This window comes from Paenibacillus sp. V4I9, assembly GCF_030817295.1.
GTDB lineage: Bacteria > Bacillota > Bacilli > Paenibacillales > NBRC-103111 > Paenibacillus_E.
This window is the reverse complement of record NZ_JAUSZE010000001.1, coordinates 6,743,346-6,801,016: the sequence shown is the minus strand read 5'-3', so window position 1 is coordinate 6,801,016 and position 57,671 is coordinate 6,743,346. Positions and strand designations below refer to the sequence as shown.

Below are 57,671 nucleotides of genomic sequence, written 5' to 3'. Positions count from 1 at the left end.
CGTGACCAAAAGCGTGACGTCAGCATTGATCGGTATTGCCTTGTCTGAGCGTAAGCTGATAAGTCTGGATCAGAGGCTTGCTGCTTTTTTTCCTGAGCTAGAAAGTGATCCACTGAAGTCTAAGATCATGTTAAAGCATTTGCTTACTATGACCTCAGGGCTAGCGTGGAACAATGAAAATGAACAATCCTCAACTGAAATGATGTACTCATCGGACTGGGTGCAAAACGTTCTGGAACGTCCGGCTAAGAACCAGCCTGGTGCAATGTTTAATTACAGCAATGGTGATGCGCATCTTCTGTCTGCTGTACTGCAAAAGGTCACAGGCGAGTCCATGTTTGACTATGCCAAATCCCGCTTGTTCGAGCCGCTTGGTATAACAGATGTAAACTGGAATCATGATCCTGGGGGCTGCACGATTGGGGCTTGGGCTATGGCTTTAACGTTAAGAAACATGGCCAAGATTGGCTATCTGTATCTGAAGGAAGGCCAGTGGGAAGACAAGACCATTATTCCGAAGTCATGGATCCGGGAGTCGGTGACTAAGCGTATATTCCTCAATTACAGTAATGGTACACAAGGTGGGTACGGCTATTATTGGTGGTCCAAGCCTTTGGCTCAGGGGCTAGTCAGAGGAAGCAAAAAGCAACATGAAGTGTTCTATGCATCTGGTTCAGGCGGAAGACGCATATTTGTCGTCCCTGATCTGCAATTAGTCGTTGCAGCTACAGCGCATTCGGCGGATGTGGACATGCCGGAACAACTGCTAAACCATGTGGTTCAATCTATTAGATCGGATAAGCCGATTCAAGAGAATTCGGAAGCTTTTGCTGGACTGGATCAGGCTATTGAGGCTTTTAAGATGGGATTAGAGTAGACTTAAAAAGTTTATAGAAATAATGAAGGAGCTGCCGTGGCAGCTCCTTTTTTTTGCAAATTATGTGAGTGGAAGTTCGTAAAAGTGCAGGGATATATTGGAATTAATTGAATTAATAATTAGGGAAGCAAATGATACCAGGAGGATTATTTAAGTGGAGAGTAACAAAAATCCATTCGCTGTAGATTCATACATTGTTCTTGATATCCCTGAAGACATAGCACAGAAAGTAATGAATATTCGAAAACATAATAAGGATCAATTTAGACTGTCATTACCTGTAGAAATAACAATTACTGGTTCAAGCGGAATTGGTGTTATAGACCATAATGAAGATCCGGAAAAAGTATTTAATATTGTAGGGGAAATAGCGGCCAGTATTCCACCTATAAGAGCCACATTTGGTAATGTTATACGATTTCCGTATACAGATATATTTGTGTTAACACTTAAAGATGAGGGACCTTTCAAGAAGTTTCAAAAACGATTAGCTGATTCTGGTATTAGGTTTAAGGAGAATCCTTTTCCATATAAGCCCCATTGTACATTAAGAGGTAGGTCACCTGTGACAGAAGAAGAGGCAGAACAACTATATAAAGTCTCTATTACAGAGGAGTTTTATCTGAATACATTCTCTATATATTCATTAGGAACTGATAATGAAAAGGTGAATTTGGAAAGACTACAATTCGGTAAACTTCTAGGAAAAAAAAGCAAATTATTTTGAGAGTAAATCAATGAGGGCATTGAAAGATCAGAGACAACAATATTGGAGTTGATCATTTTGTCAGTGAATGTAACGCACAAAATATATACAATGTGTATGATACAAGATGGAACTAGAGTTTTATTAATGAATAGACCAGACAAACTAGGGTTTCCAGGATACATAGCACCGGGAGGTAAGGTTGATTTTCCAGAGAGTATAGTTAATGGGGCAATTCGGGAAGTAAGAGAAGAGACCGGCTTAATTATTAAAGACATTATTTATAAAGGTCTGGATGAGTTTTGCGAGCCTAATAAAGGGCTAAGGTACATGGTATTTAATTATTTGGCCACTTCATTTGAGGGAGATATACTCAAGAATCCTCCAGAAGGGGAGCTATTGTGGGTAGAAATCGAAGAAGCATTAAAGTTACCTATGCAAGATTGGTTTAAGCGAAGATTTCCTTTGTTCTTTGAACAGGGAACGTTTGAATTGAGTTTTGTATGGGATGAGAAAAGCAATGAAACATTAGAAGAGACTATTAAGAGCTATGCTGTAGGTGAATTCAAAGAAGTTGGATCCATCAACTAACATGCGGCGCAAACGCGCCTTAAACTAGTAAGGGTTCGGGAATACAACAAGGTTATCCGAAAGAACCGATTAAAAATCTTTTAAATGATAATTCCTTTTTCCGATAAAGTTTTGCGCAAAACATCTGTCATTATGTTATAGCCGAGCACATTTGGATGAAGGGAGTCGTCAGACAATTCCGATCGCAACGTTTTGCCGTCCGGACCCACGAGATTGGCATGATAGTCAACATAGATAACTCCTTCATAATCTGCCATATGTTTTAGAGCTCGGTTTGAGAATGCAAGTAGTTCATTACGAACACCCGTGCTGTTGTTGGGACAACGAATCAACGGTTCGAAGGGGAAGCAAGGAATATCTCTGCCAGTAGGCAGGTTCGAACCGACAATTGGTATTATGCCGCTGCTTTTGGACAATCGAACCATCGACGTGATATCACTTAGAATCTCATGATTGATTTGTTCGGGTGTTCTTCGTTCGCGCATGTCTACAGCATCAAGTCTCCATGTATTATTCGTTCCCCCTAGAATATGGACATATTGGGGCCTTAATTGAATAACATCGGCAGGAAAACGTCGAAGCATAATCGGTGTGATGTCTCCCGAAATCCCGCGGTTGACAATGAAATTGCTGGATGAACCGAAATAGACTTGTAAATCCCAAAATTGTGTGATGGATTCACCAATGAAAACTAAATTAACTGCGATATGATGAAACAGGATTTGCTCGTTAAAGCCGTCATAAGCGGCACGCAAACGGTCAGCGGCTGCATTGAATGAAAAGTTGCCTGGCCTGATGAGTGGTACTCTTTGTCTAGCGGACAAAAAATCCCCTACTTTCCGAATAATCGTTTCAAATTATGTGTATAAGAAATTCTTGTATAAAAGAACAGGAACGAAATAGGTTAAAATAAAATATTTGATTTTTGTAAGATTAAGTCATTCAAGAAGCACTTGAGTTTATAAAGCAATATGACTTATATTTTGAAGATAATCTTAAATGATATGAGGTGCAATTATGTTTGACGAATTCACAAAGAAACGATTAGAAAATATTTTACAGGAATATATTGGAAAGAAGATACCCGAGCATTTAAACAATCAGATTCGGATGGTGTATAAATTTAGAGGGAACAATGTGACACTTATCGAGGAAAGGGAACCCTATATTGGTACTGAATGGACGCAATTTGATATTGCGCAATTCAGATTAGAATCAAATGAATGGAAGTTGATAAGGACAATACAGGAGTGTTTTGGGGATAATACTGCGAAAGCTGTTTGAAGACCTGCGAACGATAATAAAAAGCCTATTCTACGAAAGAATAGACTTTCATCTAATTTTTGTTCGTATCCTTCGCTGGAAGCTCCGTCATACCCGTATCAATCCATGGCGGAAGCGTCTTACCCTCTGCGGCCATCAGCAGATGATCGATGAGGAGGTTGCCCCACTGATGTTCATTCTCTGATATAACGGAGACCATCTGCCCGTTGATTAGAGCCTCCTTGACTTCAGGCGTCAAGCCAATAGCAAGAACACTTCGGTTTAAGCCTGTAGCTTTCCAAAATAAGATCGAAGCGGAGCTTGAGATGATATCCAGATTGACCAAAGCATCAAAGTGAGGATGCTCGTCGATCATCCCTTCCAGATCCTTTAGCGCCTGCTCGCTGTGCCCTTCGTTGTAGCGAGTCTCTAATACTTGGATCTCTGTTTGATGTTTAACATAATGGAGCAAACCTTCCAATCGACGACTGTATAAGTTCATCTTGGCTATACCGGACTCGATGAGGATCATTCCTTTGCTCTTCAGGTGCAAACTTAGCATTTCCCCCATCCGAATACCTTCCTGAAATGGATCAGCACCGATAAAGGTCAGCCGATCACTATCCGGGGCATCGGATTCAAAGCAAATGACTGGAATGCCGGCTTGAACTGCTTTATTAATGGTAGGAGTCAGCGCCTCGGGGTCAATAGGATCGATTGCGATTCCGCTTACCTTTTGTTTTATCATCGTCTCCATCATCCGGATTTGCTGTTCTAGGTTAATTTCATCCGGAGCCTTCACGATCAACTGAATGCCCTGCGGCTTTGCATCGCGTTCGGCTAGTTCTGTAATCATCTCATAGAAGGGATGCGCCATCGGATAAATGATTCCAAAGGTGCGAACGGGCGTCTGCTCCTTCGCAGTTGGTACGGGCGTCCGTTCAGGGGCAGGCGTGCTTGTTGGTGAGATGCCCAGGCATCCGGAAAGCAATATAAGCGCTAGCAACGTAAGCCGTTTAACCTTGGTCACACCACGTATCAATAGCCTCAGCCTCCTCACCTATCGGGCCAGACAAGGCTTCTCCCAAACTCCTTGATTTTCTAAATTCCTTTGTCGTCATTCCGGTAACCCGTTTAAATAGATTGGAAAAATAGTGGGCATCATTATAGCCAACCTGATAAGCGATCTCATAAGATTTCGCAGAGGTGCTTTGCAGCAGCTCCATCGCCTTGCGGATGCGGGTTTGTGTCAAATATTCGATAAAAGTTTGCCCGGTCTCCTGGCTGAACACCTTGCTGAGATGGCTTGGGCTAATCGTAACATGCTCGGCTGCATCCTGGAGGGAAATATAGTCCTTGCCATAATGGTCTTGGATATATGCCTTCACCTTTCTCAGCATTTCGCCGTATTTATCGCTCGTTCGGGAGCGCCATGCCCAGAACTGCTCCGTAAGCTTAACGAGAAAGGCGCAGGCCTCCGCCCAAGAACGAATCGTTTCAATCTGCTGCTGCAGCGGATGAACCATCTCCTCGGGTGCCTCCACATGCCGATACATGTCTTTGGCAGCTCGGAAAACCTCCAGCGTCAAGTCGTTCAAAATATAATAGCCAATGGGGGAGGCATGCCAGTCGAGGTCCAACAGCCCGGAGGCATATTCGTTTACAAAGCTCTTAAGCTGTGCGGGAGTGCCGATTTTCAGGAAATCGACGAAGCACCCCCGGTCGAGGAAAACGGAAGGGTCCAGTCGGCCAGCGGTGGTTTTCCACAGGTCGTGTCGATTTTGACGTGCGAGCCGCCTCCAGTGCATATCCTCCTCCGCCTCCAGAAAGGACAGATGTACGCCCTGCAGCCGTTCTTGAACACTGCCGATGCCAATCGTAATCGTCCCCACTGTTCCAGTAGAAGCTTCAGCGGTCAAACGCTGAAGCTCCTTCAATGGCTGCAGCTCCTGCTGCAGCTGTTCAAGCGAGTCCCCTTTCATAATCCAAACCGTCTCCGTGCGGCTTCGCTTGCACATGAGTATATCGGATCTTTCCTGAAGAATTCGGTAATCCCTAAGTAACACCTCATCTGAGGGCTGCTTCTCGAGGTCACGGTTATCAGAGATCGCAACGACGTAGTAACGCGCAACAAGGGGCAGGGATAAGGAAGCGCTGAGATGGATGGCTTCCGTGGTAGAGAGGAAGCCGCTGCTTAGATCATTCAGCAGCTTATCCCGGGAGACATGCTTGGTTTCGGCTTCACGCTGCTGCAGCTTATCGATTCGCGTCTTCTCCTCACGCTCCTTATCGATCTTCGCGCTGACTTTCTTGAGCAGCTGGATAATATCCGATGCGCTGACTGGCTTGAGGCAATATTCCTCTACACCCATGTGAAGGGCCGTTCTTGCATATTCAAACTCTCCATGACCGCTCAAGATAATAATCTTCATGTCCGGGTACTGTTTCCGCACAATATCGCTCAGTTCTAGCCCATTCATAAACGGCATCATAATATCCGTAATTAATATATCCGGACACAGCTCCTCGATAATCGGCAGTGCGACTTCTCCATCGGAGGCATCCCCACAGTAGACAAAGCCTTCCTTCTCCCAATCAATACAGTCCCGAATCGTTTCTCTGATCAAAATCTCATCGTCGACCAGCATTATTTTCTTCATTGGTCCTCACCCCAGCTGCATTGGTATTCGAATCATGACCGTAGTGCCTTCCCGTTCCCTGCTGTTCACCTGCACACCATACGCTTCTCCGTAGTATAAACGAAGCCGCTGATGCACGTTATGAAGCCCAAAGCCGCCGGATACTTCCTTGCCCGTTTCCTCTGGGGGATCAGGCTGAGATAAAGCAAACCTAAGCTCCTCCAGCCGAGTCTCCGACATCCCGATGCCGTTATCCTCAACGACAATGAGGATATCCCGGTCCTCATCCATAACCCCCCGTACTTGAACCATCCCTTTACCGCGCTTGTTTTTGATACCGTGGTAAATCGCATTTTCGATAATCGGCTGCAGCGTCATCTTCAGAATCGGGTAGCTATACAGCTCGGAAGCTATGCAAATGTCATATTCTAGAATGTCTCTGTACCGCATTTGCTGAATGACCATATAGCTTTGTACGTGCTCCAGCTCTTTTTTGATGGTGATCCAGTCTTTTCCCTTGCTTAAGCTTATGCGGAACAGGCTGGACAAGGACTGAACCAATGTAATCACTTGATCCTTCTTGCCGGACTCAGCCATCCATATAATTGACTCCAACGTGTTGTATAGAAAATGTGGATTGATTTGGGCCTGCAGGGCGCGGAGCTCAGCTTTCTTTATTTCCTGTTGTTCTTGAATGCTCTGCTCCAGCAGCCTCCGAATTTTACCTAACATAATATTAAAGCTGTTCCCAAGATCTGCGATTTCATCGTTGCCGGAAGGGACGACCTTGGCTTCAAGAAAGCCGGAGGCGGCCAGCTGCATTTTGTTTTTCAGCACATGTACCGGTCTAGTAAGCCGGGTAGAAACGAAAAAATGAAGGGAAATCGCAAAAATAATACTTAGTACCACACTAATGATAATTAATTGGCGTATGGCATTGGCTTCCTCAACGATTTCCTGTAAGGGTACGATCCCCACAATACCCCACCCAGTGGCTTTGGAATGGGAAGCAAAGACGAACTTGGGCTTTCCCTCCGATTTATCAATAAAATGGGTTTCCGGTCCTTTAAGAATGGAGGTTAGTTCATCTGAAACTGGCAGCATTGCCTGGTTAGTCAGTGCCGAAGGCATAAAAATGGGTGTACCCGTTTCGTCCACGACATAGAAGAACCCGGTTTTGCCGATGGTGACGTTGTCGCAAAACCGTTTGACGATGCTGTCGTCCAAATCAATGATGATAAAACCGATGACCTCATGGGTAATGCGCTGCTTTACTGTAGTCATGATGGAGATGACATTCTTATCCTTGTACGGAAACCCATCCAATCGATCCATGGAGGAGGATTTTGAAGAGGGGATGTTAAGAACCGCATTCGGGTGGTTCACCAAATAGGCGAGATTCTCATTGCGCAGCGGATTGCGATCCAGCTGAAATACACCCTTTCGTTCGCTAATTCCACGTCCATACAGGTTGATCATCGTTATGTTCAGCACACTATCGTATTGATACGTTTGGCGATAGGAACTCATCGTCCGCAGAATGTCCTTAGCATCCTCATAGGAATCACTTTGGGAGAAAAGAAAATGGAGCACTCTAGGGTTTTTATCGAGCTCCAACAGCTTTCCTGTATCCCTAAATAGGATGTCGAGATCTAGGGCTAGCTGATCTGCAACCAGCATAGTTGACGCTTTACTATTCTTAAACACGGTGTTGAATGACTTCTGATGAGAGATAAGCCCTACGGAGATTAAAGGAATACAAGTCAAAATAACAAACATGGTCAACAGTTTCGCGCGCAAACTGGAGGATAGCCATCGGAGCAACGCCATAGGCATTCGTGACCTTTCTACTAATATAGTGCAGCGTTTCTTGTATTCAAATTATGAGGTATAAAATATGAAAACGCAATCATTAGACAAGAAACTACACTTCTTAACAAAGAAAACAAAGGAATTAGGGCTTGGCTCTCAAACAGCCTGAAAAACACATAAAAATTTATAAAGACGAGATATGAAACTCCGTATACCCTCGATCTGTAAGCGTCTTATAATCAGGGCACACCAACGATAATGGTGAGTCAAAGGGAGGAATGAATATGAAAGTTACTAAGAAAATGGGGCTCGTAACCGCTGCGGTGATGATGATGTTGACAGCAGCGTGCGGAAGTACAACCGGAACGACAACAACAGGGGCTAAGCCAGCAGCGACAGAGAACACGGCCAAGACCACCCCGGCTCCGGCTCCGGCAGACAAAAAGATTACGCTCGGCTTTGCCCAGGTTGGTGCGGAGAGCGGCTGGAGATCAGCGAACACCAAGTCGGTTCAGGATTCGGCGAAGGAAGCCGGCTTTGATCTTAAGTTCTCCGATGCACAGCAAAAGCAGGAGAATCAAATCAAGGCCATCCGCACGTATATTCAGCAAAAGGTTGATGTGATCTCGTTCTCCCCTGTGGTTGAATCCGGTTGGGATACCGTGCTTAAGGAAGCGAAGGATGCCGGCATTCCCGTCATTCTTACAGACCGTGCGGTTGATTCGAAGGACACCTCCTTATATGTCTCCTTTATAGGCTCTGACTTCGTAGAAGAAGGCCGCCGTGCAGGCAAGTGGTTGGTGGATCAATCCAAGGATAAGAAGGAAACTGTGAATATCGTTGAGCTTCAAGGGACGACAGGCTCTGCACCTGCGAATGACCGGAAGTCCGGCTTTGAAGAGGTGATCAAGTCTAATCCGAATCTTAAGGTTATTGCTTCCCAGACCGGTGATTTCACCCGTGCGAAAGGGAAGGAAGTTATGCAGGCATTCCTGAAGGCAAACAAAAAAATCGACGTTTTGTATGCGCATAATGATGATATGGCCCTTGGAGCGATTCAGGCCATTGAAGCAGCAGGCTTAAAGCCAGGCAAGGACATTATCATTATCTCCATCGACGGCGTGAAGGACGGCTTTGTTGCAGCAAGCGAAGGCAAAATTAACTTTATCGTGGAATGTAACCCGCTGCTCGGACCACAGCTGATGCAGGCTGTACGCGATGTGCTCGGCAGCAAGCAAATTCCCAAGCGAATTGTAACCAAGGAAGGCGTATTCACCTCTGAGGATGCGAAACGTGAGCTGGCTAACCGACAATATTAATTAACAAAAAAAGGATCAAAGCCGTTCCGATCGAGTTATCTGTGTGGAGCGGCTTTTATTCTTGAAGGGAGAGGGTTTGTCAGATGAAGGAGCACGGACCTGTATTACAAATGACAGGAATTCATAAACAATTTCCTGGAGTTAAAGCGTTGTCGGACGTAAACTTCCGGATGTTTCCCGGCGAGGTTCATGCGCTGATGGGGGAGAATGGTGCCGGTAAGTCCACATTGATTAAGGTGCTTACAGGCGTCTATTCGATTGATCAAGGTTTAGTGGAGATGGAGGCTAAGCAGATCCAAATCATGAGTCCGCAGGATGCCCAGAACGCGGGAATCAGTACGGTATACCAGGAAGTGAATCTTTGTCCGAATCTTTCGGTCGCCGAAAATATATTTATCGGACGCGAGCCGTTGCGCTTTGGCCGCATTTTATGGAAGGAAATGAACCGCAATGCGATAGCCCTGCTAAAGGACAGACTAAATCTGCACATTGATGTCACGCAGTCGCTGCAGTCTTACTCGGTTGCCGTTCAGCAGTTGATCGCGATTGCAAGAGCGTTAAGTATTTCGGCGAAGGTGCTTATCCTGGATGAACCAACATCCAGCTTGGATCGAGGTGAGGTACAGCAGCTATTCTCAGTGATGAGGAAGCTAAAAAGCGAGGGGCTTTCTATCTTGTTTGTTACCCATTTCTTAGAGCAGGTATATGAAATTTCAGATCGAATAACCATTCTCCGTAATGGAGAGTTTATCGGGGAATATATGGCCAAGGACCTTACTCGAATAGATTTGGTATCAAAAATGATCGGTAAAGAGCTTCATATGCTGGAAGAGTTGCCAAAGCTATCCGCAGTGGATGGGGACACAGGGGAAGTGCTGCTCGATGCTTCTAAATTTGGCAGAAAAGGAGCTATAGAGCCGGTAGATCTGCAGATTCGCAAGGGGGAAGTCGTTGGACTAGCGGGATTGCTCGGCTCCGGACGAACAGAGCTGGCCCGGCTCTTGTTCGCGGCAGACCGTGCGGATGAGGGAGTCCTCCAATTCGAGGGTAACCGTGTGTCCATCCAGACGCCGCGGCAGGCGATCGATCAGGGCATTGCTTTTTGCTCCGAGAATCGAAAGACCGAAGGCATCATTGACGATCTGACCGTAAGGGAAAATATCATTTTGGCGCTTCAGGCGTCCCAAGGCTGGTTCAAGGCGATCTCTCGGAAGCGTCAGGATGAAATTGCGGATGCGTATATGAAAGTACTCAATATCAACCCGCCGAACCCGGAGCATCTGATCAAAAATTTAAGCGGCGGAAACCAGCAAAAGGTGCTTCTGGCCCGCTGGCTGCTGACTCAGCCGAAGCTGCTTATTCTAGATGAACCGACTAGAGGCATAGATATCGGGGCCAAGGCGGAAATTCAGAAGCTGGTGCTCTCCTTATCGGAGAAAGGCATGTCCGTGCTGTTTATCTCTTCTGAGCTCGAAGAAGTACTGCGGGTAAGCGATCGAATCGCTGTACTTCGGGATCGCCGTAAGGTCAAAGAAATATCGGGCGATGAGATGAGTCAAAAAAATGTTATGCAGGCTATAGCAGGGGGGTAAGTGAGATGGTAAGGCATCATTTGTTTTGGCCGCTTACCGTGTTAGGCGTGCTGTTATTGTTTAACCTGCTTTATTCGCCGGACTTCTTCTCAATTAAGTTGAGAGACGGGCACTTATACGGCAGCCTTATCGATATTCTGAACTTCGGGTCACCCTTAATCTTGGTGGCGATTGGGATGACTTTGGTCATTGCCACCAAGGGCATTGACTTATCTGTGGGGTCTGTAGTCGCCATTGCTGGAGCGATCTCCTGCCTTCTTATTAGTAAAGGCAGCGAACAGGACTCTCTTTCTCTCGTATTCATAGCGGTTGGTGTTTCCTTGGCGTTATCGATTGTACTTGGGATTTGGAATGGCTTCTTGGTCGCTGGTGTGGGCATTCAACCGATTATCGCAACTTTGATTCTCATGGTGGCGGGGCGCGGGCTGGCTCAGTTGATCACTGGTGGGCAGATCATCACGGTGTCCAGCGCTTCGTACAAATATATTGGTGCGGGCTCGCTGGCTACGCTGCCGTTTTCGATCTTTATCGTTGCTATCGTGGTGATCATAGCTGCTGTATTGACGAGAAAGACGGCGCTTGGCCTGTTCATCGAGTCGGTGGGCTGCAAACCGACAGCCAGTCATCTGGCTGGCATCAGGTCCAAGACCGTTTTGCTCGCGGTATATATGTTCTGCGGATTATGTGCGGGCATTGCCGGCTTAATTCTCAGCTCTAACGTGTCGAGTGCAGATGGAAATAACGCGGGACTGTGGTACGAGCTGGATGCCATCCTTGCCGTCGTGATCGGAGGTACTTCTCTGAATGGCGGACGGTTTTACTTAATGGGGACGCTCATTGGGGCACTCATTATTCAAACTTTAACGACCACCATTTATATGATCGGCGTACCGCCTGAAATTACATTGGTGGTGAAGGCATTCGTTGTATTAGCTGTGTGCCTGATCCAATCGGAGCAATTCCGCAAAACGCTGATGCAGCGCTGGAAAACCCGCCATTATTCGGCGGAGCGGGAGGTAAAGCAGCATGTTTAAGAGACAATATATTCCGATTCTGGTGACCATCTCCTTATTCGCGCTCATGTTCGCTGCGGGGTCCTTTCGATATACCGGATTCTTCTCCCTGCAGGTCATACTGAATCTTTTGATCGATAATGCCTTTCTGCTAATCGTGGCTGTGGGGATGACCTTAGTCATTGTGTCCGGAGGCATTGACTTATCCGTCGGTTCGATGATCGCATTAACAACGATGGTGTCCGCAAGTCTTGTACAGGCAGGCTGGCCGCCGGCGCTAGTGATCCCACTGGTGCTGCTTATGGGGAGCTTGTTCGGATGGGCAATGGGAGCCATCATTCATTATTTTAAAATTCAGCCGTTCATTGTTACATTAGCCGGCATGTTCCTGGCTCGTGGACTATGCTATCTGATCAGCATCAATACCATTACGATCGATAACGGCTTCTACATCACAATGGCTCAAACCAAGGTCAGTTTACCAGGTGGAAATCACGTATCCATTAGTGTCATCATTGCGCTATTGGTATTGTTCGCCGGCTTCTTCATTGCACACTACACTCGCTTGGGACGCAATACGTACGCTTTGGGCGGCAGCGAGCAATCTTCCCTGCTGATGGGACTGCCGGTGGGCCGTGTCAAAATGCTGGTGTACACCTTCAGCGGCTTTTGCTCCGCCCTTTCGGGCGTCGTGTTTACCTTCTATATGCTGTCAGGCTACGGGCTGCATGCGATGGGTTTGGAGCTGGATGCGATCGCTGCGGTGGTGATCGGCGGAACACTGCTGACCGGCGGCGTTGGTTACATCGCAGGCACCTTCTTCGGCGTCATGATCCAAGGTCTCATTCAAACGATTATTAGCTACGAAGGAACACTGAGCTCCTGGTGGACCAAGATCGTCATTGGCCTGCTGCTCTTCTTGTTTATCCTGCTGCAGCGCTTGCTGAGTGAACGTCGTTGGGTACAACGGAGAGGGTAAAATTAGAGCAACACATGGCACGTTTTTTGATACAATAGGCATTAATAGAGCTTTCAACGGTTCTGGCAAGCATGCTTGAAAAGGTCGGTGAATTCATGGGGAAGCTGGCGAAACTTGTCACTGCAGGGGCGATGGTCTTATTTATAATGCTTTCGGGCTGCGAGACAGGGCAGGAAAATACTGAGCGTTCAGCGATGATTTCATCCAACGAGCCGACACTTCAGGCTGCAGGGAATGAGATCGTGCCCGCAAGAAGCATTGTAGTGGGCTTCTCACAGCTCGGTTCGGAAAGCGATTGGCGCAGAGCGAATACGCGCTCTATCCAAGAAGCGGCGAAGGAAACGGGTATTCAGCTCATTCTCGAAAATGCGGAGCAATCCCAAGAGAAGCAATTCGAAGCGATAAGGGCCTTTGTGAAGCAAAAGGTTGACGTCATTGCGATTGCCCCGGTCGTAGAGAAGGGCTGGGAGCCCATTTTACGAGAAGTGAAACAAGTTGGAATACCGGTGATTATCACAGACCGTTTAGTTGAGGTGTCGGACCCCTCGTTATACGTCAGCTATATCGGTTCCGACTTTTACGAGGAAGGGCGTATGGCGGGGAAGTATGTCATGGATAAGCTGCTGCATGCGGAAGGGCCCATCGGTATCGTAGAACTGAAAGGTACAGAAGGTTCTACCCCCTCTCTCTCAAGAGGGAAAGGCTTCCATGATGTCATTAAGCAAAATCCTAATCTTCAGGTGGTGGAGAGTGAGTACGCAAACTTTACGGTAGAGCAGGGCAATAAGGTCATGCGAGAATTGCTGGAACGGAGAAGCAAGGAGATTCGTGTGCTCTTTGCGCATAATGATGACATGGCGCTTGGAGCAATTGAAGCGATAGAAGCGTATGGATTAAAGCCTGGCAAGGACATTGTGATCGTCTCGGTAGACGGCACCCGGAAGGCCTTCGAACGGATGGTAGCTGGTAACATCAACAGCGTAGTAGAATGTAATCCCTTGCTGGGACCCTACCTGATGCAAGCCGTGAAGGAGATGCTCGACGGTCGAACGTTACCAAAGCGGATCGTCACACCGGAGCGAATTTTCACAGAGGTTACGGCTCATAATGAACTGAATAACCGTATGTATTGATATAACCAGGTGAGGTGTCCGCTGTAGCCCTGGAATCGTCTTCTGCCACTGAGCATTTAAATAAACCAATAAAAATGGTTACAACTTACCCCTCAATCACCTTTGAGGGGCTTTTTTTTGTTCCCGAGGCAAGATGTAGTAATATAGGAAGAACAGCAAGAAGAAGGGGAGTTTATTCGTGGGTATAAGAAGTTTTACGGATTATAATTTGAGTGAAGATATCGTACGGGCGCTTCAAAGCTTAGGATACGAGCAGCCAACAGATGTGCAGAATGAAGTGATTCCTATCGCGCTGCAGGAGAAGGATCTCACGGTTAAGTCAAGAACAGGAAGCGGGAAGACGGCGGCGTTCGGTATACCGATTTGTGAATTGGTGGAGTGGGAAGAGAACAGACCGCAGGCGCTGATTTTGACACCGACGAGAGAACTGGCCGACCAAGTAAAGCAGGATATCACGAATATCGGGAGATTCAAGCGGATTAAAGCGGTGGCTCTGTATGGGAAGCAGCCTTTTGCCAAGCAGAAGATTGAGCTGCACCAGAAGTGCCATGTTGTTGTTGGGACGCCTGGCCGCGTGCTGGATCATATTCAGAAAGGGACGCTGGACCTGGAGCGGCTGAAATATCTAGTCATCGATGAAGCGGATGAGATGCTGCGGATGGGCTTCATTGAGCAGGTGGGGGCGATTATTGATGAGCTTCCGACGGATCGCATGACGATGTTATTTTCGGCAACACTTCCAAATGACGTGGAACAATTATGCCATCGATACATGCGTAACCCCATTGATATTGAGATTCAAACGCCGGAGGCATCTAAGGTTCAGATTGAGCATTCCATTATAACGGTTCGAGAAAATGATAAGTTTAACGTGCTTAAGGATGTCTTCGTGGTGGAGAATCCCGATAATTGCATCATTTTCTGCCGGACACAAGAGCATGTCGACTACTTATATAGACAGTTGGAGCAGTTGGACTATCCGTGCGATAAAATCCACGGGGGCATGATACAGGACGATCGGTTCCTAGTCATGAATGCTTTCAAAAGAGGGGAATTCCGTTTCTTAATTGCAACGGATGTCGCGGCGCGAGGGATTGACGTGGAGGATATCACACATGTCATTAACTACGATCTTCCGCTTGAAAAAGAAAGCTATGTCCACCGAATCGGAAGAACGGGACGTGCGGGGAAGACGGGCAAGGCGATTACATTTGTTACGCCAAATGAGGACAAGTTTCTAGCTGATATTGAGGGTTATCTGGGGTTCGAAATACCGAGAAAAGACGCTCCCACGGCGGAGGAGGTTGCTACTGGACAACCTGCTTTTGATCAGAAAATGCAGGCCACGCCGGTCATTAAGAGGGATAAAAGTGACCAACTGAACAAGGGAATCATGAAGCTCTATTTTAACGGCGGGAAAAAGAAAAAGATTCGGGCTGTAGACTTTGTGGGAACCTTGGCCAAAATTGAAGGTATCACGGCTGACGATATCGGTATCATTACGATTCAGGACAATGTTTCGTATGTGGATATTTTGAATGGTAAAGGCCCGTTGGTGCTCAAAATCATGAAGAATACGACGATTAAAGGCAAGCTGCTCAAGGTGCATGAAGCGAATAAGTAAGAACAAGGATCCGGTTAGCCTCTGTGGCTCATCGGATTTTTTGCTGTTTGAGGGAGAAGGGGGCGGATTAGGAGGCCAGCCTGATAGTCTTTTTTCGGCTTATAGGAGCGAAAGTTGTACAGAGTACAACAATTTCAGAGGTTTCTTCTCATCCTAGCAGGAGATGTTGTATGTTGTACAACAATTTAGCCTCATTTCCTTCAAAAGAGCTGTTTTTGAGGGAAATGTTGTATTTTCTGCAACAATCGCAGGGAAAACGTGGATTAGCCAGCTTATTGTTGTACAAAATACAACTTTGAGCTACAGGTTAAAATTTTACCCAAAGGGGTCAATTAATTGACTTACCGATCCTACTCCACCAAGGTAGACTAGAGAAAACACGACATGGGGTGAATTTCATGGCTACCAAAATACATTCACAAGCAGACACCATTCCATCCGTACAAGTGAAGCGGAAGCGGTCCATGCAGCAGGTGCGCGAGGATCTGGTCGGATACGCATTCGTCAGTCCCATGGTACTTGGATTATTTATCTTTACATTATTTCCAATCGTAGCGTCCTTTTTCCTCAGTTTTACGGATTGGAACTTTGTTGCCGGATTTTCTAAAGTGAAATTTCTCGGCTTAGATAACTTTGTTAAGCTTGTGCATGACAGCGTATTTCTTCTATCACTCAAAAATAATCTGATTCTTATGATTGTAGTGCCGTTAACCTTGATCTCTTCGCTGGTTCTGGCGGTTATCATCGATAAGAAAATTCATTTTAAAGACCTCTTTAAAGTTGTTTATTTCATTCCTTACATCTCAAGTGTTGTTGCTGTAGCTATTGTGTTTCAGGTATTGTTCCACCCAACCTATGGACCGATTAATCAAATATTAATCGACTGGGGGATGGCGAACGCGCCCAAATGGCTAGCTGATCCGGATTTTGCTTTATATTGTGTAATGGGACTTATGATCTGGGTGAGTATCGGATATAACATGATTATATTTATGGCCGGTCTGCAGTCGATTCCGAACGATCTTTATGAGGCAGCGGACATTGACGGTGCATCGAAGTTGAAGCAATTTTTCAGCATAACCGTGCCGCTCTTATCACCAACCACATTCTTCTTACTCGTAACAGGCATTATAGGGACATTCAAAGCGTTCGACGTTATTTCCGTTCTAACAGGCGGCGGTCCTGCGAATTCAACCAGTGTAGTCGTATATCGTTTGTATGAAACAGCTTTCGTTAATCTACAATCCGGTTATGCCTCCGCAATGGCTATTGTGCTGCTGGTGTTTGTCCTCCTGATTACACTCGTTCAGTGGTTTGGGCAACGTAGATGGGTCAATTACTAGAGAAGAAGGAGGAGTAACCGATGGACAAGTTTAAAAATGTTAAAAAAACACTGCTAACTATACTCATGTTTATTATAGGCATATTGTTCATGTCTCCCTTCTTATGGATGATATCCGCATCTATGAAGCCGGAAGCAGATGTGTTTATATATCCCATTCAGTGGATCCCGAAGCATTGGAATTTGATTGAAAATTATAAGACGGTGTGGTCGACGAAGTTCTCCCTTTATTACTGGAATTCTATCAAGGTTTCCGTCTTAACTACGGCGCTTTCCGTCCTGCTTTCCGCCATGGCAGCCTATGCCTTCTCGAAGATCAAGTTTCGCGGCCGTCATGTACTCTTTATTCTCGTCCTGGCGATCTATATGATTCCCAGTCAAGCGATTCTCGTTCCGCAGTTTCTATTGTTCCGCTGGATGGGCTTGTTCGACAGTCACTTTGGCTTGATTTTGCTAGGCTCCTTCAGTGTTCTCGGTACTTTCATGCTTCGTCAGTTCTATATGGGCATTCATGAGGAGTTTATCGAGTCAGCGCGAATGGATGGTGCAGGTCATGTCCGAATTTTCTTCTCTATCTGTACACCGCTTGTACGTCCGGCGATCGCCACTTATGCGATTCTGCGTTTTATCTGGACTTGGAACGATTACCAGAACCCGCTCATTTTCTTAAGAACGAAAGATTTATTCACACTGCCTCTCGGCATCCGATCCTTTGCTGATTTAAATGGAGAGTTCTACTCACTCATCATGGCCGCTTCTGTATCGGCAATCGTACCTTTACTTATCATTTTTATCATTGGTCAAAAACAAGTTATCGAGGGGATCTCGATGGGTGGCGTTAAAGGTTAAGGGTAAAAGGTCAAAAAATGAGTGCATGAGGTTAAAATAGTGCCTCGTGTGCTCCATACAAGTTTGTTACGATCGATCATGTAAAGGTTTTCAAAATAACGAATACAACTTGGAGGGGTTCCTATGAAAAAGAGTTTATTAGTACTAAGCGGTGTCCTAGCGATCAGTACTGCACTTGCAGGCTGTGGCAAAGGAGATACACCAGCAGCGGATAATGGTAAGGATGCAGCAGCAACGGCGAAAGCTCCGGTTACAATTAAAGTACAAGGATGGTACACCGAAGTTCAAGGGAATTGGAACGCGACAGTTGAAGCTTATAATAAAACACACCCGAACGTAAAAGTTGTTTACGAAAGCATGTCCGAGAAGGGCGATTCCATAGAAGGGATGAAAAAACTTGATCTATTGGCTGCTTCCGGCGAGCAAATGGACGTTGTTATGTATTCCAGTGCCTCTGATTTCGCTCAACGTGTAGGAGCTGGTATTCTGGAGCCCCTTGATGAGTACTTGAAGAAAGATAACATTGTTGTCAAAGATGAATATAAGCTGGATCCTGTTGTAAATGGTAAATACTATGCGTTGCCGGGTAAAATGATTGAATGGTTCGTCCTCTTAAATAAGGACAAATTAGATGAAGCGAAGCTGCCGGTTCCTACCGAGTGGACATGGAATGATTATGCGGAATATGCGAAAAAGTTGACCAAAGGTGAAGGCGCAGCGAAATCTTACGGTTCCTATTTCCACAACTGGAAAGACTACGCGATTCTAGGATTAAACACAGATATGGATAACGCATACCTCGTAAAGCCTGATGGGACAGAGAACATCGACAATCAAAAGGTTCGATTCTCCCTCGACTTGCGTAACAAAATGGAAAATGTAGATAAAACGTCCGTTCCATACTTTGAAGTAGTATCGCAGAAAATGGCTTACCGTGATGTATTCTATGGTGGTAAAACAGCTATGTTAGTAACGGGGAACTGGATGGTCGGCGAACTAGCGCAAAACGCGAAGTTCAATACGGTTTTCGCCCCTTATCCGAAGCTTGATGCGAAAGATACGAACGGTTTAACATTATCAGGCGCAGACTTCATGGGTGTGGCTGCAAATTCTAAAAATAAGCAGGCCGCTTATGACTTCGTGAAATGGTACACTACGGAAGGGATTCAAACACAAGGTTTGTTCTTCTCCGGTTGGAAAAAAGCCGATATTAGCAAGAATGTAGACGCGATTCTGAAAAGCGGTAAACCTGATCAAGTAGCTAAGATCGATAAGGAGTCCTTATTGGCTACGCTGAAAATGAACAAAGCAACCAAATTGGTCGTTCCTCCAACATATGCGCTGCAACAAGAGAAAGAATTCTTAACGCAAGTTGAGCTGTTCTTGACAGGCAAGCAGGATCTGGAGAAAACGATTCAGACGGCAAAAACGAAAATTGAAGATATCCGTAAGAGCAATGCCAAGTAGTTATTAACCAACAAGTGCACCATTCCTGATATAATTGAAAGAGGAGGCCTAGGGCTCCTCTTTTTCCCATTTCATTGATACAACCGAAAGGCAGGAGAGTGCAGTGCCGAGCTGGCTTCGTACCTTATCACTACGCAATAAATTGGTGCTGACGATTCTGATTTGTCTCGTTCTCCCTTCAATCGTCTCTATGAACGTCTCCAGTCTGCTAACTCGGGATGCTGTGAGGTCACAAGTGGCTGATAACTCGCAGGAATCGATGCGGATTGTCAATCAGATTGTAAACGGACAAATGAAAAACATGCTTTATGTGATGAATTTCATTCAATTTGATGAGGATCTGCAGCCTTCCATTCGGGAATTAGGCCGGGCAAATGACCTGACGGATAAAGGGGATGTCTTGGCTTATAAACAAACGATATTCAAGAGAATGTCAACGGTCATCAACTCATTTGGTAATTTGTACGTCACACTGCTTTTGCCCAATGGTGAGTATGTTGCTTCGTATTCAACCTTTGCTTTTAACCCGAATGAATTCCTGCAAAAAAGTTGGTTTAGCGATGTGGAGAAGGTGTCCGGTTATAATGTCAAATGGATAGGCGCTGAACCCAATTATAGTCAAGCAACCAATCAACCTTATTTATTAGCGGCTGCAAAACCGCTTCGTATCAATGGATTAACGTACGGTTATGTGGTTGTTGGAATGGAATTAAGCACAATCCAACAGTTATTTGATCAATATAAAAACAATGAATCGATGGTCATTGTTGACGGTCAGGGGCGTATTCTGGTCGATAAAGACTCCACCACCATCGGTCATCCGTTTCCTTACTATGATCAGCTTCCGGCGCAGGATGGATCCTCGTTTCTGAAGGTAGATGGAGAAGATTACATCTTGCATAGCACTCATTTAACGCCTGAATGGAAGCTTGTTAATATGAGTCCTTATAAAAGCGCTGCCCACAAAATTGAGTCGTTCCGAAAGACTGATTTTCTGATTCAGTTATTCTTTTTAATTCTATTCGCTGTTGTGCTCCTTTATATGGTACGCACGCTTACGAAACCGATTGCGCGGCTTGTCCAAACCGTAGTCCGAATTGAATCGGGTCAACTGAGTGAGCGATCCAACATCAGCGGGGGGGACGAAGTAGGGCGGCTTGGATATGTTTTCGACCGAATGATTGACCGTATTGAACGGATGTTAGAAGAGAACCGCCGTGAACAAGAATTAAAGCGTAAGGCAGAGTTAGCCATGCTGCAGGCGCAAATAAATCCGCATTTTCTATTTAATGTACTCAATTCGATCCGACTGAAAATCATGATGAAGGGTGATTCTGAGAATGCGGAGCTGATCAGTTCATTGTCATCACTGTTACGGATGACGATCAACCGCAACAATGAATACATTTCGCTGCATGAGGAGATTGAGATTAACGAACATTATATTCGACTATTAAATTCTCGGCACGGTGATCGGGTACATCTGCGGATTTCAGCGGCTTCAGACACCCTTCTTTTTGAAATACCTAGGTTTTTATTACAACCGCTTATTGAGAACGCTTATATACATGGGCTTAAAAGTAAGGCAGGGGATATTACCATAGCCTCGAGGATTTGTGAGGATGGTAGGCTGCAGGTGGAAGTTAGAGATTCGGGGGTAGGGATGCCTCCTGAACGTCTAGCTGCACTTCGCAATCATTTAGATGTCGTTCCTACCCAACAATCTGAAGAAACAAGCAGCCCATCCTTGTCAGGCATAGGTCTTCACAATGTATTTGAACGACTTCGTTTAATATATGGTCATCGTTTCGATTATGAAATCGAAAGCGGGCCAGATCAGGGAACGCAGATTGTGCTGCGCTTTCCTCAACAGGCAGGAAAGGAGGGTTAACCATGTACTCCGTTATGATTGTGGATGATGATTTACCTGTGCTTGAGTTTCTGAAGACTTCAATTAAGTGGGCAGAATTAGGGTATACGTTGACAGGCGCTTACGAGAATCCACTAGATGCGCTCGAAGCAGGACGCCAGGAAAAGACGGATGTGCTTATCAGCGATATTGGCATGCCTGGCATGAATGGACTGGAGCTCATTGGGCATCTTCGTGAGGCTCATCCTCACGTGAAGGCCGTCATATTATCTTGTCACGATGATTTTCACTTTGCGCAAACAGCGATGAAGCTATCGGTGAGCGAATATATCTTGAAGGAAACGATGAACGTTGGCAACATTTCCGAGTTGCTGGGAAGGCTGAAGGAACAATTGGACGCGGAGGTCCAAGTATTGTCGAAGAGTCGCAAGCTCGAGAAAGAGGCTTATCAACACCGCGGAGCGTCTAAGCGTCAATTTATCCGCAGTACGGTGAATGAGCCCTTATTTGATGCTGAAGAGTGGACTTTGAAAGCTGAAGGATTCGGTATTCGACTTGGAAAACAAGGCGTACTTCCGGTCTTTGGTTATGCGAATCGTGTGAAGGAGGCGGATAATCGTTTTCAATCCAAGGATCTGTTTGAATATACCATCCAGAATATTGTTGAAGAGCTGCTTGTCGATCAGAAGGAGACAGCACTTTTCACTTACGATACAGGAGAATTTGTTTTGTTGTTTCCTCATTACTCGGAGCTTCACGTCAACAACAGCCAGAAGGTGGAGCAGACATTAAAGCAACTGCAAAGCAGCTTGCAGCAATACTCGAAGCTATCCTTCACCTTTCTAACGGGAAGCCCAGTCAAAGATGCGCGATCTTTGAAAGATCAATTGATTCGTATGGTCGAAGGGAAGAATCTACGATTTTATTTGCCGGAGTCATCTATTATTAAATTGGGTCATGTCAGAGATGGATTCGGGGACGGAGGGTTGCTGTTAGCGCAGTACTCTGAAGCACTAGATGAGTTTCGGAGTGTCGTTTTCGATGAGCGATTGGATATGATCGACGTGTTTGTCTCGAAGTGGATAGATTTTATCCAATATAACCGATTTCGCCCGATGGAAGTAAAGGAATGGCTGCTGAAGATGATTCTCGACGTGCGGATGCGGCTCAAGTCGCTTCAGCATTATCAGTCAACCTTTTCTTCGGAGCTCTTGCATCATGATGTTCATGAATTATCATCAATTCGTGAGTTTGAGCTGTGGCTCAAAGACTACCTTCAGCAGGCCATTCAATGGGCAGGTCAGGTGTATCACGAGTCTCACAACCGTGAAATTCTAGAGTGTCAACGTTTTGTATACAATCATCTACATATGAAAATTTCCCTCGAAGATGCTGCCACTCATCTGCATCTGCATCCAAGCTATTTAAGCCGATTGTTCAAACGGGAAACCGGGGAGAATTTCATTGAATACGTCACACGGCTGAAGATGGAGAAAGCGAAGGAGCTCTTGGAAATCACAGACAAGAGCATCGAACAAATTTCCGATTCGTTAGGCTACGAGAATAAGAATTATTTCGGTAAGTTGTTCAAAGCGCATACGGGGTTTGTGCCGAATGCTTACCGAGGACAAACGAAAGCGAATCAGCCGTCTTAACGGAGAAGAAACAGACTTGTTCACATGTGAACAAGTCTGTTTTTTTGGAAGAATAAGATACCCCCATAACGATGCATAACTTCTCGATCCGGTACTTTGAGCGGTGTTTGTAAACAAACGGATAAATCAGTCCCGGTCTTTAGTGAAGAAGTGCAATTTTATGCGCTGAGCGAGGGTGTAAAGATATTTTTCATCGTTACAGTCGCGAAGGGACGTGGAATCGTTTCTGTAACGATGTTTTGCATTCTTACAAACGAGAAAAAAAGCAATTTTATGCGCTGAGCGAGGCAGTAAAGATATTTTTCATCGTTACAGATGCGAGGGGGAAGTGAAATCGTGCCTCTAACGATGTTTTGTATTCTTACAAACGAGAAAAAAAGCAATTTTATGCGCTGAGCGAGGCAGTAAAGATATTTTTCATCGTTACAGTCGCGAAGGGGTGTGGAATCGTTTCTATAACAATATATTTCATCATTACAGACGAGAAGAAGGCGGATTGGTATCTAAACGAGCGAGTGATAGCAAAGAGAAGTTCGTTCCCCATGCTCAAACGTAGGCTTTCGACAAGAACCTGGCCATCGGCCAGGTTTTATTTGTGTGTGGATCCATTATTATTCCAGGTCTCAATTTCATTGATTTTAGATAATCATCTATGGCGATTGTACATCTGCACAAACTTCCTTATCTTTACAAAAAAATATCACTTTTCTCTTTTAAATCATGGTAAAATTTAGAAGTATTATTGGGCTTGTCTGTCCATAAAGCCTCGGCTTATGAAGAAATGTTTTGACTCAGCAAATGCTAAGGAGGAATTGTAATGAGTAGGCTACCAGGATGGAAAGCAAAACTTTTTAAAACAACACTCGCCTTAACAATCGCGTTGCCGTTTCAAGTGTTGGCCACAAGCAGCTGGCAAGCTGTTATGGCGGAAGGACCGAGTGATCCGGCTCCATTCATTGAAGCCAAAGTTGTGAATGAAAACGCAGGCAAGAAGGTGCTTTTCGACAATACGCATGAACAAACCGCTGGAGCGGCTGATTGGGTTATTGATGGCGCTTTCTCCGATTTCGCCAATGCTTTAGCGAATAATGGTTATTATGTAAAAGAGCTGCGCAAAACGACACCAATTACTTTGAGTGACTTGAGCGGTTACGATGTATTCGTCGTTGCAGAATCGAATGTTCCCTATAAGACGAGTGAGCAGGCTGCGTTGGAGCAATATGTGCAGGGAGGCGGCAGTATCTTCTTCATCGGAGATCACTACAATGCAGACCGTAACAAGAACCGTTGGGACGGTTCGGAAGTATTCAATGGCTACCGCAGAGGCGCATGGACGAACCCAGCTAGCGGCATGAACGCAGAGGAGAGCGCTTCGTCATCCATGCAGGATGTAGCTAGTTCGGATTGGTTGGCCACGCAGTTCGGTTTGCGTTTCCGCTATAATGCTTTGGGTGATATTACGGCGAATCAAATTGTTGCGCCAGAGCAAGCTTTCGGGATTACCAGCGGCGTTTCGACAGTGGCTATGCATGCGGGTTCAACATTAGCCATTCTCGACCCGACGAAGGCGAAGGGGATTGTGTACCTGCCGCAAACGAGTGATGCTTGGGCAAATGCAGTTGATCAAGGTGTATATAACGGAGGCGGTATTGCCGAAGGTCCTTATGTGGCTGTTGCTAAAGCGGGTGCAGGAAAGGCTGGATTTATCGGCGATTCCTCACCGGTTGAAGATGCGACACCGAAATATGTCCGCGAGGATACAGGTGCGAAGAAGACGACCTATGACGGTTTTAAAGAGCAGAATGATGGTGTGCTGCTTGTAAATATGGTGAACTGGCTCTCGAAGAAAGAAAGCTATACAAGCTTATCTCAGGTTAGCGGCTTACAGTTGGATCAACCGACAGCGCTGCTGCCTTTTGAAGATCCGGCTGCGTCAACGGAACCACAGCCAGAGCCTTGGGCTGCGCCAAACGCAGGCTACAAATGGTATGACCGCAGCACATTTAAACCGGGCTCATACGGCGGACCTACGGCAACAGCTAGCGCAGCTTACAGCTTTGTGCATCAAGCAACACTACCCAATGCAGTGGACTTCCCAGTACGGGTAGTTGTGGATAACCTTCCTGCGTCTACGACTGTAGCGGGGTTCAGTGTGGGTATTTATTTGGTTAGCGGGGGCGCTCAAATTGCCATGATTCAAAATTCAGACGGCACATGGCCTGCTGCATACGGGTACAGCTCCACGTTTAGCGTGACCTCAGATATTAACGGACATGCTTCAAAAGATTTGAAGGTTCGAATTAAGCCGGGAACGACAGCTGCGGCCAACTTGAGGCTGCGTCAAAACGGAACGAACCTGAAGACCGAAGCCGTTACACTTGGCAACGTTCCGGCTGAACCGTTACCGGAAGAGCAGAATCCGATTCCGGCGAAGATCACCGTCGCTGAAGCACGGGGGAAAGCTGCAGGAACACTGGTGACAGTGGAAGGCGTTGTAATTACGGAGCCAGGATCTTTTGGCGGACAATCTTTTTACTTGCAGGATGCTACCGGCGGTCTGTATGTGTTCCAGAGCTTGAGTGGATTCCATCTTGGAGATACCGTGAAGGTAACTGCTTCGACAGCGCTATTTAACACAGAGCTTGAGTTGACGGATCCGGTGGAAATTGCCAAAACAGGGGTCGCTGTTGTACCTACACCTGTGGTTGTAACAGCTGTAACTTACGAGAATCAAGGTCAATTGGTTGAGCTTAGCAATGTGACGATTAGCAATATCATCAGCGCTTCACCGACTGGTTCTTTTGAATTTGATGCGGTTAGCGGAGCGGTAAGCAATCATGTTCGGGTTGATGCACGTACTGGATTAACACAAAGTACGTTCCCATACCAGGCAGGTCAAACCGTGAATATCAAAGGTGTGGCTGCCATTTTCAAAGGTGTATTCCAGTTGAAACCAAGAGGTTCGGGCGATTTCACCGTAGTGGCTGACACAGTGGCACCTGTGACGACGGCGGCATTGTCGGGTGCTCCAAATAGCGAGGGCTGGTTTAAAGAAGATGTGACGATTACCTTAACGGCTATGGATGAATCAGCTGGTTCGGTGGGGACCGAATACAGTATCAATGGTGGGACAGCAGCTGCTTACGTTGCACCCATTGTCATTCAAAACGAAGGTACGAATATGATCGGATATTTCTCTACAGATGCCGCAGGGAATGTGGAAGCGGCGAAATCTTTGCAAGTGAAATTAGATAAAACAGCGCCTGTTGCTGTTTTGACGGAGTCCGGCCACACTGTGACGGATGTGACAGATGCGGATGCGCTGAGATTTGATTTGAACAGTACAGATGCACACTCTGGTGTGGCTGCACAGACGTTGACTTTGGATGGCGCTGTGATTAACAGCGGTCAAACCATTGCTGCGGGAAGTCTAGCATTAGGTGCACATACGGTGCAATACAGTGTAGTGGATGTTGCGGGCAATTTGGTGCAATCGACACAAACCTTCAACGTGAGTGCGAGTGTTACGTTCAGTCAAGCTACCCTAGCTGCTGACGCGGTGTCTCTGAAACCGGGTGAAACCACGGCTACTCATCTTACTGGTACATTAAGCAACGGAGCGCCTGCTGATCTTAGTGGTGCTGTAGTTGCCTACAACACAAGCAATGGAGCGGTAGTTACTGTAGATGCAGCAGGTAAAGTTGGCGCTTTGGCAGAAGGATCTGCACAAATTACAGCTGCTGTCACACTGAATGGAAAAACAGTACAAACCAACGCTGTGACTATTACGGTTGTGAAGCCGTTATCGGTTGGAGTGCCAGGTAAGCCAGTTTTATCAGATAACAGTGGTCATGCAACTGGATTAAAAGATGGTAACTATACAGTCACAATGAACATGTGGTGGGGGAATAACGGCTTCCTGTTCAAGCTGTACGAAAATGGCGTACTCATTAGTACGCAAACATTGACAGACGCGTCTCCAGCTGCGCAAGTGGCTAAAGTAGATGTTAAAGACAAAGCGAACGGCACTTACACCTATACAAGTGAACTTATTAATTCTTTCGGAACAACAGCCAGCAGCCCACTTGTGGTCAAGATTACAGACGCATCGCCAGGAAAACCGGTACTATCTCAAGATAATTGGGATGGAGATGGCAACTACAAGGTGACAATGAACATGTGGTGGGGCACCAACGCTACCGAGTATCGCCTATACGAAAATGGCATCTTGATCGAAACCAAGAGCTTGAACGCAGCTTCTCCAAGTGCTCAAAGCGCTGTGTCGACGATTGCCGGCAGAGCAGTTGGCGTGTATGAGTACCGCAGCGAATTGGTCAATGCGGGTGGCATTACCTCGAGCGAGAAGATTACGGTGAAAGTAACGAAGTAAGAGATGACGTTCTGGAAAAAGGGCCTTTAACGACTCAGGCTGGAGTTGTTGGAGGTTCTTTTTTTGTCTGGTTTTCAGCTTTGTAAAAGTTACCTACTAGACAAAACCACATCTCGATGGTAGCGTAAATTTACTACGAATGAAAGTTTGTGATACGTGATGTCCAATCCTATTGCTTCCCAAGCGAGACTAACTGTAAGTCGTTCAAACCGTTTATGGATTGTGCTCGTGCTCGGTTCACTGGCCTCTTTCGGTCCGCTCTCGCTCGATATGTACTTACCCGCGCTGCCTGTGCTCGCGAATGATCTTCATACCACGACCTCGCTGGCACAAATGAGTTTAACTGCCTGCATGCTCGGCCTATCGATCGGCCAGCTCATCGCCGGTTCGGTGAGCGATGTGCGCGGAAGGCGAATGCCACTGCTGATCGGGCTCGTTATTTATGCGATTTCCTCGGTCCTATGCATGTTCTCGCCAACGATATGGGTATTTCTGGGTCTGCGTTTCGTTCAAGGCATGGCTGGCGCAGCTGGCATCGTCATCTCTCGTGCGATTGTTCGTGATATGTATGAAGGTGTGGAGCTGACGAAATTTTTTGCACTTTTAATGTTGGTCAATGGGGCTGCGCCTATACTTGCTCCCATCGTAGGTGGTCAAATTTTGCAGTTCACCTCGTGGCGTGGCGTATTCCTTGTTTTAAGCTTGATCGGGGTGGTTATGCTCTTTGCTACTGTGCTCAGCTTGAAGGAAACACACCCGCCAGAGCGTCGTTCCAAAGGCGGTCTCACCAATACGTTGCGAACGTTTGGCGGCCTGCTCACAGACCGTATGTTCATGGGCTATACGTTAACGCAAGGGCTCGTTTTTGCCGGCATGTTCGCCTATATATCGGGTTCCCCGTTCGTGCTGCAGGATATTTTCGGCGTTTCCCCGCAAATGTTCAGTCTTTGCTTCGCGATTAACGGTCTGGGTGTTATCATAGCCGGTCAAATCACAGGCAAGCTAGCAGGCAAAGTAAGCAATTATCGATTACTAGCAGGTGGGCTTGCCATTGCCGCTTTCGGCGGCTTGTTACTGTTCATTTCTACCCTTATCGGGGCAGGGTTATATGCGATTTTGGCGGCTTTTTTCTTTATCGTTTCTAGCGTAGGACCTGTCTCTGTAGCTACTTCCTCCCTAGCTCTTCAAAATCAAGGGAAAACAGCGGGCAGCGCCGCCGCATTGTTAGGTTTGCTTTCTTTTATCATAGGAGGCCTAGTTGCTCCGTTGGTCGGTATTGGCGGGAGCCAAACCGCGATTCCATTAGGCATCATCATAGCCGTGATGGAAATAGGAGCGATCCTATGTTTTATTTTACTCACCCGTAAAAAAGCAGCGGCATAATAGAAAAATCAAATAAAGGTTACCTCTTTCGATCTATCTAAGACCGAAGGGGCAACCTTTTTCGTATGCTCAAGAATTTCTGTTTGATATAGAAGGTGAAATATTACTTTTCTTCAGGCCGTTTCATCTTTGAGGCTTATGCAGCCCCGTTTTCAAACGACTACGCCATTTGAGAAGAAGAAAAATAGCTACCGCAATACACAACCCAATCAAGGTGTAAATCAAAAATTTTTCAACCCACATAAAAATGATAAGCCACTGATCACCGAAAAGGTAACCAATTCCGAAAAATACAACCACCCATAAAGCTGAGCCTGTGAAGGCGAATAAAGCAAAAATTCGGTATGGAACGCGGATGATGCCTACAAAATAAAAGATAAATTGTCTGATTCCCGGTATGAAATAACTGAAAAGCAGCAATTTGTTTCCGTACTTCGCGTAATATTCTCTAGATTTCTCCAGATGTGCGGGCTTCAAAAACAGCAGTTTTCCATAACGTTCGATCAGAGGCGTGCCCAGTTTATATCCGATCCAATAGGTAATCGTCATGCCTATCATAGTTCCGACCCAAGCCGCAACCATGGCTAAGAACCAGTGAAGCACCCCTTTATAAGCTAAAAACCCCGTATACGTCATCGTCGTATTTCCCGGAGGAATCGGAAGCGCAATAGCGTCCAATGGCAGACCGATCAACAATACCCAATAGCCATATTGTGCAAATAATTGTTCAATTAGTCCCATAAACTTCATGACATATGCACTCCTTGTAACCAAAAAAGAGAATATTAGTAGTAGATGTTTGCTTAGTATACTACTTCAAGTAAAGCCATGAACCGTTTGAAAGTCAAGTTTTGACCAAGACCTAAGTCTAGTTATCGATGTTTAGAGAGACGATAGATAAAACCATAACAATAAATAAAGGCTGCCGCTTTCGATCATAAAAGACCGAAGGGAGCAACCTTTTTCTCGCATTAGGCGATTTCTTTTTGATAAAGAATCACATTGAAACCATCAATAACGGCAGGGCCTTGCAAAATATAACCGTTTTTCTCAAAAAGCTTCTGAGCGCCGATTTGATTGGATAGTGTATCTAAAATTAGCTGCTTCATACCGAGTTCTTTGGCTCTTTGCTCCAAACGGTCTAAGAGCATTTGACCATAGCCTTTTTGCTGAAAGCTGGGATGTACGCGTAATCGTTTGATTTCGGCCTTGTTGTTATCGAGGATTTTTAAACCTCCCATGGCAAAAACGGTGCCATTCTCACCTGTACCTACCAGAAATTCCCCGCCTGATTGCAAATATTGCTCATCAATATGTAGGATATCGTGATAGTGCTGATGAGTAGGTTCTACTTTCGCTTCCGAGATGACTAATAAATGAATTCTCCAAACATCGTCATGATCTAGCGTAGAATAGCGTCGAATTTGTATCATAGAATCTCTCCTCTTTGTTTTGCTATAAATGTAATATAAACTAACGCATGGTTGATAACAAATCACGTTTTTTTATATGAAATCATAGAAAAACAAATAAATGCGAGTAAAACATAACATGTACATTACATTAATTAAGAGATATCAATACAAAACACGCCATAAGTAAAAAGTTGCGTAAGCTTCCCAACCACTCCATCCTTCAGCAAGCTGTCGAATATGAGGAAGAGTCGGTTTCTGTTCTAAACCAAGCACATGCTTCAGAGCATTGTGCAAACCAACGTCGGCAAGAGGGAAAGCAGCGGGGTTCCGCAAGCAGCGCATCAGTACATAATTGGCCGTCCACGGACCGATACCGCGAATATTTAACAGCTCTTTCTCCATATCGGCAAAATCGTTCCGACTCAGCAGCTGCTCTTTAACAAGCAGCCCCTCGGCCATCAACTTGGCAACGCCAATTAAGTATTCAGCCTTTTTACCCGTGAACTGTAAAGCAGTCAAGGCATCAGGTGTGAGCTCGGTGATTCGCTCTGGTGTAGGAAATGCCCAGTACGTCCGTCCTTCCCAGTCTAGCCGTGTGCCGAAGGCTTCAACAAGACGTCTTTTGAGCGTATAGGCAAAAGTCAGGTTGATTTGCTGTCCGATAATGCCCCAGCTCATCGCCTCGAATAGATCTGGAATCCCCATCAGGCGCAGCCCATAAAAGTCCTGTGTGACTTGCTTCAGCAGCGGATCACCCTTGGCTAACTCGTAGAACGGTGTAAGTTCGGTGCCGAGGTCAAACCATTCCCACACATAACGAGCCACGTCTTCACGAAGGGAGGGGGTGAGGGTACCGTCGGTACTATGGAGTAGTTGAATGCGCAGCCGGGAATTATCCTCACTGTTGACAGCGATTAGCACGTGATTATCCCCAACCTGAACAAGCTTGTAAATAGCTAAGTTATCCACATGGAATAGGCACTCATTGGTTGATCGGGATAGGTAACCGAGATTTTGCTCATAACGAAAAGGATCGGGAAGCGGAAGTATGAGAGAGCTCGTCTGTTCGCACCATTTTAGGATAGAAGGGTCAAAGGGTTGAAGATGTGGCATGTTAAATTCTCCTCTTATCTGATAAAGTTTCTTCCTCTATTATCACTGATAGCGGCTTTCGTAATCTTGCTTTCTCATCTTCCTTCCCTTACAAGAGCAGCATAGTTTGGTTATACTGAAGTTAGTAGGGAGATGGAGCTGAGAGGAGCGGTAGTCATGCAAGAACGGTTTTGGAAAGCGATTGTTGCGAATGATGCGGCTTATGATGGTACGTTTTATTATGCGGTGACGACAACTGGGATCTTCTGCAGGCCGTCCTGCAAATCAAGGCTGCCAAAGAAGGAGAATGTCCGGATTTTTGGGAACCGCCAAGCGGCTTTCTCGGAAAATTACCGTCCTTGTAAAAGGTGCAGACCAGACGGCGTGAGACTGCCAGATGAAGAATGGGTGTCGCTTATGGCGGCTCACATCGAAGAACGTTATGCCGAGCCGCTGACGCTGACAACCCTGGCAGATCACTTTTATGCGAGCGTTTATCATCTCCAAAGGACTTTCAAACGCGTGCAGGGCGTCTCGCCTCTAACCTATCTGCAACAAGTGCGTATCGAAGCCGCCAAACGGCTGCTTCTAGAGACGAGTGCTCCTGTGAATGCGATTGGTTTTCAAGTGGGGATTCCGAATGCGGCACATTTTGCCACGATGTTTCAAAAAAAGACCGGTTTTTCGCCAACGGAATTCCGTCAAATAAAAACAATTTAAACATAACCGAGGAGGGTTCGAAGATGCAAACTGTGCGGGTGAAGTCCGAGTCGCAAACCATGCAGGCGAAATCAGAGATGCAAACCAAGCAGGCGAAGTCAGAGATGCAAACTAAACCGACCAAGTCGATCTTTTGGGGAATTGTTCGTTTACTGGAGAATAACTTTTTAATGGCGGCAACGGATGAGGGGCTTTGCTATTTGCAATTTCATGAGGCGGATCATACAGGTGGTGTAGATGAGGGTGCTTGGTTGGAATTAGTGAAATGGGCTCGTGCTCAGCTGCCTGAGCCTAACTGGGTAGAGGATACAGAGAAGCTGCAGCCCTATATCCATCAATTAGAGGAGTACTTGAAAGGACTACGCACGACATTTACATTGCCGTTGGATCTTCGTGGTACTACGTTTCAGCAGTCGGTGTGGCGTGTGCTTCATGAGATTCCACATGGGGAAACGTGTAGTTATTCACAGGTAGCCCAAGAGCTGGATAAAATAAGTGCAGTTAGGGCCGTAGGCACTGCCATTGGGGCTAACCCCGTGCTAATCGTGGTGCCGTGTCATCGCGTTGTGGGGAAGGATGGGTCGCTAACTGGCTATCGCGGCGGACTTCGGAATAAGGAGAAGCTGCTGCTGTTGGAGCGAGCAGGATTGTGACTCTGATCAGATGTGGCTGCATATAACTCTAATCCATTGGAGTTTGGAGACTGTCGATTGATTCAATATGTCTCTCACAACTGGTATTCAAAACTCCAAAATTTGATTTTAGAGTCATTAAGCTCGTGAGGAACGGGCGAATAGGGATTCATTCATTCAGCAACCTCAACCAAGCATAGTTGACGATTGATCCTTATTTAAGACACCTCAATCTAGAGCAGGATTGTGATCAGATTTTTAATTTAGGGTTACTGATAATCGATTCTATTGGAGTATTGTATTTTATCCAATGTAATAGATGAAATTAGTTAATACGATATTTATGATATCCAAATATGTTCTCCGAAAGGGAAAATGGAGGTGAGTCTATGAAGGCTGACGTAAACCGGAAGACGGTGAAGCAGCTGCTCACGAAAGCGAGCGGCTTTCTTAAGGGGTACACACACACGCTAAACCCTTACACCGGCTGTGCTTTTGCCTGTTCCTACTGCTACGTGAGGCAGATGCCGGTCGCATTATTCCGTAGCGATGTATGGGGCGGTTGGGTCGATGTAAAAGAAAATGCGGCCGCGCTTCTAGCGAAGGAGCTGGCCAAAGCGAAGAGCAAAGGGCCGGTTACGATCTTCATGTCATCGGCAACGGATCCCTACCAGCCGATCGAACATAAGGAGCGAATCACCCGTTCGCTCCTTGAGGTGCTGTCCGCGAATCCGCCGGACTTCTTGTTCGTTCAGACCCGCAGCCCGCTCGTGACACGGGACGCGGATGTATTAAAGCTGCTCGGCGAACGTGTAAGAGTCAGCATGACGGTCGAGACCGACCGCGAGGATATACGCCGAGCGTTCACGCCGTCCGCGCCGCCGATTCCGGCGCGGCTAAATGCACTGCGCGAGCTCGCAGCTCGCGGCATTCCGGTGCAGGCCACGATAGCGCCAGCGCTGCCGAGCTCGGAGCATTTCGCCGAGCTGCTTGCGGGCATCGTGGATCGGGTGTGCATCGACGATTACTTCATGGGCGATGGCAGTGGGGGCAAGCGCACGGAACGCATCGGCGTGCGCGCTATCTATGACGCGCTGGAGCTGCCAGACTGGTACAGTCGGGATGCGTACGAGCGCGTACGCGAACAGCTCCTGCGGCATTTTCCTCAGGAGCGTGTGTTTGTCAGCCAACAAGGTTTCCTGCCTTGATGGATATAACAAAGCCTCCTGCGGGATTTCCCGTGGAGGCTATTTTGCAAATGCGCTAGTCTGCTTGCGAAAGCATAGGCGTCAACCCGGATTGACTGCGCATGCGTTGTTTAAATTCTTTGGGCGAGCATTGGTTATGACGCTTAAACAACTTGTAGAACTGCGCCATATTCAGTATGCCTACTTCAAAGCTTACATCCATAATGCTGAGGTCGCCTGTGAGAAGGAGACGCTCGGCTTTTTTGATCCGCTTGTAATTAACGTAATCGACGAAGGATATCCCCATCACCTTTTTGAAATACTTAATAAAGTAATGATAGCTCAAATTGAGCACACTGCACATGTCTTCGACCGAAATCCGTTCGCTCAGATGCTCGTCGATAAAATCTAGCGCCGGACGCACGCGAGAAATGCCGGAGTCCTCGGCAAGAGCCGAGAAATCCCGTTTGTCATTGCGCAGCATTAAAAGTAAGAGATTTTTGATCGCTGCACTGATTGCCAACTCGTACCCCATCTTGCGGGATTGCGACTCTTCATAAATCTGCATGATTAGGTTGTAAGCAGCTTGTTTGACGGCTGCATTGCCTTGAAACAGCTCATTAAATTGCTCAAGCGGATGAGTCAGCTCCGAGAAACAGTGCAGGTAAGGCATGGTACTAAGGTCAAAGTGCTGCTTTAGATCAATCTGAAAAACGATCTGTCTCAAGGCGTCCGCTGAATATTTATACGTACGATGCGGCTGGGAAGAGCCCAAGACCATGACATCCCCAGGCGCCATCACCGTATAATCGTGCTTCGTTTGGATGCCGAGTTGACCTTCTATGACCACAAGAAATTCAACTTGCATATGTGAATGCCAACGCCAAGGAGTAGGAGGCCCAAACTGCGGGGTGTCAGAACTCATTTCCCAAATTTTCAAAAAGAGCAATGGGTTCTGATAAATGACTTCTTCATTAACAATCTCGGTAAAGGTGCTAGAGCTATGAATAGGGTCCATGGATATGTATACCTCACTACTGTGAAAGACATTTTTGAATACGTAAAAAGTGGTGAAATGTAAGGTTTATCAGTATTGAGTATATCATTGTTTGAAGGTGAAGGACACTATTGAATAAGAATTTGGCAGGATCTTGCCTTTATTTTCGGCGAGGGAGTGACTATACTCAAAAGTATGAATGAATACGCTACCTTGGAGGGAATAAGAAGATGAGTCAGAAGCTTAGAGTAACGGTTTGGAATGAGTTCCGTCATGAAAAAGAAAACGAAGTCGTACGCGCAGCGTATCCAGATGGTATCCATACGGCGATTGGTGAAGGTTTGAGCGGAGAAGTTGATGTCACATATGCAACATTAGATGATGCTGAACACGGCTTGTCCGAAGAAGTCTTGAATAACACTGATGTACTCATTTGGTGGGGACATAAAGCTCATAACGAAGTGCAAGACGAGATCGTAGACCGCGTTCAAAAGCGTGTATGGCAAGGCATGGGACTAATCGTGCTGCATTCCGGACACTTCTCCAAAGTGTTCAAAAAACTGATGGGCACTTCTTGTGACCTCAAATGGCGTGAAGCTGATGAGAAGGAACGTCTTTGGGTTGTTGCTCCGGGTCATCCAATCGTTGAAGGCATCGGCGAGTATATCGATCTTGAAGCAGAGGAAATGTACGGTGAGCACTTTGATATTCCTCAGCCGGACGAGCTGATCATGGTTTCTTGGTTCGAAGGCGGCGAAGTTTTCCGCAGCGGCTGCACGTTCAACCGTGGCAACGGGAAAATTTTCTACTTCCGTCCAGGACACGAGACATACCGTACATACTATAATGAGCAAATCCGCCGCGTTATCAGCAATGCGGTTCACTGGGCGGCTCCATCCACACGTGAGTATCCGAAATACGGTAACCACAAGCCGCTTGAAGAGATTAAAGCAAAGGCTAAAGCTTAATTGTGATGTGATAGGAATGCTTCCGGTGATCGGGGGCATTTTTTTGCTTTGCGATAGTTGTTACACGTATCCATGAGGATTTCCGCCATTAGGAGGAGGTCCTTTTTTTGGCAGAGTTGCTCTTAACGGAACGACGATCCGCCAAAGTGGAAGAAATGTGTTAAAAATTGAATTAGTGGCTATTTTTCATAAATAGCGGATCTAGGTTCGTATAAAGGAGTCTACCTTTGGTAGAAGGCTGCATATTTCCGTGAAGAGGCTGCTCACTCTAGAAGCACTAGAAAGAAGACCACCCTCCTGGATGGTCTTCTTTTGTTTTGCTTATTTCTTTATAAGATTCAGCTTTAGCGCCTGCTCCTCAGTTAAAATAAACTCCTCTTGAGGCCATATCTCCTCATCTTTATCTCTCCCGAAGAGACGAAGTATCTCTGACCAGACCCCTTTTTCTATGGCTTCCGAAGCTGAAATCATGATCTTCAAAGCAAACACCTCCTGGGATTAGTTACTTGTATCAACTTAGCTCAACGATCAAACTAATGAGTTAGTATGGGAGTCATATCTTTTTCTTTCATATGATGCTCCCCCCAGGTACACATGGCATCCAGAATGGGTTTGAATGACCAACCATAATCGGTTAAGGAGTAGACCACTTTCGGTGGCACTTGATCATAACTTGTTCTTTTCACCATTCCGTCTTGTTCCAACTCGCGTAATTGTTGCGTAAGCATCTTCTGGGTAATTTCGGGCATTAACCTTTTTAACTCGCTTGTTCGTTTGTCCCCTTTGTCCAAATGACACAAGATGACGACCTTCCATTTACCACCGATCACATCAAGTGTAGCTTCAACTGGAATATTATAGGCCATAGATGTAAACCTCCTTTTGAAAAATAAGGGTACTTTATAGTACCTATATACCTTAAATGTATCTATACTACTTCAAAGTGCGTACTAATCAAAAAGTTCGTATACAAATATAATAGCACTCAGAGCCGAAATGTTAAAGTGTACGGCCGTTCACTTCAATTATAAACTAGGAGGATATTATGAGCCAATCATTCTATAATCGGCGGTGTGGTTGTCGACTCTTTGGACTTTTGCATACACCATGGATTGGTGGACTGATGGTTCTAGTTGCCGTCGTAAAATAATCATAATCGTGCTACTTAAATGAGCTTCCGTTGGAACAAAGGAAAAAAGCACAAGCGGCCAGGAATCGGTTCCCTGTTGCTTGTGCTTTTTCGTCCTTATGAAACTTTGGGAACGGTCGACTTATTCTCATGCTTTCCTGGCTCGATATAAAAGGATACGCCATCTCTCTGGTTTGCCGCGCGAACGGTCATGCCATGATGATCCATAATTTGTTTCACGATGGCGAGGCCAAGTCCGAATTGGCCATCACCGCCGGAGCGGAAGGGCTCAAAGAGACTGTCCGCGATGGCTTGATCAAGAAGCGGGCCATCATTACTTATACAAAACTCAGATAAAGAGGGTTGCCCTTTTATCGCATTCGCATTGTCGAGTGTCTGAGATTTGACCAGGATGCGAATGCAGCTTTTTGCATAGCGGAGCTGGTTGTCGAGCATATTTTCCAAGGCTATTTTCCACTGTTCCTGATCACCAATTAGTGTGGTATGAGGAGTGAGATCCATCTCCCACTTGATTTCAGGACGACGATACCGCAGCCGCTCAACCACATCCTCAATGACAGCATTGATCTCAAAAGGCTGAAAGGGCTTCTCTCTGGCCGTCAAATAGTTCAGCTTATTCAGCAGCAGCAGGTCGCGAATCCGCTTCTCCATCCGCTCGCCTTCTTTCATAATAACGCCAACGCTTTCATTGAGGGTTCCCTTCGGATAAACGCCGTCTTGTATGGATTGCGCATAGCTGCGAATTACCATTACAGGTGTTTTTAACTCGTGAGACGTATGCTGCAGGAAGAACTGCTGCGCCCGATCCTGGCGCACTAACCGCTGCCGCATGGATTCAATCGCTTTGGCTAGCCGGCCAATTTCATCCTTACGTCTTGTTGTGATAGGCTCGTGCCAGTCACGTTCGGCCATCCGCCCGACATGGCGCTCCATCTGAACGAGTGGACGTGTGAAATAGCGAGCTATTCCCAGACAGGGGAGCCAGCTGATGACAATAAGTCCTACCATCAGCAGCATGAGCCGGCCAAACATCGTCATCACGAGATCGTTGCGATAGTTTCCCCAAGCATACGAGACGATGAAGTTGGGCTTAGCTAGATCACCTTCTTTGCGAATCACATAGAAGATACTTTTGTTCTCGATATTCCGCGTATATTTTTCTACAGGCAGCTGTTGTGCAAAGGCATCATGCTCCATAGCCTGCATGAAAGGCTCGCTAATGGCAGCGCTCGTAGCCCATGTTTGATTGCTGGCTGTACCACTTATCATGAAATGCTGAATGGCTGGTCCGCTAAATGTCTCTTGAAGAGTCGCGGTTGCCCGTGTCCCCATAGTTGAATTAGGGAGGATGTTGTTTACTTCATTGAGGTCCATTTTCGATACGACCAAAATGCGCTTGTCCATAGGTATGCCCTGTACAAAGCTGGGAACCGGGAGTTGAATGGTTGGCTCCGCGGGGATTGCAAAAGTCGCCGCTTTGCTGCTTTCCACCCGAAGACCGCTCTGTGTATCGAGTAAAATATCATACAGCTGCTCAGTGAAAAATCCCTTCAATGTCCAAGGAAGCAGGATAGCGAGCAGTGTGAAAATCAAAAGTGTCAAAGAGGCGAACGCCCCCCATAGCTTGACCGCAAGAGGCCAATTTCCCAGACGCATTCTCATGCTTTCACCATCCTATATCCGTAACCATACACGGTTTCAAGTCGCAATTCCGGCAGCTTACGGCGTAATCTTCGCACCAAATCGTCGACGACGCGATCCGTACCGAAGTAATCGATGCCCCAGACAGCAGTAAGCACCTGCTGACGTTCAAGCACCTGTCCATGGTGATTCACCAGGTAAAGCAGCAGTTCGAATTCCTTCGACGTAAGCTCCGGGTTCGTTCCATCGGCGTCGGTCACGATGCGGCCTTGCTCATCGATCAGATAGGGTCCTACTGTCAGTTTCACGCGGCGTTCTTGAGCGGCTGCCAGAGATCCGCCGAGTCGTTCCCCATAGACACGTTCAAGTAATTTACGTGTGCGGATCACGAGTTCCCGCGGTAAAAAAGGCTTGGCCAGATAATCATCACTGCCTAGCTCCAGTCCAATAATCCGATCTATATCTGCATCCCGCGCGGAAATAAAGATAACAGGCTGCATCGGTTGATCCGCCTTGATTTCCCGCATCAATTGATAACCATCCACGCCGGGCAGCATAATATCGAGGACCCACAAGTCCGGCCGCTCCGAGATTGCTTCTCGGGCTGAGGTTCCGTCGGGGAACGAGCGCACTTGCCACCCCTCTTTCTCTAAATATGCTGCCAGGACGCCTCTTAAATCCTCTTCATCTTCTACCAGATAGATGTGATACATGTGCATAATCTCCTACTTTCCTGACTACATAGGGAAAAAGTGGAGCCGATCAGCTCAAAAAATGCGATCGATTCCACTAGATTCAAATAGTTAAACAATCTTTATTTCTCAGCCGGTGCTGGAATTTCTGTTTTCAATTTCTTCGTTAACTCGCGTAGCTCTTCAGTTTGCTTCACATAATCCTTCAACAATTCAGGCAATAGGCTTTTAATCGCCGCTGTATCATCAGCTTCCACTGCTTCCGTTAATTTCTGTTGGCGTTTGAAAGATTCGGGTAGCTCCGCTTTCATTATATCACCAGCTACTGCACCCTCAAGTGGAAGTGCTTGGGTAACCAGTTGTTTGATCATGATATCTTTTGTAGGCGGCGTTATAACACCATCTGAATTGATGGCAACAGAAGGAATAGCAGGGACGGCAGTAACGGAAGCTGGGAGCCCTTCTAATTGAAGTGCATCGTCTTCAGTCAGGACTTTCTCATCTGTTTTACCCGTCTCAGCATCTTTCTTAAAGATCACTTTTTTTGTAAAAGCAGGTTTTGGAAACTCATTTTCTACCTGTTTGCGATCTTCCAACGCTTTCTTCCAATCGGATAAAGTTTCTGGTGCATAGGTACTGGCAAGCAGCTTCCAGTAGTTTCGCTCATGCGATGGCTGCAACAGTAAACCTGAGCTTGCGTTAGTTGTACGGAACATCATTAGTGGTTTGCTGCCTTCAGGTTGTGAGATTTGAATGCCTTGGATTGTTTTCGTTTCTTTGTTCGTGTCTGCTGCGGATGCACTTACGGCTCCGAATGCGATAGTTGCGATTACGGCTAGCAAGCTAGTTTGAGCTGCGCGTTTTTTCCATTGTGTTTTCATTTTGAAAACTCCTCTCGATATATGTAGCTTGTAGGGAATGTTATTCATTTCCCTTACACCCTTACTGTACCGAAAAATTATGGACATCCTATCGTAACATTGTGGGAAATTATGTGTAGAAGAATGTGGATTGCGATAAACTAATAAGACGGAAGTAATCAATATTTTGCTAGGAGGATTAGGATGAAAGAAATTGAACTGGGCCCCGAACAACGTTTCACAGAGCTACCCGCAGAAGTTGAGATTGAAAGCCAAAAGTATTGGATTTTGAAAAACGACGAACCTGAGAGCTATCGTTTAGTGTCGCGCAAATGTCCGCATGCTGGGGGATTGGTAGAAGAGGAAAGTGGGGAGCTTGTGTGTCCCTTGCATGGTTGGGAATTCGATACTCATACAGGCGTGTGTCTGAACGTGCCTTCGAAAGGTCTAACCGCGTATACCGTTGTTGTAAAAGATGGGCTGCTCGTTGCCCAAATGTAAACGCTATTTATTGTTCCCAGAGAAACATTAGTATGCGATGAAGGATGTAAAAAAGGGCGAAACAAATAGCGAGAGAATGTTTGCCAGTTATGTAAAGAGCAATAATGGCAATAGCAAAAATAGCGAGTTCGATGAAAAATTGAAGAGGCTGAGAGACGGTTATTGAAGCTTTCGGTGAAACGAACACGCCCCATAGGAGGGCTGCAAGCAGCGGAGTGCCAATGCCCAAAACGCCTTTGAGCAGCCCTCCTTTGCCAACGTGAAATCCCCAATAGCTGAGGGAAGCAAGGATGCAAAGTTCTAGCAGAAAACGTAAGCCTAAATTGGCGGCTTTCATCATGATCATCATAGGACAACACTCCCTTTCATAGGAAGACTAATGATGATAATATTTTAACTAATTATATTAGTTTGTGCAATCTTTTTTTGGATTTGAAAAATACCACTGCAGAACGTCTTTACGTTCCGAAGTGGTATTTGTTTTGATTATTACCTATTCAAATGCAGCTTACGTGTGTTGAGCATGCCGTCCAGACCAGTGGGATCTTGACTCACTTTATATTGGACGAAAGCTTCCGCAGCCTCCGATGTTCGAATGCGTAAGGGTTTCGGATCCATCTCCGTGACTAATTTAACCATCACCTCTGCAACCGATTCTGACGTTTGAGGCACCGAATTCCGTTTGGCGAAGGTGTCCAAATACTGCGTGATAATCGGCTTATATTCATCCTCTAGAATGCCGCCTGTTTTTTGAACATGACCGAGGACGGTGCTGTTAAAATTGGTTGCAATCGCGCCGGGCTCAAGCAGCGTAACATCGATATTAAATGTGGGCTTGTAGTAGGTTGCTAAACTTTCTAACAAACCCTCAACGGCAAATTTAGCAGCGCAATAAATCTCATTAAAGGGTTGACCGACCAAGCCGCCAACACTCGTTGTCGCAACCAGATGCCCAGCATCTGACTTGCGAAGCAGTGGAAGCCCTGCACGAATCGTATGCATGACCCCGTAGACATTCGTATCAAAAACGTTATGAATCTCCTCCATAGTCGCTTGCCCCAAGGCTCTTAAAAATCCAAAACCTGCGTTGCAGAACAAAACGTCAAGGTGACCATGGTTCTTTTCGATAACGGCAAATGCATTTTCCATAGATTCAGGGCTGGTGACTTCCATTTCGATAAAATGAAGATTAGCCTTATGTCCGTACTTCTCTTGATCACGTTCTACGTTGCGGGTTCCTGCGTAAACCGTCCAACCAATCTCTGAAAATTTCAGTGCAGTCGCTAATCCTATGCCGGATGAGGCTCCGGTAATCGCTATAATTTTATTCATTCAAAACACTCCTTGTGTGTTTATGTTTTAAACTGTTTACATACTAAACAATATATTTATTAAACGAATAAGTCAAGATGAAAATAAAAAATCCCAACAGGAACGTTGGGATTATAGCGGTAATTTTTCTAAAAGCTGTTTGAGAATAGCCAATTCTTCCTTGGAGTAGGGGGTAAATAGCTGTTCGATTTTTTTATTGTACGCAGCTAAGATGCTAACTATTAGTTCATTTCCTTTATCCGTCATTTGAACGAGCTGACTTCTGCGGCTAGTGGGATGCGGCTTGCGAATGACTAAACCCTGCAATTCCAATTTATCTAACAGCTGTGTGATAGCTCCTCTAGTTAGCCCGAATTCATTGGCGATATCCACAGCGATGCATTCAGGGTGTTTGCGCAGAAACTCCAAGACATACATCATAATCGGTGAAATCTGAAAGTGAGGAAGCACCTGCATCAAATAGGAGGAGATGACATTTTTAATTTCGCGAAATTTGGTTGTAATCAACTCTTGATCATTTTCCATAAGAAGCCGCCCTTTTTGTTTAGTTTCTATACATTATAACAAAAAAATGACCCACAGCAACGGGCCGTGGGTCTAAGTATATATTTTAAAGGGGGGTCGAACTTTATTATAGGCTTACTTCATTAAAATCAGATGAATTTAAGATTTCATTTTCATTACATTTTTGCTAATGGTAAAATAGAGCTAATGAATACATCAAAGAATAGTGTTGCTAGAGTGGAGGAACCATGGTTTGAAACATTATTTTATGCGATCACATTTGACCATAACTTTCGCTATTATGGCGATGATTCCGATTCTAATTCTAGGCAGTTTTCAAGTTTCTCAAATTACCCATATTACGCAGGAGTCCAATCAGAATCAGCGGCAGACAACCTATCGACTGGGGGATGCCGTCCAAGACTATCATCGAAATGCGGTTGAAACGTTAGCTGCCACAATTACGGCATCGGACGCAACCTTCCGTACGCGCGAAAGCTTAACGCTAAAGCTGCAATCGCTGCAAGAAAATTTGGCGGGCTTCACGGGCATCTACGTCGTAGATCAAAATGGAACCATCAAAGCGACTCACAATGCAGCGAATGGTACACTCATTGGCGCCGACGTCAAGGAACGGGACTACACCAAACGTGTGCAAACCGCACAAAAGTTCCAGCAGGCTTACCTTTATAAGTCAGCGTATAAGTTGTCCCGGCTTTTTGGGTAGGAACTGGAACGATGTAGGTGGATTTGGAACCTGTTTTTAACCGTGGAACATTATTGATCGCTAGGCCGTTGTCAAATACAAAGTTTTTGGACGCTTGATCAAGTTCCAATTCAGCTGCCGGAATCGGTGCCGAGAAAGTAACTTGCAGTGTTATGGCATTCAAAGCTAGAAGCTTAGTCACTTGAATAGGCGCTAATTGCTGCGCTTCAAAGATCAGAAGAGCGGCTTGACCTCGCGTCACTTGACTTCCTGTGATAGATGCAAAGCTTGGCAGCTTTTCAACCGCTGCTTTATCAACTTTCAACACGTTCGCAATCACGTCTGCAAGTTGACCGGAAGAGATGGATTGACCTCCCCGAAATTGTCCGAAAGTATCTTTCATTGCACCAAGAGTTTCAAGGGCAACCGCATAGGAATAGAACCAATCACCTTTCATTACATCGTTAAAATGGTTGGCTGCGGCTGGGTCCATGCTCACATGAAGCGCTAATGCGACTATTTTGGCAACCTCTGCGCGAGTCACAGTCTGATTCGGTTCGAAGGTGTTATTCTCATATCCGGATACAACTTGCTGCTGTGCTAATTGTTCAATCGCTGTTTGAACTTGAGCTGTGTTGGCAGAATCCGTGAAAGGATTAGCTGCTAGTGCATTGAAAGGAAGAATTGCTGATAAACCTACGGTTGCTGTAATCGTTAATGCGGCTAATGTCTTTTTGCTGTTTTTCATATATAACACTCCTATTCGATTGTTTGGATTGCGCTGTTGTTTACATCGTGCTGTCGCTCTACAGAACCTAGTTTACCTGTCAGGGCATTACAATCGAATAAAAATTCCGTGCTGCACATTACAAAATCGTAAAAATCTGATATCCCCACTCGAAAAGCAATACAAAAAACGGCCTTACAGCTGTAAAAGATTTGAGTATGTGCTCAGATCTTCTACGTCTGTAAGGCCGTTGTTCGTTTTCAGAGTCTTAAATACTAAGATCTGTAGGACTATTACTTTTAACGACGCTATGTGAAGAGTTGCCCGTAAGTCTTTGCGGGGGGAATACTTGGCGAATAGGAGCAATGATGAGTGCTGCAACCACAGCCTTGATGGCATCTCCTAGTAAGAATGGATAGCACGCTGCTGTCATGGCTTTGGCGAATGTATAGGTAGGTACTTTGTACATTAACCAAGGAACTCCGGCCAGATACAGAATGAGAGAGCCGAATACTTCAAGGACTAAGAAGGCGGCGATGTAACCCATAATGCCATTCACACGAATACGAGGTAAAATAAGACCGATAAGCATAGCCGAAATAGGCCAAATCATAATGAAGCCGCCAGTAGGTCCGAGGACGACACCTAAACCGCCATTCCCGTGAAGCAGGGGAAAGCCAATGGCTGTGAGGACGACAACGAGTGCCATGCTTAGGAATCCATAGCGAGCTCCTAGTAATCCGCCAGCAAGCATAACCGCTAGTGTTTGCAATGTAATAGGTACAGGTGTCAAAGGAAGAGAAATTTTTGCAAAGCTGAATAAAACGAGAATAGCGGCAAATAGTGCGCTAAAAACAACGCCGCGGAGAGTGAGTTTCATATTGTTCATCGCTCCTGTTTCTGTTATTGTAAATGTATTGTCAACCAATTATATCGACGTTGGTTAACAATTCAGATGATAGCACATCTTTTGTGAAAGTGAAAGGAACATTTTACATATGACAAAGAGAGAGATTTTAGCTTCTTTGGAGAAAGCCTCCGTTATCTATCGAACAGAATCGGGAGAAGGAAGGCAAGTATGGTCAGATATCTCCATGGATATTCGTCAGGGTGAGTGGATTGTCGTCATAGGACCCAATGGCAGCGGAAAAAGCACACTAGCCAGCGTATTACTGGGCTTAAGTCCGCTCTCAAGTGGGCAGTTCGTTCATAAACAAGACCAGCATAGGCTAACCCGAGGTGTGCTGCAAATACCAGATGCCCAGTTTGTTGGAGATACGATTCAGGAAGAGCTGGACTACCTGCCGAATGGGCAGAATTTAAGCACAGAAGCACGTAAAGAGTGGTACTTTGAAACCTTATCTGCCGTTGGATTGACGATCCCGATCGAGCGGGCGCTTAACACGTTATCCGGTGGGCAAAAGCAGTTGGTGAATCTTGCAGCAGCGCTTGCTGCTCAACCAAAGATTCTTGTATTAGATGAGCCGACCGCGATGCTGGACCCTGCGGCAAGGAAGGAAGTACGCCAAGCGGTACGTGAAGCGAATAAGCGTGGGACGACGATTGTGTGGATTACCCATCGTTTGGAAGAATTGGCGGATGCCACCCGTGTCGTTGGTTTCGGAGAGGGACGGATAACCTTTGATGGGGAGCCGAGAGTGTTTTTTTATGGGGAAGGGGGAGAATTATCGGTCATGACACCCTGTATGGAATTAGGGTTTGATCCGCCTTTTGTGGTCAAGACAGCCATTGGTCTTCTGCAGCAAGGTTGTCAGCTTGACCTCCTCCCGCTAGATATGGAAGAGCTGGCTAAGGCGGTGGCAACCTTATGCCCATAGTTCTGCAGGACATTCGGGTAGATGCTCCGGATGATCCTAACAATCAACTGCTGAAAGATATCAACTTCAACTTGTCGGAAGGATCGCTGACCTTGTTGATTGGTCATACGGGTTCTGGGAAATCAACACTGCTGCAGGTCATGGCCGGTATTCTGGAACCAACCTTAGGAACGATTACCCTTGATGAGCAGCCATTGTGGCACAAACGGAAAGTAGACCAAGCCCATCTCCTTCGTTTAGGTCTGATATTTCAATTCCCCGAGCAGCAGCTGTTCGCGCGCAGTGTACGCCAGGAATTCGCGTACTCCTTGCGTCCTTACCGGCTCGGGGCGGACGAACGCGAGCGCCGCATTCGCGCCGCTTGCGCTGACCTCGATCCAAGTGGCGTCATCGCCATGGATCGGTCGCCTTTCTCGCTGAGCGGCGGCGAGCAGCGCCGGCTCGCTCTGGCCACAACGTTCGCCACTGCGCCGGATTGGCTCCTCATGGATGAGCCAACTGCCGGCTTAGAGGCGGCAGCCGTCCGCGAATTGCTGCGCGTCATTCGCGTGCGCGAACGTGGCGGCTTCGTCATCGCCACGCACGACCTGGACACGTTCTTTCCGCTAGCGGACCGTGTCCTCGTTCTAGACCGCGGCGCGCTCGTCTTCGACGGCACGCCGGAAGAGCTTTGCCGCGCGCCGGAGGTGCTGACACGCGCGGGGGTCGGCCTCCCGAGCTGCGTGGAGGCCGCTAAAGAGCTGGCGCGCTATGGCATCACCATCGCGCCGGACCGGCTTACGCCGGAGCTTGCCGCGCCGGCGATCGCAGAGGCGCTGCGCGGATGCGCCAGCGCCAGCCCTAGGCCGGCGCCGCAAGCGGCAGCGCCGAGCCCGCAGGCCAGGCGCGAAGCTGCTGGCGAGGCCTCGAAGCCGCCGCAGGCCGTGTGGCTGCGGCTGGACCCGCGCGCGAAGTGGCTGCTCTACCTGCTGCTCGTCATCGGGACGATGCAGCAGCAGCAGTGGAGCGGCCTCGCGGCATCCATGCTGCTCCTCAGCCTCGCGTTTCTCGGCCTCCCGCGATCCGTCCTTCGCTGCAGCATGAAGATCGGTCTGCCATTCCTGATCTTCATGTTCATTTCGATCCTTCTGGCAGGGCTGGAGTGGTCAACCGCTGAAGGGCAGTTTCCGCTTGGTTTCTCGGCGGAGCGTGGCTGGAGCACGGCACTCACGTTAACACGGTTGTTTCTCGTCCTTATGGCAGGCTATTGGCTAGCCGTCACGACGCCTTATGGTCAGCTCGTGGAAGGGCTCAATTGGGCCTTGAAATATTTCCACAAAGTTAAGCTGCCGGTTGAATCGTTTTCTTTGGCCGTTTCCTTGATTTTCCGCTTCATTCCGCTCATCCTGCGGGAGTGGCAGCGGTTCTCAGCCATCGTAAGAGCCAGAGGCAAAGCATCAATCCGCCCGGGTACTGTTCGTTCACGAGATATCCCGGCGTTGGTCGTCCCCTTGCTGCTCGCTATGTTTCATAAGGCTGAGCAAATGACCATTGCGATGGAACTGAAAAAAATCGACAGCAAACAGCTGCTGCTGAAGAAAAACACTTTACAGTGGCGAGGTATGGACACAATTCTCGTTGCCACGGGCATTTTTTGTTTTTCATTACTGATGTACATGCAATCATAAATTCCGGGGGCTGTCCCAAATGTAGATAATGTCTACTTAAGGGCAGCTCTTTTAAGCCTATTGACCTTCAGGGACATTTGAATCGGTATTCAAAACGAAATTCATACTTCCATTGGATTTTTCCAATGGAAGCTACTCTCAGGCTTCGAAATTCGTGTTTCTACTGGAAAAATCCAATGGAATTGACTTTTAGGCCGCCAAATCCCCACTTCCACTGGATTTAATCCAATGGAAGAAACAAGCAGACTGCGAAATTCACTAAGTGGGAGCTGACTTTTTTTGGAGCCCCTTGTTCTTTATGCTCTTCTTTTTGTTCTTCTTCTTGCTCTTCTTCTTGCTCTTCTTTATGCTCTAGCTCTTCTCACTCCACTTGCTGCTCCATATTCTCCTTCGCTCGCCACGTCATCTTGAGACCAATCGCTCCGTATACTATACTTAAATGAAGAACAGGGATGGCGGTGACGAGAATGGAAACAGCGTACACAATTTACGAGCAGCAGATGTTAAAAAAGCTGAAACGCTGGGAAATTCGGCAGCAGAAGGCACCTAACCTGATGGAAAGAGCCTCCAAATCTGTTCAAACCAGCATTAATAACTTGATCCCCGACAAGGTTCATAAGACAATAACCGCGACCGTTAAAGGAATCGTACAAACGACCCTATTCGGTATGAATTACATTCCCAAAAACAACCCGTTATACGGCGTCTCCTTAGCAGATAGCGATGCCAAAGCTGAGGAACTATTATCCCTATATAAAAAGATTGCAGCAGCAGAAGGAGCAGGTACGGGAGCGGGTGGGATCCTGCTAGGATTGGCGGATTTCCCGATTCTGATCGGCATTAAATTGAAATTCCTATTTGAGCTGGCACATGCGTATGGCTACTCGACGAAAGATTACCGGGAGCGGTTGTTCATTCTCTATGTGTTTCAGCTGGCCTTTTCCAGTCCGAATAAGAAACCGGATCTTCTTCATACCATTAAGAATTGGCATACCATTTCTCATTCCTTTCCACCGGCTGAGGACTACATGAATCAAGTGGATTGGCAGCAGCTGCAGCAGGAATACCGGGATACGATTGATTTTCGTAAAATGCTTCAGCTCGTCCCCGGCATCGGGGCGGTGGTGGGCGCTTGGGCGAACTTTGGTTTGCTGGAGGAGCTCGGCGTGGCAGGAATGAACTGTTTTCGATTACGCCGATTACATGATAAAGCGGAGAGCGATGGCTTCGAATCCAAATAAAACTCATATTGTTCAAAAACTGGTCAAATTTATAGTGATTTTCGATGAGAAATAGCATATTATAAAAGAAAGAGTCGTTAATCGGCTCTTCTTATAAAAGTATGTGATATTTTTCACATGTATATGTGATTTATTTCACAAATCGGAGGAGAGGATTTCAATGAGCAAACCGAAAGTGGTTATTCTTGGCGCAGGTTACGGTGGTCTGGTCACAGCTATTAGGCTTCAGAAGCAGATGAAAGCAAGTGAGATGGATGTAACTTTGGTGAACAAACATGACTATCACTACATGACGACGCATCTGCACATGCCGGCTGCTGGTACCGATCATCACGATAATGCCCGTGTGGCGATTGCGGATTTGATTGATGAGCGTAAGATTCAATTTGTGAAATCAACGGTAAGTCAAATTTTGCCCGAGGAAAAGAAGATTGTGCTCGGCGATAGGGACCTCTCCTACGATTATCTGGTTATTGGGCTGGGGAGTGAGACCGAGACATTCGGTATTCCTGGGATGAATGAATATGCGATGTCGATTAAGAGCATTAATAGCGTACGCTTTATTCGCCAGCATATTGAATATATGTTTGCCAAGTCAAAAATGGAGCCAAAGAGGAAAGAGTACCTCACCTTTGTGGTTGGGGGCGCAGGCTTCACTGGAACAGAGTTTGTGGGGGAACTGGCGGATCGGATTCCTGTGCTGAGCAGGACCTATGACGTCGACCCGTCCACTGTGAAAATCATCAATATCGAAGCCTCCCCATCGGCGCTGCCTCCTGGTCTACCTGAAGATCTTGTCGAGTATGGCATGGAAGTCATGCGCCGCAAAGGTGTTCAATATAAACTATCCACACCAATTAAGGAGTGCACGCCAGATGGCGTTATTTTGGGCAATGGCGAGTTCATTCGTGCAGGCACCGTTGTTTGGTCGGGAGGCATTCGCGGGAATTCCTTGTTACAGCAGGCGGGATTCGATGTACAGCGGGGAAGAGTCAAAGTGGACGAGTGCTTGCGCTCCTACCAGTATCCGGATGTATTTATTACAGGTGATTGCTCCATTGTGATGAGCCCTAAGGGGACGCCTTATCCGGCAAATGCCCAAATTGCCGTTCAGCAAGGCTACAACGTAGCGAGAAATCTCCTTTATGCCGTTCGCGGCCGCGACCTTAAGCCCTTCGCATACGATTTCAAAGGAACCGTGGCTTCCTTGGGCAGAGGAGAGGCAGTGGGCCTACTCAAAGTGAAGAAAGTCAAAGGGAAATTCGCAGCTCTCCTGAAAAAAGTCATCGATGCTCGCTATTTATACCTCATTGGCGGCATCCCGCTCATATGGAAAAAAATGATTTTCAAACAAAAAACAACAGCCCGCAATTATCACGTGCCGAATTGAATAAGATGAAGAGCAAAAACTGGATAGAGAAGATCAGAAACTAATCTGACTATCTCTCCAGTTTTACCTTTTTATAGACTATAGAGCTCCTTTTAGCTGAAATTGTTGTATTTATTGCAATATTCGCGTGGAAAACGCCGATTAGCTTGCGTAAATTTGTACAACATAAAACATTACACGAATAAGCAAATGCTACAACATATACGTCTTGAGCGTACCATGCGTTGCATCAACCAATACAAACAAATTCGACCAAGGACGTCATAAGCCGTGTATGTTTGTCATGCACTTGTAGTCAGAGCTTCTTTTGTAGTCACAGCTTCTTCCGTGTTCGTCAGCACTTCTTTTCTCATGAACCAGCAAGCTATGAAAGCTACAATGGCGAAAATGATGCCTATAGCAAAAATGTGTTGGAACGCCTCTGCAAATACCATTTTGATCCGCAGTAGTAGGTCTGCTGAGAGCCCTTGTGGGATACCACCATTAAGGATTGTCTGTGCAGTTCCTTCTGGAAATTGGTCCGATAATCCGGATAAACCACTGGCGATATTTCTGGAAAGCAAACTGCCGAAGATACTGAATCCTAGCGTGGTACCAATGGCCTGGAACAGCTGCACCGTTGCCACTCCAACTCCGCTGTGTTCTTTCGCTACGGACTCCTGCACGATCAAATTGTCTGAACCGAATAGAACGCCGATCCCAAGCCCCAAAATGAAGAACGCTACGATAATATAGATAACTGTTGTGTCAACATGTATGCGTGATAGCAGTACATAGCTTACGATCGGGAAGATAAACGATACAATGAAGAGATTCTTGTAGGCGATCTTCGTTATGAGATTACCGCAAAGGATACTCGCCGGAATGGCGCCTGCCATGAAGGCCAGCGACAAGTAACCGGATGCGGTGGGCGACATACCTATGACATTCTGAGCAAAAAATGGGAATCCCGACATGCCTCCCATGACACCAAGCATGGTGAGGAACACGATACAAGACAACACTACGACTGACCGATTTCTGAAGAGAACAAGCGGAATGATCGGCTCCTTGGCTTTCGATTCGATTCGGATAAAGAGTATGGTAAGAGCTGCGAATAATACCAATAAGCCGATAATAACTGGGGACGACCACGTATAGCCTTTGATGTCGATCAAGACCGGAGCCAGAAGAAGTGAGAGCATGGCAAGAACGAGTGTAAAGGCCCCTGCCCAGTCAATGGATTTTTTCTCGGTGCGGACCGCTTCACGCAAGCCTTTGGAAACGATAAAGGCAGCGATTAGTCCTATAGGAATGTTGATCAGAAAGATCCAATGCCAGCTCACATAGCTTACGAAATACCCGCCAATCGTAGGTCCGATCAGCTGTGGCAGAATCAATAACGGACCGACAAGGCTCTGGACCTTGGCTCGCTGCTCTAGCGGAAATGTATCGCCAATGATAATCATGGCCAAAGGCATGAGTCCACCGGCTCCGATTCCTTGAATACCTCTTCCGATTAGAAGTGTGGTCATCGAATCAGCGAGTCCACTGATGATGGATCCGACCATAAATAGCGCGACACAGCTTAAATAAATCTTCTTGCGGCCATAAATATCGGCAAGCTTGCCGAAGATCGGCATGAACATCGTAATCGAGAGCATGTAAATCCCTGCTACCCAGCCGTAAAGTGTCATGCCATGTAGATCACGAATAATGGTCGGCAGAGCCGTCGACACGACCGTTTGATCCAACTCTGAGAATACCAGGCCTAGCAGCAGGCCGAGTAGAACTAAAGTCTTGTTGTTTCCTTGCTTTTTCATGGTTACACCTCATCTTTAATTAAATTCCTCAACGCTTCTCTAAGCATAGATCTTCAAGGTGTTTCACTCATCCGGCGCAAGCTTTAAAGTGTTCTCGGTCTGGCGATGTAGTTTTTAAATATTAGTTTAACGTAAAAAAAGCCCTTTCGGGCTTTCTCGGCTTTGGTTGATATCACAGTTGGAGATGTTTCAATAAATCCATCCGATACTGTCTTGGTGTTACCCCTGTCCACTTCTTAAAGGCACTTTGAAAGGCACTTGGCTCTGAAAAGTGAAGAAGGTAAGCGACCTCTCCTATTTTATATTCCGGTTTAGCCAAATAACCAACAGCAAGCTCTCTTCGAGCCCGATTCATGATATCTTGATAGGTTGTATTTTCCTGCTTTAACCTTGCCTGAATGCTTCTAACACTCATTTTAAAAGCCATTGCTGTCTCTTTTAAACTTGGAAAAGGCATCGGCATGTCCTTGATGATCCAATTGTATAATTGGTCAGAAAATATTCGACCTTGCATGAGTCTGTGTCTGGTTTCCTCCGCGATAGCCTCGAAAGTCCCCAATAGCTTGGAGTCCGCTAATAAAATGGGGTATTCCAGAATGTCCTTGCTTATACGAATTGCATTCGAATCCTTACCAAACTGCGGCGTGATTCCTAATACCGATGTATACGCGTCAATCTTCGTGGAGAGAGCATGAGTGAAATGCACTTCTTTTAAAGAAATGTTTCTGCAGCTTAGCCTTATCATCAAATGATACAAAGAACTAGCCATATCCTCTATGCAATGTCGGGCCGGTTGCTTGTGAGGACGAGTGTAGGACAACCCGATGATAACGTCATTCTCTTCTATTTGCCAATTGATGTTGTATCCGTCACATACGATCATATTATATTTTTGAAAAGCAGCTAAGCCTTGGCCGATGGTTTTTGAGTGAAGCATCACATATCCTAGAATCCCCAAATCAGAAAGCTCTATGTTCTGACCCTGATGTAACCCGAACATGTCATCCGATGTAATGGCAGCGGCTAATTCCGTTATACGTTCGAAATCCTCTTCCGACAACCGAGCCTCGGTGTCATGAAGAATGGACTCATCGATATGTAGCCTTTTGAAAAAATCGTCTTTGTTATGTCCCTTGAACACAATCGCTTTGATAATCGGATAAACAAGGGATACAGATAACCCTGTGTAGTTGGGTGACAACTCCCGAGACCTCCTTTCTGCACATAAGAATAAGATTTTGGCATGTTTCATCATACTTTTCTAGCCCCAAATGGCTTATTCTTACTTTATCTTAACACGCACAGTGATCAAAGATGAATAAACAGAGTCACGAGGAGGCAGGAGCATGCAACCAAACATAGCCATTATTAACGGACATCCCTATGCCAAGAGCTATTGCACAGCGTTATCGGAGGCCTATAAGAAGGGTGCAATCGCTAGCGGCTCGGAAGTACGCAGCATTCATATAGGCTCTTTATCTTTTGAACCGAATTTGAAATATGGCTACCATCAACGGCTGGAGTTAGAAGAGGATTTGCTTGCGGCTCAAGAGACGATCCGTTGGGCGGATCATCTGGTGTTCATATATCCGATATGGTGGGGGACGGTCCCAGCGATCTTAAAGGGGTTCATCGATCGTGTATTTCTACCAGGCTTCGCCTATCGGAATCGTCCCAATTCCATGTTCTGGGACAAATTAATGAGTGGGAAGTCTGCCCGTCTCATAGTAACCATGGACACACCTTCCTGGTACTATCGGTGGGTGTACAAACAAGCAGGGCATCATGTCATGAAACGTGGGACCTTGCAATTTTGTGGAGTCAATCCCGTCAAGATTACAGAAATAAGTCCCGTTAAGTCTTCAACGGATAAGCAGCGTGAAAAGTGGCTGCAAGATGTTGAAAAGTTAGGTTTGAAGCGTTCATAGAAATGGAAGAAGACTGAAAAAATGCAGCTTGGAAGCTGTGTTTTTCAGTCATTGCTGCCCTTATGTTCACGAATCAACCGTATTAAATTTCAAATTCCCACTATTTCTAATATTCACTTTCACATTTAATGTCACTTTCAGCCGTGGATACCAGGTATTTCTCCATTCCTTTAATTGAGCATGAGAAAGATCATTACGGAAATATTGTCCATAACCAAATAAATCAGACTGATTTTCCTGTAGTTTGGCAAGCATGGCTTTAGCCCGCTTATTCAACAAGCTTTTGAGTTCTTCACTAATCAGTTCTTTACTGGAGTTACCCTTCGTCTCCAGAAGCATGCCAATGACCTTCATATCCGTATCCACTTGCGGTATATGGCCATCCCAATGATGACGATGTTTAAAATCCACATCGAGAAGAAGTACACTGGCATGTTCCATTACTTCTACATTAGCCCCCTGGAAATTACCTTTCATAATGTTGTATATTAGCGTATCATCTGATGAAATCGTTCCAACCATGACTCCCCGGCTCATGATGGCGGAACCATCTAACTTAAACATCGTACGCTCTCCAGGTTTAATGATAGGAAGAGCATAATCTTCCGTATGTGAAAAGCCCCCTCGAAACGCTTCCCATAAATACACAATAGAAGTATTGGGGGTCCAGCCAGCCAACTTGTTGAAATAATCATAGCTCGCAGTGCCCCCCTCCGCTCCGCCTTGCTCTTTTTTGTTTAACATTTCGATCAAATCACCTCTATATACAGAAACCAGCGCTTTAGGTGCAATGTCATGAGACCTAATGGCATATTCAAGCACTTCTTTTATACCAAACTTAGCGGTTTTTTCATCAATCATCAGAAGTTTGAGGTGCAGTAAATCAATACTGCTTTCTACATTTCCACGCATCCGATCCAACGCTTCACTAATCGTGGAGGCTTCCCCCGTTATGATTCGAGGCGTCATATTAGTGGAACTAGGTTGAGGCACTCGAAGCCCCACTTTATACGTTTTTGCGTCTGTTTGACTAATAGCCATCTCTACAGGCAATATCCTTTTATTAATATCCTTATTGTCCCAACAGCCTGATAACAGGGAAATAGCTAGGAGTACTAAGACTGAACGAAATATGTATGTCATCCTTAGTTAACTCGCCTCCTTTGCAGTGCGCCAATAATCCCAATTACGACTGGAAAGACAAAGATACTATAAGCTCGGAGACCAGTATCCAGCCAGATTAGGTGTTCGGTTTCATACCAATCTGGAATCAGAAAACTAAGAAAGTAGGCAATTATTGTAATAATTACACTCAACCACCTATTGGATAAGGGAACTACGATGCTCCGAAACATCTCAGCTAAGATCCATATTAAAACCGAACTATAAACAATTAGAAAAGCAATCATAGAAGTCGTGTAAAACAGCGTCATTCTCTCGAATATGGACCAACTCATATCGATCGTATCCATCCCTGTGTGAAGAGGAAATTGGAATTGAATGACAGTCTCTTGCCCGAAAATGAGAAGGGGGATATACACGGATGCCAAATATAAAGGAAACAAGCCAGCCATCAAAAGGATGAATACCTTGCGGCTGCGCGCGACATTTCGAAAATAAGGGTGAATCATACCCAAAAATAAAAACCCAGAAAAGGCAAAAAAACTGGAATAATAAGCAGGATGCTTGAAAAAATCAAAGTTAGTGTTCCAAATTGGGGATGCATTACGTATATCGAAATTTGACATGGAGCTGATGAGTGCTGCAAAAATCCAAGGTATGAATAAAACGGAGATAATGACACTTGTTCTGAGCACAGTCTTGATGCCATACCAGGCAGCAAACAAGCTCAAGAAGATAAAACAGAGTAAGGCCCATATCGGCGTTTTTGGTAAAAATACGATGGTCATCATTTCCGAATATACCCTGGAAACTAATGCTAGAGTCGCAAGAAAATATAACATGATTGGAATTAGAAGGATTCTTGACAGCCAGGGGCCTAATACTTGTTTACAGAATCTCAACGATCGTCATGTTAGGGAAAGATGACAGGCCTCTTAAATAGATCCACATCATAGTTCCTTCCAAAAGGCAGCCAATCAGTATAGCTTCCCAATGGCCTTTGCTTGTCGATTCAAATATTTTCTCAGGATAAATGAAAAATATCAGCCCGAAATGTACAGTGATGAAGGTTAGATAGACTGATATTTTATTAACCATCTTGGGGACCTTCCTTTACATTTACATTGACGTAGGCGACCTCAAATGTCGTGATAGAGGCCATATAGATGGACAGCCAGATGATTCCGCCAATCGTACCAAGAACACCAAAAATAGCACTAAAGACAAGCAAAACATATTTGGATATTCGAATAAACAGGGCATTTTGTACCCCGTTCAATGTAAAATTCGCTAAAGCGGAAGCTGCCAAAACAATAATGAATAGATTACTTACCAATTTGGCGCTTACAACAGCTTGCCCGAGAATAATACCACCCACTGTCGTTATGGAGGGACCTATACTTTTGGGAAGACGAATACTGGCTTCAATCAGCATTTCCAGAACAATTAACATAAATAAAACTTCCAATAAGGCCGAATAGGGTACCCCTTCACGGCTCTGGGCAACGGACAATGCTAGCTGGATTCGGAGCACCTCTGGATTCACAGAGACCAAAGATACATATAGAGCAGGCAAGACCAAAGCGATAAACATGCCCATTATTCGAAGCATTCGAATGGTAATCATTGTAATCTTAGGGAAGTTACGATCGGAGTTAACGCACCAGAGATCTGTAATGATAACAGGCATAACGAAAGCGTACGGAAGCCCTTCGATAAACAGGATAACACGGCCATTTTTCAGATGGTCTGCCGCTTCTGCCGGTCGCTCAGAAGTTAGACATGGGGAAATAAGACTGAAATTCCCTTCTCCCAATACCTTGATGATTTCCTGCAAATGGCTAAATTCCTTGACTTTATTTGCCTCCAGCTTCTTCATTAAGGATGAAAGCAGCTTATGGTTAACAGAGTCGGATAAATAAGCTAAGGTGGTTCTTTTGGGTTGTTTTGTCCCCATCATCAAAGAATTCATAGTTAGTAGTGGGGATCGTAGCTCTTCGCGGATCAACGCCATATTGGTATCCAAATCCTCATTAAATGCTCCAAAGGAAGACTCAATCACATTCTCATTTTGTGGAACATTTATCGTTCTCTTAATCGTTGATGGCACGGGCTTGATAACAAAATTTCTTATAGGGTTCTCGAGTAAATAAATAACTAAATTCCCTTCCAATAAGCTGCTCATCTGCATGTCGTAAGTAGTGTTTAATTGGCCATTCAATAGGCTTATTTGTTGAAGCCAATCATTGATCGGACTGGACTCCATCCAAGATAATAATTGGTTCGTATGTGCCAAATTAACAAATGGGCGAAAATAACAAAATACAACTTCCTGATCCAAAAGTTGCTTTTGTTCCATCACAAAATCGCTATTTGATTCGAATTGAAGTTTCAGTCTGGCCATATCCGTTGTTTCTGGCAGATTCATGTTATATCACCTGAGAGTAGGTTTCCTTGGAAAACGGAAATTTATTCCTTGTACCATGACTGAAAAAAAGGGGCTGTGGAGTGGTAGCTTGATTTACATTGACGTTTTCCAAATTATGGATTATACTCAGGCGAGTTAGTACCAGGTACTAATTTTTGGGGAGGTATTTGAATGAAGTACTTTATTATTACTGGGACATCTAGAGGTTTAGGTGAAGCACTTGCTCGTAGACTTCTATCCACTGAACATCATTTGCTGTGTATTTCCAGAAATAGGAATGTGGGTTTGATGGCTGAGAGTGAGCAGATTGATTACTTTGAATTTGATCTAAATGATATCGATCAAGTGGATAGTCTGATGAGGGATGTATGTAATAAAATCGATGAAAGTAAAGCCGAAGCCATATACCTAATCAATAATGCTGCAGTTGTAACCCCGTTATCCAGTATTGAGCATGGAAGTACTGAAGAGTTGACTACGAATGTCCATGTTAATTTGCTGGCCCCAATCCTTTTAACCTCCTTGTTCATACGGTTTTCCCAACACCTTCGGATTCCAAAACGTGTATTAAATGTTTCCTCCATGTCCTCGAAAAATCATCTTTCTGGTATGAGTGTTTATTCAGCA

Annotated in this window: 53 protein-coding genes (2 of these 53 cut by a window edge); 29 read left to right on the top strand and 24 right to left on the bottom strand. The window is 45.8% G+C overall.

Features of this window, described 5'->3' with window-relative positions; translation table 11 throughout:
• The 3 genes from QFZ81_RS31200 to QFZ81_RS31190 form a co-directional block, all read left to right on the top strand.
• Positions 1 to 877 carry the 3' portion of a serine hydrolase domain-containing protein gene (locus QFZ81_RS31200; protein WP_307438188.1) on the top strand. It extends 350 nt beyond the left edge of the window, so the window shows 877 of its 1,227 coding nt (coding positions 351-1,227); the start codon falls outside the window, past its left edge; its stop codon occupies positions 875 to 877.
• Positions 878 to 1,031: 154 nt separating this feature from the next.
• Entirely contained in the window at positions 1,032 to 1,604 is a 573-nt protein-coding gene (locus QFZ81_RS31195; RefSeq protein ID WP_307605776.1) for a 2'-5' RNA ligase family protein, read from the top strand.
• Positions 1,605 to 1,694: 90 nt separating this feature from the next.
• Positions 1,695 to 2,174, top strand: coding sequence for an 8-oxo-dGTP diphosphatase (locus QFZ81_RS31190; RefSeq protein WP_373462727.1), 480 nt, complete (start codon positions 1,695 to 1,697; stop codon positions 2,172 to 2,174).
• Positions 2,175 to 2,254: 80 nt separating this feature from the next.
• Here QFZ81_RS31190 and QFZ81_RS31185 read toward each other — a convergent pair whose 3' ends face one another.
• Positions 2,255 to 2,998: a GDSL-type esterase/lipase family protein gene (locus QFZ81_RS31185; RefSeq protein ID WP_307605774.1), complete on the bottom strand. Its 744-nt coding sequence runs from the start codon at positions 2,996 to 2,998 to the stop codon at positions 2,255 to 2,257.
• A gap of 193 nt (positions 2,999 to 3,191) precedes the next feature.
• On the opposite strand from QFZ81_RS31185, the gene QFZ81_RS31180 reads away from it, so the two are divergent.
• Positions 3,192 to 3,458 (top strand): DUF3024 domain-containing protein, encoded by a 267-nt coding sequence (locus QFZ81_RS31180; protein WP_307605772.1) that lies wholly within the window; start codon positions 3,192 to 3,194, stop codon positions 3,456 to 3,458.
• 52 nt (positions 3,459 to 3,510) lie between these two features.
• On the opposite strand, the gene QFZ81_RS31175 is transcribed toward QFZ81_RS31180, so the two are convergent.
• Genes QFZ81_RS31175 through QFZ81_RS31165 form a run of 3 tightly spaced genes read right to left on the bottom strand, consistent with a single transcriptional unit; the run spans position 3,511 to position 7,912 of the window.
• Positions 3,511 to 4,479: a sugar ABC transporter substrate-binding protein gene (locus QFZ81_RS31175; protein ID WP_307438195.1), complete on the bottom strand. Its 969-nt coding sequence runs from the start codon at positions 4,477 to 4,479 to the stop codon at positions 3,511 to 3,513.
• A complete protein-coding gene (locus tag QFZ81_RS31170; RefSeq protein ID WP_307438196.1) occupies positions 4,454 to 6,097 on the bottom strand; it encodes a response regulator in 1,644 nt (547 codons plus the stop codon). The genes QFZ81_RS31175 and QFZ81_RS31170 overlap by 26 nt, the downstream gene beginning before the upstream one ends.
• Before the next feature lie 6 nt (positions 6,098 to 6,103).
• Entirely contained in the window at positions 6,104 to 7,912 is a 1,809-nt protein-coding gene (locus QFZ81_RS31165) for a sensor histidine kinase (RefSeq protein WP_307605770.1), read from the bottom strand.
• A 260-nt stretch (positions 7,913 to 8,172) separates the two neighbouring features.
• Between QFZ81_RS31165 and QFZ81_RS31160 the strand changes: the two genes are divergently transcribed.
• From QFZ81_RS31160 to QFZ81_RS31100, 13 genes are all read left to right on the top strand, one after another.
• Positions 8,173 to 9,207: an ABC transporter substrate-binding protein gene (locus tag QFZ81_RS31160; RefSeq protein WP_307438202.1), complete on the top strand. Its 1,035-nt coding sequence runs from the start codon at positions 8,173 to 8,175 to the stop codon at positions 9,205 to 9,207.
• An 83-nt stretch (positions 9,208 to 9,290) separates the two neighbouring features.
• Positions 9,291 to 10,799, top strand: a complete 1,509-nt coding sequence (locus tag QFZ81_RS31155; RefSeq protein ID WP_307605769.1) for a sugar ABC transporter ATP-binding protein — start codon at positions 9,291 to 9,293, stop codon at positions 10,797 to 10,799.
• A 5-nt stretch (positions 10,800 to 10,804) separates the two neighbouring features.
• A complete protein-coding gene (locus QFZ81_RS31150; protein ID WP_307605768.1) occupies positions 10,805 to 11,833 on the top strand; it encodes an ABC transporter permease in 1,029 nt (342 codons plus the stop codon).
• Entirely contained in the window at positions 11,826 to 12,791 is a 966-nt protein-coding gene (gene yjfF / locus QFZ81_RS31145; protein ID WP_307605767.1) for a galactofuranose ABC transporter, permease protein YjfF, read from the top strand. Before QFZ81_RS31150 ends, yjfF begins: the two co-directional genes overlap by 8 nt.
• 71 nt (positions 12,792 to 12,862) lie before the next feature.
• Positions 12,863 to 13,924 carry an ABC transporter substrate-binding protein gene (locus QFZ81_RS31140; RefSeq protein WP_307605766.1) on the top strand — a complete coding sequence of 354 codons (1,062 nt, stop codon included), beginning with the start codon at positions 12,863 to 12,865 and terminating at the stop codon, positions 13,922 to 13,924.
• A 178-nt stretch (positions 13,925 to 14,102) separates the two neighbouring features.
• Positions 14,103 to 15,548 carry a DEAD/DEAH box helicase gene (locus QFZ81_RS31135; RefSeq protein ID WP_307438212.1) on the top strand — a complete coding sequence of 482 codons (1,446 nt, stop codon included), beginning with the start codon at positions 14,103 to 14,105 and terminating at the stop codon, positions 15,546 to 15,548.
• A gap of 398 nt (positions 15,549 to 15,946) precedes the next feature.
• Positions 15,947 to 16,891, top strand: a complete 945-nt coding sequence (locus QFZ81_RS31130; RefSeq protein WP_307605765.1) for a carbohydrate ABC transporter permease — start codon at positions 15,947 to 15,949, stop codon at positions 16,889 to 16,891.
• A 20-nt stretch (positions 16,892 to 16,911) separates the two neighbouring features.
• Positions 16,912 to 17,739, top strand: coding sequence for a carbohydrate ABC transporter permease (locus QFZ81_RS31125; protein WP_307438216.1), 828 nt, complete (start codon positions 16,912 to 16,914; stop codon positions 17,737 to 17,739).
• 123 nt (positions 17,740 to 17,862) lie between these two features.
• Complete coding sequence (locus QFZ81_RS31120) at positions 17,863 to 19,206, top strand: ABC transporter substrate-binding protein (RefSeq protein WP_307605764.1); 1,344 nt, start codon at positions 17,863 to 17,865, stop codon at positions 19,204 to 19,206.
• 103 nt (positions 19,207 to 19,309) lie between these two features.
• A complete protein-coding gene (locus QFZ81_RS31115; RefSeq protein ID WP_307605763.1) occupies positions 19,310 to 21,097 on the top strand; it encodes a cache domain-containing sensor histidine kinase in 1,788 nt (595 codons plus the stop codon).
• A gap of 2 nt (positions 21,098 to 21,099) precedes the next feature.
• On the top strand, positions 21,100 to 22,731 hold the full coding sequence (locus QFZ81_RS31110) for a response regulator transcription factor (RefSeq protein ID WP_307438220.1): 1,632 nt from the start codon (positions 21,100 to 21,102) through the stop codon (positions 22,729 to 22,731).
• 817 nt (positions 22,732 to 23,548) lie between these two features.
• The gene (locus tag QFZ81_RS31105) at positions 23,549 to 27,121 is read left to right on the top strand and encodes an OmpL47-type beta-barrel domain-containing protein (protein WP_307605762.1); all 3,573 of its coding nucleotides are present in this window, start codon (positions 23,549 to 23,551) and stop codon (positions 27,119 to 27,121) included.
• A gap of 159 nt (positions 27,122 to 27,280) precedes the next feature.
• Positions 27,281 to 28,504, top strand: coding sequence for a multidrug effflux MFS transporter (locus QFZ81_RS31100; RefSeq protein ID WP_307605761.1), 1,224 nt, complete (start codon positions 27,281 to 27,283; stop codon positions 28,502 to 28,504).
• Positions 28,505 to 28,627: 123 nt separating this feature from the next.
• Here QFZ81_RS31100 and QFZ81_RS31095 read toward each other — a convergent pair whose 3' ends face one another.
• The 3 genes from QFZ81_RS31095 to QFZ81_RS31085 form a co-directional block, all read right to left on the bottom strand.
• Positions 28,628 to 29,254 (bottom strand): DedA family protein, encoded by a 627-nt coding sequence (locus QFZ81_RS31095; RefSeq protein WP_307605760.1) that lies wholly within the window; start codon positions 29,252 to 29,254, stop codon positions 28,628 to 28,630.
• A gap of 221 nt (positions 29,255 to 29,475) precedes the next feature.
• Positions 29,476 to 29,937 carry a GNAT family N-acetyltransferase gene (locus QFZ81_RS31090; RefSeq protein ID WP_307438228.1) on the bottom strand — a complete coding sequence of 154 codons (462 nt, stop codon included), beginning with the start codon at positions 29,935 to 29,937 and terminating at the stop codon, positions 29,476 to 29,478.
• A 144-nt stretch (positions 29,938 to 30,081) separates the two neighbouring features.
• Positions 30,082 to 31,032, bottom strand: coding sequence for a DNA-3-methyladenine glycosylase family protein (locus QFZ81_RS31085; RefSeq protein WP_307605759.1), 951 nt, complete (start codon positions 31,030 to 31,032; stop codon positions 30,082 to 30,084).
• A 156-nt stretch (positions 31,033 to 31,188) separates the two neighbouring features.
• On the opposite strand from QFZ81_RS31085, the gene QFZ81_RS31080 reads away from it, so the two are divergent.
• The 3 genes from QFZ81_RS31080 to QFZ81_RS31070 all read left to right on the top strand — a co-directional run bounded on the left by QFZ81_RS31080 (position 31,189) and on the right by QFZ81_RS31070 (position 33,571).
• Positions 31,189 to 31,731, top strand: coding sequence for a bifunctional transcriptional activator/DNA repair enzyme AdaA (locus QFZ81_RS31080; RefSeq protein ID WP_307605758.1), 543 nt, complete (start codon positions 31,189 to 31,191; stop codon positions 31,729 to 31,731).
• 23 nt (positions 31,732 to 31,754) lie between these two features.
• Positions 31,755 to 32,384, top strand: coding sequence for a methylated-DNA--[protein]-cysteine S-methyltransferase (locus tag QFZ81_RS31075; protein WP_307438232.1), 630 nt, complete (start codon positions 31,755 to 31,757; stop codon positions 32,382 to 32,384).
• 368 nt (positions 32,385 to 32,752) lie between these two features.
• A complete protein-coding gene (locus tag QFZ81_RS31070) occupies positions 32,753 to 33,571 on the top strand; it encodes an SPL family radical SAM protein (protein WP_307605757.1) in 819 nt (272 codons plus the stop codon).
• Positions 33,572 to 33,626: 55 nt separating this feature from the next.
• Here QFZ81_RS31070 and QFZ81_RS31065 read toward each other — a convergent pair whose 3' ends face one another.
• Positions 33,627 to 34,568 carry a helix-turn-helix domain-containing protein gene (locus QFZ81_RS31065; protein ID WP_307605756.1) on the bottom strand — a complete coding sequence of 314 codons (942 nt, stop codon included), beginning with the start codon at positions 34,566 to 34,568 and terminating at the stop codon, positions 33,627 to 33,629.
• A 209-nt stretch (positions 34,569 to 34,777) separates the two neighbouring features.
• Here QFZ81_RS31065 and QFZ81_RS31060 point away from each other — a divergent pair, with 209 nt between their 5' ends.
• Positions 34,778 to 35,515 carry a ThuA domain-containing protein gene (locus QFZ81_RS31060; protein ID WP_307605755.1) on the top strand — a complete coding sequence of 246 codons (738 nt, stop codon included), beginning with the start codon at positions 34,778 to 34,780 and terminating at the stop codon, positions 35,513 to 35,515.
• Positions 35,516 to 35,836: 321 nt separating this feature from the next.
• Here QFZ81_RS31060 and QFZ81_RS31055 read toward each other — a convergent pair whose 3' ends face one another.
• From QFZ81_RS31055 to QFZ81_RS31035, 5 genes are all read right to left on the bottom strand, one after another.
• Positions 35,837 to 35,995, bottom strand: a complete 159-nt coding sequence (locus QFZ81_RS31055) for a hypothetical protein (protein WP_307605754.1) — start codon at positions 35,993 to 35,995, stop codon at positions 35,837 to 35,839.
• Between the two features lie 53 nt (positions 35,996 to 36,048).
• Complete coding sequence (locus QFZ81_RS31050) at positions 36,049 to 36,381, bottom strand: winged helix-turn-helix transcriptional regulator (RefSeq protein ID WP_307605753.1); 333 nt, start codon at positions 36,379 to 36,381, stop codon at positions 36,049 to 36,051.
• Between the two features lie 380 nt (positions 36,382 to 36,761).
• Positions 36,762 to 38,327: a HAMP domain-containing sensor histidine kinase gene (locus QFZ81_RS31045; protein ID WP_307605752.1), complete on the bottom strand. Its 1,566-nt coding sequence runs from the start codon at positions 38,325 to 38,327 to the stop codon at positions 36,762 to 36,764.
• Positions 38,324 to 39,019: a response regulator transcription factor gene (locus tag QFZ81_RS31040; RefSeq protein WP_171645048.1), complete on the bottom strand. Its 696-nt coding sequence runs from the start codon at positions 39,017 to 39,019 to the stop codon at positions 38,324 to 38,326. The genes QFZ81_RS31045 and QFZ81_RS31040 overlap by 4 nt, the downstream gene beginning before the upstream one ends.
• Positions 39,020 to 39,120: 101 nt before the next feature.
• The gene (locus QFZ81_RS31035) at positions 39,121 to 39,879 is read right to left on the bottom strand and encodes a hypothetical protein (protein WP_307438244.1); all 759 of its coding nucleotides are present in this window, start codon (positions 39,877 to 39,879) and stop codon (positions 39,121 to 39,123) included.
• Positions 39,880 to 40,062: 183 nt separating this feature from the next.
• On the opposite strand from QFZ81_RS31035, the gene QFZ81_RS31030 reads away from it, so the two are divergent.
• On the top strand, positions 40,063 to 40,359 hold the full coding sequence (locus QFZ81_RS31030) for a Rieske (2Fe-2S) protein (RefSeq protein WP_307438246.1): 297 nt from the start codon (positions 40,063 to 40,065) through the stop codon (positions 40,357 to 40,359).
• Positions 40,360 to 40,366: 7 nt separating this feature from the next.
• Here the strand turns inward: QFZ81_RS31030 and QFZ81_RS31025 are convergent, their stop codons facing one another.
• The 3 genes from QFZ81_RS31025 to QFZ81_RS31015 all read right to left on the bottom strand — a co-directional run bounded on the left by QFZ81_RS31025 (position 40,367) and on the right by QFZ81_RS31015 (position 42,216).
• Positions 40,367 to 40,708, bottom strand: a complete 342-nt coding sequence (locus QFZ81_RS31025; RefSeq protein WP_307438248.1) for a YrdB family protein — start codon at positions 40,706 to 40,708, stop codon at positions 40,367 to 40,369.
• Between the two features lie 140 nt (positions 40,709 to 40,848).
• Positions 40,849 to 41,691 (bottom strand): SDR family oxidoreductase, encoded by an 843-nt coding sequence (locus tag QFZ81_RS31020; protein ID WP_307605751.1) that lies wholly within the window; start codon positions 41,689 to 41,691, stop codon positions 40,849 to 40,851.
• Between the two features lie 111 nt (positions 41,692 to 41,802).
• Positions 41,803 to 42,216, bottom strand: coding sequence for a MarR family winged helix-turn-helix transcriptional regulator (locus QFZ81_RS31015; protein ID WP_307605750.1), 414 nt, complete (start codon positions 42,214 to 42,216; stop codon positions 41,803 to 41,805).
• Positions 42,217 to 42,448: 232 nt separating this feature from the next.
• Between QFZ81_RS31015 and QFZ81_RS31010 the strand changes: the two genes are divergently transcribed.
• Complete coding sequence (locus tag QFZ81_RS31010) at positions 42,449 to 42,922, top strand: PDC sensor domain-containing protein (protein WP_307605749.1); 474 nt, start codon at positions 42,449 to 42,451, stop codon at positions 42,920 to 42,922.
• On the opposite strand, the gene QFZ81_RS31005 is transcribed toward QFZ81_RS31010, so the two are convergent.
• Together QFZ81_RS31005 and QFZ81_RS31000 are read right to left on the bottom strand one after the other, a co-directional pair.
• The gene (locus QFZ81_RS31005; RefSeq protein WP_307605748.1) at positions 42,822 to 43,649 is read right to left on the bottom strand and encodes an S-layer homology domain-containing protein; all 828 of its coding nucleotides are present in this window, start codon (positions 43,647 to 43,649) and stop codon (positions 42,822 to 42,824) included. The two genes, QFZ81_RS31010 and QFZ81_RS31005, sit on opposite strands and share 101 nt — an antisense overlap.
• Positions 43,650 to 43,896: 247 nt before the next feature.
• Positions 43,897 to 44,508 carry a biotin transporter BioY gene (locus QFZ81_RS31000; protein WP_307605747.1) on the bottom strand — a complete coding sequence of 204 codons (612 nt, stop codon included), beginning with the start codon at positions 44,506 to 44,508 and terminating at the stop codon, positions 43,897 to 43,899.
• Positions 44,509 to 44,626: 118 nt separating this feature from the next.
• Between QFZ81_RS31000 and QFZ81_RS30995 the strand changes: the two genes are divergently transcribed.
• The 4 genes from QFZ81_RS30995 to QFZ81_RS30980 all read left to right on the top strand — a co-directional run bounded on the left by QFZ81_RS30995 (position 44,627) and on the right by QFZ81_RS30980 (position 49,764).
• Positions 44,627 to 45,466 (top strand): ATP-binding cassette domain-containing protein, encoded by an 840-nt coding sequence (locus QFZ81_RS30995; protein ID WP_307605746.1) that lies wholly within the window; start codon positions 44,627 to 44,629, stop codon positions 45,464 to 45,466.
• The gene (locus QFZ81_RS30990; protein WP_307605745.1) at positions 45,457 to 47,133 is read left to right on the top strand and encodes an ATP-binding cassette domain-containing protein; all 1,677 of its coding nucleotides are present in this window, start codon (positions 45,457 to 45,459) and stop codon (positions 47,131 to 47,133) included. Before QFZ81_RS30995 ends, QFZ81_RS30990 begins: the two co-directional genes overlap by 10 nt.
• Positions 47,134 to 47,600: 467 nt before the next feature.
• Complete coding sequence (locus QFZ81_RS30985; protein WP_307438264.1) at positions 47,601 to 48,374, top strand: EcsC family protein; 774 nt, start codon at positions 47,601 to 47,603, stop codon at positions 48,372 to 48,374.
• 160 nt (positions 48,375 to 48,534) lie between these two features.
• Positions 48,535 to 49,764: an NAD(P)/FAD-dependent oxidoreductase gene (locus QFZ81_RS30980; RefSeq protein WP_307605744.1), complete on the top strand. Its 1,230-nt coding sequence runs from the start codon at positions 48,535 to 48,537 to the stop codon at positions 49,762 to 49,764.
• A 281-nt stretch (positions 49,765 to 50,045) separates the two neighbouring features.
• Here QFZ81_RS30980 and QFZ81_RS30975 read toward each other — a convergent pair whose 3' ends face one another.
• Both QFZ81_RS30975 and QFZ81_RS30970 read right to left on the bottom strand, forming a co-directional pair.
• Positions 50,046 to 51,566 (bottom strand): MDR family MFS transporter, encoded by a 1,521-nt coding sequence (locus tag QFZ81_RS30975; RefSeq protein ID WP_307605743.1) that lies wholly within the window; start codon positions 51,564 to 51,566, stop codon positions 50,046 to 50,048.
• Between the two features lie 172 nt (positions 51,567 to 51,738).
• A complete protein-coding gene (locus QFZ81_RS30970; protein WP_307605742.1) occupies positions 51,739 to 52,767 on the bottom strand; it encodes an AraC family transcriptional regulator in 1,029 nt (342 codons plus the stop codon).
• A gap of 145 nt (positions 52,768 to 52,912) precedes the next feature.
• Between QFZ81_RS30970 and QFZ81_RS30965 the strand changes: the two genes are divergently transcribed.
• The gene (locus QFZ81_RS30965) at positions 52,913 to 53,494 is read left to right on the top strand and encodes an NAD(P)H-dependent oxidoreductase (RefSeq protein ID WP_307438273.1); all 582 of its coding nucleotides are present in this window, start codon (positions 52,913 to 52,915) and stop codon (positions 53,492 to 53,494) included.
• 66 nt (positions 53,495 to 53,560) lie between these two features.
• Here QFZ81_RS30965 and QFZ81_RS30960 read toward each other — a convergent pair whose 3' ends face one another.
• Genes QFZ81_RS30960 through QFZ81_RS30945 form a run of 4 tightly spaced genes read right to left on the bottom strand, consistent with a single transcriptional unit; the run spans position 53,561 to position 57,044 of the window.
• A complete protein-coding gene (locus tag QFZ81_RS30960) occupies positions 53,561 to 54,637 on the bottom strand; it encodes a Ger(x)C family spore germination protein (RefSeq protein WP_307438275.1) in 1,077 nt (358 codons plus the stop codon).
• Between the two features lie 2 nt (positions 54,638 to 54,639).
• Positions 54,640 to 55,458, bottom strand: a complete 819-nt coding sequence (locus QFZ81_RS30955; protein WP_307605741.1) for a GerAB/ArcD/ProY family transporter — start codon at positions 55,456 to 55,458, stop codon at positions 54,640 to 54,642.
• Positions 55,459 to 55,504: 46 nt separating this feature from the next.
• Positions 55,505 to 55,714 (bottom strand): hypothetical protein, encoded by a 210-nt coding sequence (locus tag QFZ81_RS30950; protein ID WP_307605740.1) that lies wholly within the window; start codon positions 55,712 to 55,714, stop codon positions 55,505 to 55,507.
• On the bottom strand, positions 55,707 to 57,044 hold the full coding sequence (locus QFZ81_RS30945; RefSeq protein ID WP_307605739.1) for a spore germination protein: 1,338 nt from the start codon (positions 57,042 to 57,044) through the stop codon (positions 55,707 to 55,709). The genes QFZ81_RS30950 and QFZ81_RS30945 overlap by 8 nt, the downstream gene beginning before the upstream one ends.
• A 171-nt stretch (positions 57,045 to 57,215) precedes the next feature.
• Between QFZ81_RS30945 and QFZ81_RS30940 the strand changes: the two genes are divergently transcribed.
• Positions 57,216 to 57,671: the 5' portion of a (S)-benzoin forming benzil reductase gene (locus QFZ81_RS30940; protein ID WP_307438280.1), read on the top strand. It continues 279 nt past the right edge of the window; only the first 456 of its 735 coding nucleotides appear in the window; it begins with the start codon at positions 57,216 to 57,218; its stop codon lies beyond the right edge, outside the window.

Coding starts and splice junctions, on each gene's coding strand:
- QFZ81_RS31105 (WP_307605762.1), top strand. CDS start 23,549: ATGAGTAGGCTACCAGGATGGAAAGCAAAACTTTTTAAAACAACACTC.
- QFZ81_RS31180 (WP_307605772.1), top strand. CDS start 3,192: ATGTTTGACGAATTCACAAAGAAACGATTAGAAAATATTTTACAGGAA.
- QFZ81_RS30965 (WP_307438273.1), top strand. CDS start 52,913: ATGCAACCAAACATAGCCATTATTAACGGACATCCCTATGCCAAGAGC.
- QFZ81_RS31160 (WP_307438202.1), top strand. CDS start 8,173: ATGAAAGTTACTAAGAAAATGGGGCTCGTAACCGCTGCGGTGATGATG.
- QFZ81_RS31015 (WP_307605750.1), bottom strand. CDS start 42,216: ATGGAAAATGATCAAGAGTTGATTACAACCAAATTTCGCGAAATTAAA.
- QFZ81_RS31025 (WP_307438248.1), bottom strand. CDS start 40,708: ATGATGATCATGATGAAAGCCGCCAATTTAGGCTTACGTTTTCTGCTA.
- QFZ81_RS31100 (WP_307605761.1), top strand. CDS start 27,281: ATGTCCAATCCTATTGCTTCCCAAGCGAGACTAACTGTAAGTCGTTCA.
- QFZ81_RS31090 (WP_307438228.1), bottom strand. CDS start 29,937: ATGATACAAATTCGACGCTATTCTACGCTAGATCATGACGATGTTTGG.
- QFZ81_RS31020 (WP_307605751.1), bottom strand. CDS start 41,691: ATGAATAAAATTATAGCGATTACCGGAGCCTCATCCGGCATAGGATTA.
- QFZ81_RS31165 (WP_307605770.1), bottom strand. CDS start 7,912: ATGCCTATGGCGTTGCTCCGATGGCTATCCTCCAGTTTGCGCGCGAAA.
- QFZ81_RS31050 (WP_307605753.1), bottom strand. CDS start 36,381: ATGGCCTATAATATTCCAGTTGAAGCTACACTTGATGTGATCGGTGGT.
- QFZ81_RS31130 (WP_307605765.1), top strand. CDS start 15,947: ATGGCTACCAAAATACATTCACAAGCAGACACCATTCCATCCGTACAA.
- QFZ81_RS31150 (WP_307605768.1), top strand. CDS start 10,805: ATGGTAAGGCATCATTTGTTTTGGCCGCTTACCGTGTTAGGCGTGCTG.
- QFZ81_RS31085 (WP_307605759.1), bottom strand. CDS start 31,032: ATGCCACATCTTCAACCCTTTGACCCTTCTATCCTAAAATGGTGCGAA.
- QFZ81_RS30950 (WP_307605740.1), bottom strand. CDS start 55,714: ATGGTTAATAAAATATCAGTCTATCTAACCTTCATCACTGTACATTTC.
- yjfF (WP_307605767.1), top strand. CDS start 11,826: ATGTTTAAGAGACAATATATTCCGATTCTGGTGACCATCTCCTTATTC.
- QFZ81_RS30985 (WP_307438264.1), top strand. CDS start 47,601: ATGGAAACAGCGTACACAATTTACGAGCAGCAGATGTTAAAAAAGCTG.
- QFZ81_RS31045 (WP_307605752.1), bottom strand. CDS start 38,327: ATGAGAATGCGTCTGGGAAATTGGCCTCTTGCGGTCAAGCTATGGGGG.
- QFZ81_RS31125 (WP_307438216.1), top strand. CDS start 16,912: ATGGACAAGTTTAAAAATGTTAAAAAAACACTGCTAACTATACTCATG.
- QFZ81_RS31170 (WP_307438196.1), bottom strand. CDS start 6,097: ATGAAGAAAATAATGCTGGTCGACGATGAGATTTTGATCAGAGAAACG.
- QFZ81_RS31190 (WP_373462727.1), top strand. CDS start 1,695: ATGTGTATGATACAAGATGGAACTAGAGTTTTATTAATGAATAGACCA.
- QFZ81_RS30955 (WP_307605741.1), bottom strand. CDS start 55,458: ATGTTATATTTTCTTGCGACTCTAGCATTAGTTTCCAGGGTATATTCG.
- QFZ81_RS30995 (WP_307605746.1), top strand. CDS start 44,627: ATGACAAAGAGAGAGATTTTAGCTTCTTTGGAGAAAGCCTCCGTTATC.
- QFZ81_RS31155 (WP_307605769.1), top strand. CDS start 9,291: ATGAAGGAGCACGGACCTGTATTACAAATGACAGGAATTCATAAACAA.
- QFZ81_RS31140 (WP_307605766.1), top strand. CDS start 12,863: ATGCTTGAAAAGGTCGGTGAATTCATGGGGAAGCTGGCGAAACTTGTC.
- QFZ81_RS31080 (WP_307605758.1), top strand. CDS start 31,189: ATGCAAGAACGGTTTTGGAAAGCGATTGTTGCGAATGATGCGGCTTAT.
- QFZ81_RS31035 (WP_307438244.1), bottom strand. CDS start 39,879: ATGAAAACACAATGGAAAAAACGCGCAGCTCAAACTAGCTTGCTAGCC.
- QFZ81_RS31005 (WP_307605748.1), bottom strand. CDS start 43,649: ATGAAAAACAGCAAAAAGACATTAGCCGCATTAACGATTACAGCAACC.
- QFZ81_RS30960 (WP_307438275.1), bottom strand. CDS start 54,637: ATGACATACATATTTCGTTCAGTCTTAGTACTCCTAGCTATTTCCCTG.
- QFZ81_RS31065 (WP_307605756.1), bottom strand. CDS start 34,568: ATGGACCCTATTCATAGCTCTAGCACCTTTACCGAGATTGTTAATGAA.
- QFZ81_RS31110 (WP_307438220.1), top strand. CDS start 21,100: ATGTACTCCGTTATGATTGTGGATGATGATTTACCTGTGCTTGAGTTT.
- QFZ81_RS31095 (WP_307605760.1), bottom strand. CDS start 29,254: ATGAAGTTTATGGGACTAATTGAACAATTATTTGCACAATATGGCTAT.
- QFZ81_RS31030 (WP_307438246.1), top strand. CDS start 40,063: ATGAAAGAAATTGAACTGGGCCCCGAACAACGTTTCACAGAGCTACCC.
- QFZ81_RS31070 (WP_307605757.1), top strand. CDS start 32,753: ATGAAGGCTGACGTAAACCGGAAGACGGTGAAGCAGCTGCTCACGAAA.
- QFZ81_RS30980 (WP_307605744.1), top strand. CDS start 48,535: ATGAGCAAACCGAAAGTGGTTATTCTTGGCGCAGGTTACGGTGGTCTG.
- QFZ81_RS30990 (WP_307605745.1), top strand. CDS start 45,457: ATGCCCATAGTTCTGCAGGACATTCGGGTAGATGCTCCGGATGATCCT.
- QFZ81_RS31000 (WP_307605747.1), bottom strand. CDS start 44,508: ATGAAACTCACTCTCCGCGGCGTTGTTTTTAGCGCACTATTTGCCGCT.
- QFZ81_RS31120 (WP_307605764.1), top strand. CDS start 17,863: ATGAAAAAGAGTTTATTAGTACTAAGCGGTGTCCTAGCGATCAGTACT.
- QFZ81_RS31075 (WP_307438232.1), top strand. CDS start 31,755: ATGCAAACTGTGCGGGTGAAGTCCGAGTCGCAAACCATGCAGGCGAAA.
- QFZ81_RS31040 (WP_171645048.1), bottom strand. CDS start 39,019: ATGTATCACATCTATCTGGTAGAAGATGAAGAGGATTTAAGAGGCGTC.
- QFZ81_RS30945 (WP_307605739.1), bottom strand. CDS start 57,044: ATGAATCTGCCAGAAACAACGGATATGGCCAGACTGAAACTTCAATTC.
- QFZ81_RS31060 (WP_307605755.1), top strand. CDS start 34,778: ATGAGTCAGAAGCTTAGAGTAACGGTTTGGAATGAGTTCCGTCATGAA.
- QFZ81_RS30975 (WP_307605743.1), bottom strand. CDS start 51,566: ATGAAAAAGCAAGGAAACAACAAGACTTTAGTTCTACTCGGCCTGCTG.